Annotated in this window: 31 protein-coding genes; 7 read left to right on the forward strand and 24 right to left on the reverse strand. The window is 73.8% G+C overall.

Annotated elements, in window-relative coordinates; all coding sequences use genetic code 11:
• Nucleotides 1–153: 153 nt before the first annotated feature.
• The gene (locus KC207_RS10290) at nucleotides 154–1,062 is read left to right on the forward strand and encodes a type IV toxin-antitoxin system AbiEi family antitoxin domain-containing protein (protein WP_211602941.1); all 909 of its coding nucleotides are present in this window, start codon (nucleotides 154–156) and stop codon (nucleotides 1,060–1,062) included.
• Between the two features lie 92 nt (nucleotides 1,063–1,154).
• On the opposite strand, the gene KC207_RS10295 is transcribed toward KC207_RS10290, so the two are convergent.
• From KC207_RS10295 to KC207_RS10330, 9 genes are all read right to left on the reverse strand, one after another.
• A complete protein-coding gene (locus KC207_RS10295; protein WP_211602942.1) occupies nucleotides 1,155–2,081 on the reverse strand; it encodes a pseudouridine-5'-phosphate glycosidase in 927 nt (308 codons plus the stop codon).
• On the reverse strand, nucleotides 2,078–3,064 hold the full coding sequence (locus KC207_RS10300) for a carbohydrate kinase family protein (RefSeq protein ID WP_211602943.1): 987 nt from the start codon (nucleotides 3,062–3,064) through the stop codon (nucleotides 2,078–2,080). Before KC207_RS10300 ends, KC207_RS10295 begins: the two co-directional genes overlap by 4 nt.
• A 51-nt stretch (nucleotides 3,065–3,115) precedes the next feature.
• Nucleotides 3,116–4,402 carry an FAD-binding domain-containing protein gene (locus KC207_RS10305; RefSeq protein ID WP_211602944.1) on the reverse strand — a complete coding sequence of 429 codons (1,287 nt, stop codon included), beginning with the start codon at nucleotides 4,400–4,402 and terminating at the stop codon, nucleotides 3,116–3,118.
• 7 nt (nucleotides 4,403–4,409) lie between these two features.
• Nucleotides 4,410–5,366 carry a MazG family protein gene (locus KC207_RS16920; protein WP_249138687.1) on the reverse strand — a complete coding sequence of 319 codons (957 nt, stop codon included), beginning with the start codon at nucleotides 5,364–5,366 and terminating at the stop codon, nucleotides 4,410–4,412.
• Entirely contained in the window at nucleotides 5,363–5,896 is a 534-nt protein-coding gene (locus KC207_RS16925; RefSeq protein ID WP_249138688.1) for a hypothetical protein, read from the reverse strand. Before KC207_RS16925 ends, KC207_RS16920 begins: the two co-directional genes overlap by 4 nt.
• A gap of 11 nt (nucleotides 5,897–5,907) precedes the next feature.
• Nucleotides 5,908–9,498 carry a transcription-repair coupling factor gene (mfd, locus tag KC207_RS10315; protein ID WP_211602945.1) on the reverse strand — a complete coding sequence of 1,197 codons (3,591 nt, stop codon included), beginning with the start codon at nucleotides 9,496–9,498 and terminating at the stop codon, nucleotides 5,908–5,910.
• Nucleotides 9,499–9,555: 57 nt separating this feature from the next.
• The gene (locus KC207_RS10320; RefSeq protein WP_211602946.1) at nucleotides 9,556–10,503 is read right to left on the reverse strand and encodes a glycoside hydrolase family 26 protein; all 948 of its coding nucleotides are present in this window, start codon (nucleotides 10,501–10,503) and stop codon (nucleotides 9,556–9,558) included.
• 32 nt (nucleotides 10,504–10,535) lie between these two features.
• A complete protein-coding gene (locus KC207_RS10325; protein ID WP_211602947.1) occupies nucleotides 10,536–11,309 on the reverse strand; it encodes a sulfotransferase family protein in 774 nt (257 codons plus the stop codon).
• A 97-nt stretch (nucleotides 11,310–11,406) separates the two neighbouring features.
• Nucleotides 11,407–12,651, reverse strand: coding sequence for a phosphotransferase (locus KC207_RS10330; protein WP_211602948.1), 1,245 nt, complete (start codon nucleotides 12,649–12,651; stop codon nucleotides 11,407–11,409).
• Nucleotides 12,652–12,831: 180 nt separating this feature from the next.
• Between KC207_RS10330 and KC207_RS10335 the strand changes: the two genes are divergently transcribed.
• Genes KC207_RS10335 through KC207_RS10345 form a run of 3 tightly spaced genes read left to right on the forward strand, consistent with a single transcriptional unit; the run spans nucleotide 12,832 to nucleotide 17,265 of the window.
• Nucleotides 12,832–14,682: a hypothetical protein gene (locus KC207_RS10335; protein WP_211602949.1), complete on the forward strand. Its 1,851-nt coding sequence runs from the start codon at nucleotides 12,832–12,834 to the stop codon at nucleotides 14,680–14,682.
• Complete coding sequence (locus tag KC207_RS10340; protein WP_211602950.1) at nucleotides 14,675–16,204, forward strand: polysaccharide biosynthesis C-terminal domain-containing protein; 1,530 nt, start codon at nucleotides 14,675–14,677, stop codon at nucleotides 16,202–16,204. The genes KC207_RS10335 and KC207_RS10340 overlap by 8 nt, the downstream gene beginning before the upstream one ends.
• Nucleotides 16,201–17,265, forward strand: coding sequence for a CDP-glycerol glycerophosphotransferase family protein (locus KC207_RS10345; protein ID WP_211602951.1), 1,065 nt, complete (start codon nucleotides 16,201–16,203; stop codon nucleotides 17,263–17,265). The genes KC207_RS10340 and KC207_RS10345 overlap by 4 nt, the downstream gene beginning before the upstream one ends.
• Here KC207_RS10345 and KC207_RS10350 read toward each other — a convergent pair.
• The gene (locus tag KC207_RS10350) at nucleotides 17,226–19,403 is read right to left on the reverse strand and encodes a GumC domain-containing protein (RefSeq protein ID WP_211602952.1); all 2,178 of its coding nucleotides are present in this window, start codon (nucleotides 19,401–19,403) and stop codon (nucleotides 17,226–17,228) included. The two genes, KC207_RS10345 and KC207_RS10350, sit on opposite strands and share 40 nt — an antisense overlap.
• A 453-nt stretch (nucleotides 19,404–19,856) precedes the next feature.
• On the opposite strand from KC207_RS10350, the gene KC207_RS10355 reads away from it, so the two are divergent.
• Nucleotides 19,857–20,102 (forward strand): hypothetical protein, encoded by a 246-nt coding sequence (locus KC207_RS10355; protein WP_211602953.1) that lies wholly within the window; start codon nucleotides 19,857–19,859, stop codon nucleotides 20,100–20,102.
• 1,166 nt (nucleotides 20,103–21,268) lie between these two features.
• Here KC207_RS10355 and KC207_RS10360 read toward each other — a convergent pair.
• From KC207_RS10360 to KC207_RS10370, 3 genes are all read right to left on the reverse strand, one after another.
• The gene (locus KC207_RS10360) at nucleotides 21,269–22,186 is read right to left on the reverse strand and encodes a WecB/TagA/CpsF family glycosyltransferase (RefSeq protein WP_211602954.1); all 918 of its coding nucleotides are present in this window, start codon (nucleotides 22,184–22,186) and stop codon (nucleotides 21,269–21,271) included.
• Nucleotides 22,183–25,278, reverse strand: a complete 3,096-nt coding sequence (locus KC207_RS10365; RefSeq protein WP_211602955.1) for a PKD domain-containing protein — start codon at nucleotides 25,276–25,278, stop codon at nucleotides 22,183–22,185. Before KC207_RS10365 ends, KC207_RS10360 begins: the two co-directional genes overlap by 4 nt.
• Nucleotides 25,279–25,447: 169 nt before the next feature.
• Nucleotides 25,448–26,956, reverse strand: a complete 1,509-nt coding sequence (locus KC207_RS10370) for a sugar transferase (RefSeq protein ID WP_211602956.1) — start codon at nucleotides 26,954–26,956, stop codon at nucleotides 25,448–25,450.
• Between the two features lie 324 nt (nucleotides 26,957–27,280).
• Here KC207_RS10370 and KC207_RS10375 point away from each other — a divergent pair, with 324 nt between their 5' ends.
• On the forward strand, nucleotides 27,281–28,270 hold the full coding sequence (locus tag KC207_RS10375; protein WP_211602957.1) for a glycosyltransferase family 2 protein: 990 nt from the start codon (nucleotides 27,281–27,283) through the stop codon (nucleotides 28,268–28,270).
• A gap of 11 nt (nucleotides 28,271–28,281) precedes the next feature.
• Here the strand turns inward: KC207_RS10375 and KC207_RS10380 are convergent, their stop codons facing one another.
• The 4 genes from KC207_RS10380 to KC207_RS10395 all read right to left on the reverse strand — a co-directional run bounded on the left by KC207_RS10380 (nucleotide 28,282) and on the right by KC207_RS10395 (nucleotide 31,855).
• Nucleotides 28,282–29,178, reverse strand: a complete 897-nt coding sequence (locus tag KC207_RS10380) for a sulfotransferase (protein WP_211602958.1) — start codon at nucleotides 29,176–29,178, stop codon at nucleotides 28,282–28,284.
• A gap of 46 nt (nucleotides 29,179–29,224) precedes the next feature.
• Nucleotides 29,225–29,830, reverse strand: coding sequence for an aminoacyl-tRNA hydrolase (pth, locus tag KC207_RS10385; protein WP_211602959.1), 606 nt, complete (start codon nucleotides 29,828–29,830; stop codon nucleotides 29,225–29,227).
• 103 nt (nucleotides 29,831–29,933) lie between these two features.
• Nucleotides 29,934–30,626: a 50S ribosomal protein L25/general stress protein Ctc gene (locus KC207_RS10390; protein ID WP_211602960.1), complete on the reverse strand. Its 693-nt coding sequence runs from the start codon at nucleotides 30,624–30,626 to the stop codon at nucleotides 29,934–29,936.
• 257 nt (nucleotides 30,627–30,883) lie between these two features.
• Entirely contained in the window at nucleotides 30,884–31,855 is a 972-nt protein-coding gene (locus KC207_RS10395) for an EamA family transporter (protein WP_211602961.1), read from the reverse strand.
• A gap of 113 nt (nucleotides 31,856–31,968) precedes the next feature.
• Between KC207_RS10395 and KC207_RS10400 the strand changes: the two genes are divergently transcribed.
• Nucleotides 31,969–32,526 carry a CGNR zinc finger domain-containing protein gene (locus tag KC207_RS10400; protein ID WP_211602962.1) on the forward strand — a complete coding sequence of 186 codons (558 nt, stop codon included), beginning with the start codon at nucleotides 31,969–31,971 and terminating at the stop codon, nucleotides 32,524–32,526.
• Between the two features lie 9 nt (nucleotides 32,527–32,535).
• Here the strand turns inward: KC207_RS10400 and KC207_RS10405 are convergent, their stop codons facing one another.
• The 7 genes from KC207_RS10405 to KC207_RS10435 all read right to left on the reverse strand — a co-directional run bounded on the left by KC207_RS10405 (nucleotide 32,536) and on the right by KC207_RS10435 (nucleotide 41,002).
• The gene (locus KC207_RS10405; RefSeq protein ID WP_282958968.1) at nucleotides 32,536–33,540 is read right to left on the reverse strand and encodes a ribose-phosphate diphosphokinase; all 1,005 of its coding nucleotides are present in this window, start codon (nucleotides 33,538–33,540) and stop codon (nucleotides 32,536–32,538) included.
• On the reverse strand, nucleotides 33,537–35,000 hold the full coding sequence (glmU, locus tag KC207_RS10410; RefSeq protein WP_211602963.1) for a bifunctional UDP-N-acetylglucosamine diphosphorylase/glucosamine-1-phosphate N-acetyltransferase GlmU: 1,464 nt from the start codon (nucleotides 34,998–35,000) through the stop codon (nucleotides 33,537–33,539). Before glmU ends, KC207_RS10405 begins: the two co-directional genes overlap by 4 nt.
• Nucleotides 35,001–35,126: 126 nt before the next feature.
• The gene (gene ptsP, locus KC207_RS10415) at nucleotides 35,127–36,809 is read right to left on the reverse strand and encodes a phosphoenolpyruvate--protein phosphotransferase (protein WP_211602964.1); all 1,683 of its coding nucleotides are present in this window, start codon (nucleotides 36,807–36,809) and stop codon (nucleotides 35,127–35,129) included.
• A gap of 5 nt (nucleotides 36,810–36,814) precedes the next feature.
• The gene (locus tag KC207_RS10420) at nucleotides 36,815–37,084 is read right to left on the reverse strand and encodes an HPr family phosphocarrier protein (RefSeq protein WP_211602965.1); all 270 of its coding nucleotides are present in this window, start codon (nucleotides 37,082–37,084) and stop codon (nucleotides 36,815–36,817) included.
• 44 nt (nucleotides 37,085–37,128) lie between these two features.
• On the reverse strand, nucleotides 37,129–39,276 hold the full coding sequence (locus KC207_RS10425) for a PTS fructose transporter subunit IIABC (protein ID WP_211602966.1): 2,148 nt from the start codon (nucleotides 39,274–39,276) through the stop codon (nucleotides 37,129–37,131).
• Nucleotides 39,277–39,296: 20 nt separating this feature from the next.
• Entirely contained in the window at nucleotides 39,297–40,244 is a 948-nt protein-coding gene (gene pfkB / locus KC207_RS10430; RefSeq protein WP_211602967.1) for a 1-phosphofructokinase, read from the reverse strand.
• A complete protein-coding gene (locus KC207_RS10435; RefSeq protein ID WP_211602968.1) occupies nucleotides 40,241–41,002 on the reverse strand; it encodes a DeoR/GlpR family DNA-binding transcription regulator in 762 nt (253 codons plus the stop codon). Before KC207_RS10435 ends, pfkB begins: the two co-directional genes overlap by 4 nt.
• Between the last annotated feature and the right edge of the window lie 319 nt (nucleotides 41,003–41,321).

Below are 41,321 nucleotides of genomic sequence, written 5' to 3' on the forward strand. Positions count from 1 at the left end.
CCGCCCGCCCGCCCCCCCCCCCCCCCCCCCCCCCCCCCCCCCCCCCCCCCGCCCCCCCGCCCCCCCCCCCCCCCCCCACGAAGAGGCGGCATCGCGCCGCCTCGCTGTGGAGAACTCCGCGGGTGTCCGGGTCCATCCGGGCACCCTGTCGGGATGCTGCCCACCGACCTCCGCCGGTTTCTCGACACGACCGGAGGCCTCCTCACGACCCCCGACGCCGCGACCCTGGGCGCCGGACCCGACGACCTGGGTCGTCTCGTCCGCGGCGGGGACCTGCATCGGGTCCGCCGCGGCCTGTACACCGGCGCCGACGTCTGGGCCATCGCCACGCCCTGGGAGCGGTACGAGCTGACCGTCCGAGGCGTCCTGCGCGCCCACCCCGGCTGGCACGCCTCGCACCACGCCGCCCTGGCCCTGCACGGCCTTCCGCTCGTCGGCGTGGACCTGACGTGCGTCGACGTGGTGGCCGACGTCGGGACGTCGAAGCGCCGCGGCGGGGTCCATGTCCATCGCCTCGCTGACCACCGTCGCGGGACGGCGCCGCAGGATCCCCGAGCCGTCCCGGTGCCCGAGGCGTGCGTTCTCACGACCGCTGCGTCGGGGACGGAGGCCGGTCTCGTGGCGATGGACGCCGCCGTCCACGCGGGCACCTGCACCCAGGAGGATCTCCGAACGGCGGCGTCGGCCCTGGTTCGCGGACGGCGGGGGGCCCTGGCCGCCGTGGAGCACGTCGACCCCGCGTGCGAGTCACCGGGCGAGACCAGGACACGGCTCCTGCTGACCCTCGCCGGGTGGACGGTGCGCTCGCAGGTCGAGATCTCCGACGTCGACGGCCTCGTCGGCCGTGTCGACCTGCTCGTCGGGGCCCGGGTCGTCGTCGAGTTCGACGGGGCCGTGAAGTACTCGGGCGCCGACGGGCGGGCCGCTCTCGTGGCGGAGAAGCGTCGGGAGGACCGGCTCCGTGCGGCCGGCTACGTCGTCGTCCGGGTCACGTGGGACGACCTCCGGCGGCCGGACCGGCTCGTCGCCCGTGTCCGGGCGGCGTGCGCGCTCGCGGCCTGACGAGCCCGCTTCCCGACGTCGAGCCTGCTGCGGGAGGCTCGCACCCACCGAACGGGCTCGGGAGGACGTCGTCGGCTCACGAGCCGAGAGGGTCAGCGGAGGGCGGCGAGCGCGACGGCGACCTGCGTCCCGACCCGGGCGTTGTGCTCGACGAGGGCGATGTTCGTCCGCAGCGACCGTCCGTCCGACAGCTCGACGATCCGGCCGAGCAGGTACGGGGTGATGTCCTTGCCCACGACCCCGACGGCGTCCGCGTCGGCGAGCGCGCGGTCGATGACCCCGTCGATGTCGGCCCGCGTCATCTCGTCCGACTCCGGCACCGGGTTCGCCACCGCGACGCCGGACTCCAGGCCGAGGTCCCACGTCGCCCGGAGCATCGACGCGACCTCGGCGGGGGTGTCGAGCCGCATCGGCACCAGGAGGCCGGAGGAACGGGAGAAGAACGAGGGGAACTCGTCGGTCCCGACCCCCACGACCGGCACCCCGAGCGTCTCGAGCACCTCGAGGGTGAGCCCGATGTCGAGGATCGACTTCACCCCGGCCGAGACGACGGCGACCTTCGTCCGGGACAGCTCGGTGAGGTCGGCGGAGACGTCCATCGACCGCTCGGCGCCCCGGTGCACCCCGCCGAGCCCGCCCGTCACGAACACCTCGATGCCCGCGAGCGCCGCGATCCGCATCGTGCTCGCGACGGTCGTCGCCCCGTGCCCGCCGGTCGCGACGACGTGGCCGAGGTCGCGGACGCTCACCTTGCGCACCGACGCGTCGGAGGCGAGCAGCTCGAGGTCGTCGGCGGACAGCCCGACGGTCGGCCGGCCCCGCAGCACGGCGATCGTCGCGGGGACGGCCCCGTGCTCGCGGACGATGCCCTCGACCGTGCGCGCCATCGCGACGTTCTGGGGATAGGGCATGCCGTGGCTGATGATCGTCGACTCCAGCGCCACGACGGGCTGCCCGGCGGCGAGCGCGTCGGCGACCTCGGGGGCCACGGCGAGCGGGGAACGGGGGGCGTCGGTCATCGGTGGGTCTCCTCGACGGGCGGGTCGGTGGGGGTGAGGTGCCGGCGCAGGAGTGCGGCGGACAGGTCGGAGCGGACGGTCTCGGGCGAGGCACAGGTGAGCGCCGCGGCGACCTGCCCGAGCCGGGCCGCCTCGACGACGTCGGCCCCGGCGAGGAGGGCGTGCACGTATCCGGCGGTCATCGCGTCGCCCGCGCCGGTGACGTCGACGACCTCGGTGGCCGGGGCCCCGACGGCGACGGCACGGCGGGGCGCGGTCCCGTCGTCGACGGACAGCAGGCTGCCCCGCTCGCCCCGGCGGACCCACACGTGACGGACCCCGTGCCGGTGCAGCTCGTCCGCGGCGGCCAGCACGTCACCGGTGTCGGGACCGACGCCGTGCCCGACGAGGGCGGCGAGCTCGTCGACGTTCGGGGTCACGGTGTGCACCGGGCGCCCCTCGGCGAGGGCGGCCCGCACCCCGTCGGCCTTCACGACGCTCACCGGCTCGACGACGACCGGGACCGCCGCGTCCGCTGCCGCCTCGAGGAGGACGGCGAGCACCTCCGCGGGCGGGTTGGCGTCGAGCACGAGGAACGAGGTCCCCGCGAGGAGGTCCGGCACGTGGGCGACGTCGGCGGCGCGCAGCTCGTCGGTCGCCCGCATGTCGGCGACCGCGACGAGCAGGTCCCCGGCCCCGTCCAGGACGGCCGTGTAGGTGCCCGTGGGATGAGGTGTGACGACGACGTGCCGGCAGTCGACGCCGGCCGCGGCGGTCCGTCCGAGGACGGTCTCGGCGGCCGGGTCCGCGCCGACCGGGGCGACGAGCCCGACGGAGGTGCCGAGCAGGGCGAGGTTCTCGGCGATGTTGCGCCCCACGCCCCCGACACCACTGACGGCCGTGCCCGGGTTGCTCGTCCCGAGGACGGGCGCCGCGACAGTGCGCAGCTTGGCGTCGAGCACGGCGCCGCCGACGACGAGGACTCGGGCGGGGGCGGCGGGCACTGCGTCAGCCTAGGTGCCCTCGGCCGCGACGTCGGTCAGGCGGAGGCGTCGTCAGCGAGGGAGCCGGCGACCGGCCGCCTTGCGCCAGGCACTGAACGAGGTCACCGGACCGGCATGCGGGACGACGAGCCACGGCCACGGGTGTCGCACGGCGACGTCGAGTCGGGAGGCCCGCAGCCCGAACCCGGGAACGGGGGCGTGGGTCACCGCGAGCGGGGTCCCGGCGAGCTCCTGGACGACCCTGCCGCGGGACACCCGGACCTCGCGCTCCTCCCCCAGCTCGGCCAGGGTCTGGGCGAGGAAGACGAGCCGCTTGCCGGACAGCCGCAGCCGGCGCAGCAGCGGCTCGTCGAAGCAGAACACGGCGGGCGCGTCGGGGTGCGCGGCGAGCGCCGGATCGTCGCTGCCGAGCGACTCCGCGGTGAGCCACACCGCCTCGACCGGCCCGTCACCCGCGGGTGCGGAGGGGCCTGCGGTCGCCTCGGGGTCTTCGTCCCGGCGCAGCCGCGGGTCCGGTTCGGCGACGCGGCCGGCGGCGCTCCCGACGTGGTCGGTGTCCGGCCAGTCCTCGATCGGGCAGGCGTCCCGCAAGGCGCAGCCGTCGCACAGCCCGGGCGCCCGCTTGCGCACCTGCCAGCGGGAGAAGCCGTAGGCCTTGGCGCTCCCGGCGCCGACGGTCCACTGCCACCCGAGCCGGTTGGCGGCGCGTGACCCGTCGAGGAGATGGGTGAAGAACGCGTCCTCCCCGGGTCGCCAGCCCCAGCCCTCGCGCACCGTCCAGTGCGAGGACAGCCACATCCGGGTCTGGTTGACGAGCCATCCGTCCCGCTCGAGCTCGCCGACGGTGAGGTCGAGGCACGCCATGTCGCGCGACCACGGGGCCGTCCGGGAGGCCGGGTCGTCGGGTCCGTCCGGGCGTGGCTCGTCGGTGGGCGCGTCGTGCCGGAGCGCGGACCGGGTGGCGGTGCCCAGCCGGGCGTAGAGGTGGCGCGCGTACTCCTGCCACAGCAGCTCGTCGCGGAACTTCCGCACGTCGCCGGACGGCCCGCCGGCGACGTGGTCCCAGACCTCCCGCAGCGGCAGCAGGCCGTGCCGGATCCACGGGGACAAGGCCGACGCGCCCCGCGCGTCCTGCGGCCACACCTGGTTGCGCCGCCGGGCGTAGCCCGTGACGTCGAAGGCGGCGAGCGCCGAGTCCGCGGCCCGCTGGCCGCCGGGGAACCGTCCGCTCGCGCGCACCCTGTCCGGGCCCTCCGCCGTGAGGTCGCCGAGGTGCTCGGCGACCCAGGCGACGACGGCGCCGGGGTCACCGGCCGGGAGGGCGGGCAGCAGGGGCACGGCCGGCCTACGTCCCCGGCTTCGTCGGCGTCGGCGAGGCGACGGCACGCAGGGCGGCGCGGGCGTCGGCCTCGGCGGCGGCCAGGCGCTCCTGGGCCACCTCGAGCCGCGCGAGCGCCTCCGGGTCGAGCTCCCTCCCCCGGCGCCGGGCGCGCGAGCGCACCTTGCTGGCGGTGAGGTCGACCGGCAGGGTCGCCGGCACCCCGTCGAGCAGGTCCGCGGCGTCCGCCCGGCCCCCCTTCTCGGTGGCCTTGATCCGCTCCCACTCCTGCTCGACCTGCTCCGGGCTCGACGCCTCGCCGTCGGCGAAGACGTGCGGGTGCCGGCGGACGAGCTTGTCGACGAGGAGGCCGGCGACCGTGTCGACGTCGAAGGCCGCGTCCGGGTGGGCGTCCTCGGCGACCCGGGCGTGGAAGACGACCTGGAGCAGGACGTCCCCGAGCTCCTCGGCGAGGTGGTCGGCGTCGCCGCTCCCGATCGCCTCGAGGACCTCGTGGGCCTCCTCGAGGAGGTACGGGGCGAGGCTCGTGTGCGTCTGCTCGGCGTCCCAGGGGCAGCCCCCGGGCGAACGGAGCCGGTCCATCGCGGCGACGACGTCGAGGAGCCGGCCCCCCTGGACGTCCCACGAGCCGACGACGACCTCGACGTCCGGCGGGGTCTCGAGACGGGAGACCTCGGACGCGAGCGCGTCCGTCAGCCCAGGGTCGGCGTCCGAGGAGCCGAGCCACACGACGTCGACGTCGTCCGCCGCGTCGACGAGGGTGCGGGCGAGGGCGGCCGGCGCGAGGGGGCCGAGGCACTCGACGTGGAGGCCGGCCTCGACGAGGGCCTCGACGAGCGGCTCGTCGTCGGTGCGGGCGAGCAGCCGGCCGGCCGTCGTCACGGCCTCCCACGCGCCGTGCGACAGCAGACCCGGGGCGACCCGGGGCGAGGTGACGACGAGCCCGAGCCGCCCGGCCGTCACGGGGCGGCGGCCTCGGGCTCGGACTGGATCCACTCCGGCGTCATCGGCGCGACGGCGGCGACGTCGGAGTCGAAGTCGCCGAAGCGGGGGTTGACCTCGATGTCCTGCTCGTTGATCCGGGCGACGAGCGCCTGCTCGTCCTCGGGGGTGAACTGCTGGCTCTGGGCCGCGGTGTTGAGCGCGTTGAAGAAGCGCAGGACGCGGACCGTCGCGTCGCTCGGCTCGCGGACCCCGGCCTGCCGGGCGTCCCGCTCGGCGACCGACTCGGAGGCGACGATGCCGTTCTCCTCGAAGAACGCCAGCGCGGGGTCGGCGCGGACGAGGGCGGTGAGGGCGCTCGTGGGGTCGAACGGCTGCTGGAGCACCCCCATCGCGTTGACCTCCTCGATGACGGTCTGCACCTCGGTCTCGGTGATGACGCGACCGTCGACCGTGGCGGCGCGGTCGGTCTCGAGCGAGCCGCAGCCGGCGGTGACGAGCGCGGCCGCCAGGGTCAGCGCGGCGGCGGTGCGACGAACCGGGAGGGTCACGAGCAGTCCTTTCATCGGGTCGCCCCGGCGGAGGGGGCGGTCGCGGCGCGGGCGGCCTCGCCCACATCATCCATGATCACGGTGCGGACGACCTCGGCGGCCCAGTCGAGGATGGCACGGTCGCGCAGCGGTCGGCCACCCACGGGCGCGGTCTTCGGGGCCGGGACGAGGAGGGCGTTCGTCGCCGGCTTGAGGATGGCCTTGGGGTGGAGGCGCCGCAGCCGCAGCTGGCGGCTCTCGGGCAGGTCGACCGGCCCGAAGCGGATCATCGTGCCCTGGACGCTGATGTCGGAGACCCCGGCGGCCCGGGCGACGGTCCGCAGCCGGGCGACCTCGAGGAGGTTGCGCACCGGCTCCGGGACGGCGCCGTAGCGGTCGACGAGCTCGTTCTCGATCTCGGCGAGCGCCTGCTCGTCGACGACGGCCGCGAGCTTCTTGTACATCTCCAGCCGCAGTCGCTCGTGCGGGACGTAGTCGTGCGGCAGGTGGGCGTCGACCGGCAGCTCGATCTTGATCTCGGCCGGCGCCTCCTCGCCCTCGCCCCGGAAGGCCGCCACGGCCTCGCCGACGAGCCGGACGTAGAGGTCGAAGCCGACGCCGGCGATGTGCCCGGACTGCTCGCCGCCGAGGAGGTTGCCCGCGCCGCGGATCTCGAGGTCCTTCATCGCGACCGCCATGCCGGCGCCGAGGTCGGTGTTGTTCGCGATGGTCTGGAGCCGGTCGAGTGAGGTCTCGGTGAGCGGCTGCTCCGGCGGGTAGAGGAAGTAGGCGTACGCCCGCTCCCGGCCGCGGCCGACGCGCCCGCGCAGCTGGTGCAGCTGGGAGAGGCCGAACCGGTCGGCCCGCTCGACGATGAGGGTGTTGGCGTTGCTGATGTCGAGGCCGGTCTCGACGATCGTCGTGCAGACGAGGACGTCGAACCGCTTCTCCCAGAAGTCGAGGACGACCTGCTCGAGCTTCTGCTCGCCCATCTTCCCGTGGGCGACGGCGACCCGGGCCTCGGGGACGAGCTCGCGGATGCGCGCGGCGGCCTTGTCGATCGTCGACACCTTGTTGTGGACGAGGAAGACCTGCCCCTCGCGGAGCAGCTCGCGGCGGATGGATGCCGTCACGGTGCGCTCGTCGTAGGCGCCGACGTAGGTGAGGACGGGGTGACGCTCCTCCGGCGGGGTGGCGAGCGTCGACATCTCGCGGATGCCGGTCACCGCCATCTCGAGGGTGCGCGGGATCGGGGTCGCCGACATCGCGAGGACGTCGACGTCGGTGCGCATCGCCTTGAGCTGCTCCTTGTGCTCGACGCCGAAGCGCTGCTCCTCGTCGACGACGACGAGCCCGAGCCGCTTGAAGCGGACCTCCTTCGACAGCAGCCGGTGCGTGCCGATGACGAGGTCGACCGACCCCTCGGCGAGCCCGGCGAGGACCGCCTTCGCCTCGGCGTCGGTCTGGAAGCGCGAGAGCGACCTCACGGTGACGGGGAAGCCGGCGTACCGCTCGGAGAAGGTGTTGAGGTGCTGCTGCACGAGGAGGGTCGTCGGGCAGAGGACGGCGACCTGGGTGCCGTCCTGGATCGCCTTGAAGGCTGCCCGGACCGCGATCTCGGTCTTGCCGTAGCCGACGTCGCCGCAGACGAGCCGGTCCATCGGGACCTCGCGCTCCATGTCGGCCTTGACCTCGTCGATCGTCACGAGCTGGTCGGGGGTCTCGACGTGGGCGAAGGCGTCCTCGAGCTCGCGCTGCCACGGGGTGTCCGGGCCGAAGGCGTGGCCCTTGCTCGCCATCCGCGCCGAGTAGAGCCGGATGAGCTCGGCGGCGATCTGCTTGACGTAGCGCCGGGCGCGGCCCTTCGTCTGCTGCCAGTCCGAGCCGCCCATCTTGTTGAGCGTCGGCTGCTCGCCCCCGACGTAGCGGGTCACCTGGTCGAGCTGGTCGGTCGGCACGTAGAGCCGGTCCCCGGGCTGGCCGCGCTTGGACGAGGCGTACTCGAGCACGAGGTACTCGCGGGTGGCGCCCTGGACGGTGCGCTGCATCATCTCGACGAAGCGGCCGACCCCGTGCTGCTCGTGGACGACGAAGTCGCCGGTACGCAGCTGGAGCGGGTCGACCTGGTTGCGCCGCTTCGACGGCATCCGGCGCATGTCCTTCGTCGACGTGCCGGCCCCGGCGACGGCGCCGGTGAGGTCGGCCTCGGTGACGACGGCGAGCCGTTCGCCCGCAAGGAGGAAGCCCGCCCCGACGGCACCGGTCGTCACCGTGACGACGCCCGGCTCGGGGTCGGCCTCGTCCGCGGCGAGCCGGGCGGGCACGTCGTGCTCGCCGAGGACCTCGACGACGCGCTGCGCGAGGCCCGAGCCCTCGGTCGCGACGAGCACCGACCAGCCGTCGCCGGCGAGGCGGCGCAGCTCCGCGACGGCGTCCTCGGTGCTCCCGCGGAACGTCGGCGAGACGGTGAGGCCGAGGTCGAGGGTGTCGTCGTCCTCGTCGCCCGCGAACGGGGTGAGGTCGAGCCACCGCACCCCGAGGTCGCGGGCCTGCTCGCGCAGCTCTGCCATCGTGCGGAAGGAGGCGGTGCCGAGGACCGACTCCAGGTCGATCGGCACGGCGCTGCCGCCGGCGGCGTTGGCCCAGCCCGCCTGGAGGAACTCCTCGCTCGTCGCCGTGAGGTCGTGCGCCCGGGTGCGGACACGCTCGGGGTCGCACGCGACGAGGACGCTGTCGGACGGCAGCGCCTCGAGAAGGGTCTGCATGCCGTCGACGAGCGCCGGCGCGAGCGACTCCATCCCCTCGACGGCGATCCCGTGGGAGAGCTTGTCCAGCAGGTCCGCTGCGCCCGGCAGGCGGTCGGCGAGGGCCGCGGCCCGCTCGCGCACCGCGGGGGTGAGGAGCAGCTCACGGCAGGGCGGCGCCCACAGGCCGTGCTGGGCGATCTCGAGGGAGCGCTGGTCGGCGACCTTGAACCAGCGGATCTCCTCGACGGTGTCGCCCCAGAACTCGATCCGGAGCGGGTGCTCCTCGGTCGGCGGGAAGACGTCGAGGATGCCGCCGCGGACGGCGAACTCCCCGCGCCGCTCCACGAGGTCGACGCGGGCGTAGGCGGCGGCCGCCAGGTCCTCGACGACCTGCTCGAGGGGCGCCTCGTCACCGGCCGAGAGGGCCACGGGGCGCAGGTCGCCCAGGCCCTTGGCGATGGGCTGCAGCACCGCGCGCACCGGCGCGACGACGACGGACAGTGCGCCGTGTGTGTCGTCGCCCGCCTCGGGGTGGGCCAGGCGCCGCAGCACCGACAGCCGCTGGCCGACGGTGTCGCTGCGCGGGCTGAGCCGCTCGTGCGGCAGCGTCTCCCAGGACGGGAACGACGCGACGACGTCCGGGCCGAGGCTCGCCGCGAGGGCGGCGTGCAGGTCCTCGGCCTCGCGACCGGTCGCCGTGACGACGAGGACGGGGGCGCCCGACGGACGCGGCGCGATGGTGGACACCACCGCGTGCCGCGCCCCGGGGGGTGCGGCAGCGGAGACCTCCGCGGACGGGAGGTCGAGGGACTCGGAGAGACGGGTGAACGCGGGGAGCGCGCGCAGACGGGCGCGCAGCGGGCTGAGCGTGGGCATGTCGCTGATCAGCGTAGTCCGCGCCACCGACAGCCCGGTCCTCGTGCCGCCTCCCGGTCAGCGGAGGTCCGGGAGTCTCGGGGAGCGGGCGAGGACCTCGGCGAACTGCTCCTGCTTGGTCTCCGTCCGGAGCGTCCAGTCGGCGATGCTGTTGAGTGGGGAGTCGAAGTACGTGAAGGCCACCCCGCCGGCGTCGACGAGCGCCGCGTAGGTCTCCCCCAGGAGAGCCGGCCGTTCGTCCGCGGCAGTGTCGGTCGTGCCGGTCTCGGCCACGGCCCAGCGGACCCCCTTCTCCCGGGCCCACGCGGAGAACGGGGCGAAGTACTCGCGGGGCAGGTCGGTCACCTCCTCGACCCTCGTCCCGCCGCGCTCGACGCCGTACATCTGGTAGACGTCGAAGCCCGCGACGTCGACCGTCGTCCGCGGCCAGATCCGGTCGAGGGCGTACGCCGGCGGTCCGTTCACCTGGTTCCAGCCGGTGAGCACGACGGTGAAGCCGACGTTGGGCGCCCTCTCCCGCAGGACGGGGCCGAGCCGCTCCTGGACGGTCCGCCACGCGGCGATGTCGCCGTCCCCCTCGGGCTCGTGGTGCAGGGCCACCCACACGGGACCGGGGAGGTCTGCGAGCCCGTCGGCGAGCGCGCGGGTCCACTCGTCCCGTGCACCCACGGCCGCCTCCTCCCACGGCACCTGGAGCTTGAAGCTGATCCAGGGCAGACGGCCGGCCGCCAGGTCGGACCGGGCGGTGTCGACGGCCTCGCCGCGCTGATCCGCCCGCCAGTACGTGCGCCGCACGCCGAGGGCACCCACCCGGTCCTCGAGCGTCGCCGGGTCGTCGTTGCCACCGACCGCCGCCCCGACGTAGGCCCCGCACGCCGGGATCCCCCGTGCGGAGTACTCACAGCCGTTGCTGAGGGTGCCGGGCGCTTCGCGCGACCAGACCGCCCAGCCCACGACGAGCGCGACCACGAAGGCCACGACGACGAGCGCACGGCGGGGCGTCACCCCCGTCGTCCCGGTCACCGGTCGGCCGGCGGTCAGGCGTCGCCCCGGTCGTCCGCCCGCCACGACGGCGGGCGCCCGAGATGGGCGGCGAGGGCACGGTCCGACGGCTCGAAGTACCGCTCCAGCCGTGCGCGGAGGTCGACGTCCATGGCCGCGCGGGGCCGGGCGTTCTCCCGCCGGAACCCGTCCGGGAGCCAACCGGCGAGCCCCAGCCACGCGAACAGGCCCGTGAGCTCCGCCTCCGGGTCGACGAACATCCGGTCGGCGTCGACGACGTGGACCCGCTCGCGTCCGAGCTCGCGGACGAGCCGCTCGACCTGCTCCGCGTACCGGCCCCGCCCGAGGTAGGCGTGGTGCCGGTGCGAGAAGCTCTCGTACCTCGGGTCCTCCAGGATGCGCTCGACCTCGCCGTCGAGGCGCGACTCCTCGGCCTCCAGGGCCTCCTCGAACTGCAGGGTCTCGAACCCGCGGGCGAGCTCGTGGCGGTGCGCGGAGTGGGCGCGGTCGACGGGGTTGCGCACGACGAGAATGACCTTGACGTCGGGGAGGTCCTCGGCGATCCGGGCGGCAGCCAGGGGGTGGAAGGCGTAGTACCCGCTGCTCTCGAAGGTCGACTGCCCGGCACGACCGAGACGCAGCGGGAAATGGCCCAGGTACCACCGGCGGCCCCGGTGGTGGTTCAGGTCGAAGTAGCCGATGCCCTTCGACGCCGTCGGCCTCGCGATGTCGGGGTGCTCGCTCAGCGTCCGGAACAGCGAGGTCGTCCCGGCGCGCTGGGCGCCGACGACGAGGAAGTCGGGCTCCATCCGCCACCGGGCCGTCGCCTGCCCGACGGCGAGGACACCGCGGCGGGCGACGGCGCCCGCCCGCCCGGTCGACGGGACCCGCCCTCGCGGTAGTCGTCTAGGTCGCACGGGAGCCCCCGGGGGCCGGTCGGTCGAGGATCTCCTCGAGGGCCTCGGTCACGAGCTCCGCCCTCCGGTGTGCGCCCGACGTGCGGTCCCCGGCCGCGCCCTCCAGGTAGCGCACGGCGACGGAGGCGAGGTAACACGCCGCCAGCACCTCGGTCGGGGCGTCGCCGTCGGCCCCGCCGCCGGCGTCCTGGACGGCGTCGAGCACCACCCGTGCGGACGGACCGAGACGCTGCGTCCGCTCGTTGACGACGTAGTGGAGGGCGTCCAGCCCCACGAGTCCGGCCCGGTCGAATCGCTCGAAGTCCCAGACCTGCAGCGTGCCCCCGGCCCACGCCATGTTCCACGGGGTCCAGTCCCCGTGCCAGGCCCCGGTCCGGACGGGCAGCCGCCCGTACCGCTCCTCGACGGCCGCCCGGGCCGACCCGACCCGACGAGCGACGTCACCGGGGGGCAGCCGGGTGCTCGCCAGGGAGAGGTCCGCCCAGAACGGCGTCCCCACCAGCTCACGACGTTCCGAGCCGAAGGCGCGGGAGAACTCGCCCATGAGGCGGTCCGGGACGACGCGACGGGCGTTCGGCTGCTGCGGCCGCGTGCTGAAGGCGGTCATCACGAGGACGAGGTGGTCGGCCCAGGTCGACGCGTCGACGACGGCGGGCACCGACATCCCGCCTGGCACCCTGCCCTCGAGCAGCGCGAGGTTGCGGGCCTCCAGCCCGACGTGGTGCCGGGACGTCGCATCGACACCGACTTTGGCGAACCCCAGGGTGCGGCCCGCGTCGTCGAACACCTGGAGGACCGGCTTGCGGTTCGCCCTCGCCGTCCCGATGGCGATGCTCACGGTGACCCGCTCGCCGAACACCCGTGCGAGGTGGTCGAGCACGGAGTCGTCGCCGCCGCGCACCACCACCCGGTCCCGCACCGCACCGATACCGACGCGCAGTGCACCCGCCGAGGCGAGCCGGGCGAGGGTGGGGCGAGGTCCGTCGGCCACGCTGAAACGGCGGACCGATCGAGCGGCCGCACGCGGGCAGCCGACCGGAACGACGGCGTTGGGCCACCGTGCGGAGGGGAAGAACGCCAGCTCGAACCCCCCGTCCGACGGCCCCCGGGACCTCGACACCTCGGCGCCCGGGAACAGCCGGGCCACCGTCTCGAGCATCGGCGACGTCGGGTCGGAGCTCTCGCCCGGACCCGACGACCCCCCGACGGCGGGTGTCTCCGCCTTCGCAGCCACGAGCCACCCTCCTCGTCGTGCTGGTTCCCTGCAACGCGCGGTCCGAGCCTAGCCCCGGACGGCCGTGCTCCGCACCGACTTCTCGGAGGACGGTCGGGTCTGCCCGAGCGCCGGTGCGGCCGATGCCGCGCGGCTACCATGACGAGGTCAGGGGAAGCGGACGACGAAGGGCGGACACACGTGGCCAACCGAGGGCTCTCGGGTCCGCGCAGCGCGACCCTCGAGGTGGCGCTGCGGTCCAGCACGAGGGCCGCGGTGGTCCTGGCGCTCCTCGGCACGCTGGTCGGGGGGCTCGTGGGTCTTCGCGAGTCGGACATCGAGACCGCCGGTGCGTCGGTGCTCGTCAACCCCCTCGACGGCAACCCCTTCTCCACCTCGGGCAGCGGGGACGACCTCATCAACATGGTGAGCGAGTCCGAGCTCGTCCGCTCGGACGCCGTGGCTACGCGGGTCCGCGACGACCTGGCCGCCTCCGAGTCCTCCTCAGACCTGCTCCGAGGCCTCACGGTCGACGTCCCTCCGAACTCGCAGATCGTCGAGATCACCTACGAGACGCCGGAGGGCGGACGCTCGGCCGCACTCGCACAGTCGTTCGCCGAGCAGTACCTCGCGTACCGCCAGAACCGGGCGGAGGACCTGGCCACCTCCCAGCAGGAGCAGATCCAGCAGCAGATCGAGGACCGTCTGGACGAGCAGGCCACGCTCGCCACCCGGCTCGGCGGGCTGGAGGACGGCTCCGCGGACGCGAGCGTCGTCCAGGCACAGCTCGACGCCGTCGCCTCGCAGATCAACCAGCTGCGGGCGCGCGCCGGCGACATCGACCTCGTGCCCACCAACCCGGGGCAGGTCGTGACGCCGGCCGAGGTCCAGCCGCGCGGTCTGCTCGGCTCCTGGGTGGCCTACCCCGTGGCGGGACTCGTCGGCGGTCTCGTGCTCGCCCTCGGGGTGGCGCTCGTCCGGGCGCGGCTCGACAACCACATCCACCACCCCGACGACGTCGGGATCCTCGGCCACTCCCTCCTCGCCGTCGTCTCGGCCGAGGAGTCCGAGCGCATCGTCGCCAGCTTCGAGGACGACCCGACGAGCACGGTCCTGACCGAGAACTACCGCGCGCTGCGGGTCAACCTCCTCACCGCGACGCAGCAGCGGCCCCTCGTCGTCCTCCTCGCCACCGGTTCCGCCTCCGACCGCACCCCGACGAGCGCCCTTCCGCTCATGCTCACCCTCGCCGCCTCCCGCCTCGACGCCGTCCTCGTCGACACCGTCGGCGCCCTGCCGTCCGACGAGAGCCCGCTCGACGCCCGCGCGCCCGCCCTGTCCGAGCTGCTCGCCTCCGAGGAGCCACTCGACTACACCCCTCACGAGGTGCTGCCCCACGGCAGCCTCATCCGCCGCGGCGGCGCGCTGAGCATCGACGACTTCTTCATGACGCACCGGATGGAGACGATCATGGAGTCCCTCCGGGACTGGTCCGACGTCGTCGTCATCGCCGCGGGGAGCATCCACGACTCCAAGACCCGGGCCCTCGCCTCGATCTCCGACGTCGTCGTCGTCGAGGCCATCTCGGGCGAGTCCACCTTCACCGACCTGGTCCGCGCCGGGGACGACCTCTCGTCCGCGCGCGAGAAGCTCCTCGGGGTCGTCCTCGTCGAGGGTGTCGAACGGCGCGGCTCCGCGGTCGTCCGCCGCCCCGGCAGGGCGGACGAGACCCGCGGTGAGGGCTCCGCCGCGGTCGTCCGGGACCGGACGTCCCCCACCGAGGACACCCACGAGACCCGCGAGACCCCGGACGCGACCGCGGACGGCGAGCGTGACGACCCTCGGCCCGGACCGGGAGAGGTCGAGGACGCCGGCGCCGACCTCGATGCCGACACGGAGCGCGAGGACGCCGAGGACGAGCTCGTCCTCGGGAGCGGCGCGGAGCCGTCCCGCGGCCGTGGCGCCCGCGGTCCCCGGGGCCCTCGAGGGCCACGGGGCTACCGCCGCCCCTCCGACCGCGCCGCGGCCGGGCTCGTCCGCACCGATGACTGACGGCCGGGACCAGCTGCTGCGCGGCATCGCGCGTGGAGGAGCCTTCGGCCTCCTCGGCGCGGTCGTGTCGGCCGCGGCGACCTTCCTCACGGTCCTCATCGTCACGCGGTCGACGACCCAGTCGCTGGCCGGCGAGTTCTTCAGCGCCACGTCGCTCTTCGTCATCGCGATGGCCCTGTGCACGCTCGGCGCGGACGCCGGACTCGGCCGGTTCACCGCGAGACACCTCGTCGACGGCAACCCGGGAGCGGCCCGCCGCAGCTGGACGGGCGCGTACCAGGTCACCGGCACGACGTCGATCGTCGTCGCCACGGCCGCCCTGGTGTGGCACGACCCGCTCGCGGCGGCGATCGGCCTGCGCTCGGACGCGTCACGATCCCTCCTCGTCGTCCTCGCGGTCGCCCTGCCGGTCGCGACGCTGATGACCGTCTCGCTCGCGGCGACGAGATCGCTCGCCACGATGCGCGCCAGCGTCCTCGTCGACAAGATCGGCCGCGCGACGCTCCAGTGCCTGCTGGCCCTCCTCGTCCTCGTCACGGGCGGCGGACTCGTCGAGCTCGGCCTCGCGTGGGCGATGCCCTACGTCCTCGCCGGGGTCGTCGCGGCCTTCCTCGCCCGGTCCGCAGCGCGACGCCGCTTCGGCCACGGGCCGCTTCCGGTCCTGCGGGGTGTCCGGCGCCAGTTCTGGGCCTTCACCTGGCCCCGGAGCGTGGCGCAGGTGTCCCAGATGACCATCCAGCGCGCCGACATCATCATCATCGGGGCCCTGCTGACCCCAGCGGCCGCCGCCGTCTACACGGCGGCCACCCGGTTCGTCGCCTTCGGCCAGTTCGGCTCCCAGGCGATCCAGCAGACCCTGCAGCCGCGCTTCGCGCACCTCCTGGCGTCCGGGGAGACCGGGCTCCTCCGGGAGATCTACAAGACCGGCGCCGCGTGGTCGATCCTCGTGTCCTGGCCGATCTACCTCGCGGTGGGTGCCGCCCCGGGCATATACCTCGGGCTCTTCGGCGACGGCTACCGCGCCGAGGGCACGGTCGTCGTCGTCACGATGGCGATCGCGATGATGGTCGGTGTCGCGTCCGGTCCCGTCGACACGATGCTGCTCATGGGCGGTCGCAGCAGCCTGAGCCTCGTCAACTCCCTCACCGCCCTCGTCGTGGACCTCGGCCTGTGCTTCCTCCTCATCCCGCGGATGGGCATCCTCGGCGCGGCGGTCGCCTGGAACGCGGCGGTCGTCGTGCGGTCCGGGCTCGGTTTCGTCCAGGTCCGGCGGCTCAACGGGCTCACCCCGCTGTCCCGCTCCACCCTGGTCGCGGCCCTCGCCTCCGTCGGTGTCTTCGGGCTACCGATCGCTGTGCTGAGCCTCACCGGACGACTGAGCCTCGGCGTGTACCTCGTCGCGCTACCCGTCCTCGCGCTCGTCTACCTCACCGTCCTGTGGAACCGGCGGGACACCCTGCACATCGCGCCCCTCTTCGACCGGCTCGCCGTCGGTCGGGCCCGGACGGCGGTGGACTCGTGAGCAGCGTCCTGTTCGAGGCGTGGAGAGGCCGCTACGCCGACAGTCCCCGGGCGATCTCGGAGGCGCTCCTGCGCACCCACCCGGACCTCACCCAGTGGTGGACGACGACGGACGGACGGGCACCGCGCCCCGACGTCCGAGGGGTCCGACGACACCGTGCCGGCTACTTCGCCCGTCTCCTCGCGAGCGACTTCCTCGTGACGAACGACATCGTGAGCCGCCACGTCGTCAAGGGCCCCCGGGTCACGTACGTCCAGTGCTGGCACGGGACGCCGCTCAAAGCCGTCGGCCACGACGAGGTGGACTCGAAGTACCCCGGCGCCGCCGCGCACCTGCGTCGGGTCGACCGGGACGTCGCCAAGTGGGACGTGCTCGTCTCCCCGAGCGCCGAGTGCACCCGCATCCTACGAGGCGCCTTCCGGTACGACGGTACGGTCGTGGAGTCCGGCTACCCCCGGAACGACGTCCTCTCCCAGGACGACGGGTCGATCCGGCGACGGGTCCGCGCAGAGCTGGGCATCCAGGACGGGACGACGGCGGTGCTCTACGCCCCTACGTGGCGCGACGACACGCGGGATACCGCGGGGCGTCTCGTGCAACCCGACCTCGTCGACCTGGACGTGCTGCGCCATCGCCTGCCGGGGACGGTGCTCCTCTCGCGCCTGCACCCCAACGTCCCCACCAGCGCCGCACCTCTGCCGGGCTTCACGATCGACGTACGCTCACACCCCGACGTCGCCGAGCTCTACCTCGCGGCTGACGTCCTCGTCTCGGACTACTCCTCGGCCATCTACGACTTCGCCGTCACGGGCAAGCCGATCGTCCTCCACGCCCCCGACCTCGAGCACTACCGCCGGGACCTCCGGCCGATGTACTTCGAGTACGAGCAGTGGGCCCCCGGTCCCATCACCACCACGAGCGAGGACCTGGCGGACGCTCTCGCCGACCTCGCGGGCGTCGTGCGGTCGTCGGCGGACCGGTACCGCTGGTTCACGGAGACCTTCTGCCCGCACGAGGACGGTCACGCCGGCGACCGTGTGGTCCGGGCCGTCTTCGGCTGAGCCCGTCCCCGGGACCGGCCGGCCGCGGTGAGCCGCTGGACCGCACGCACGACCCTCCCGCGGCCCGTCGCCGTTGACGAGGTCCGCGCCGACCGCCGGCGCCCGAGGGCCGTCGCCACGGCCGCGACGAGGATGCCGATCCCCAGCCCGGATGCTCCGTAGAGGTCGTAGGGGGGCGACTGCTCGACCGCTTCGCGAAGGCGCAGCTGCTCGCCGGCGCTCGTCGGGGTCAGGACGATGTCGGTCACGGCCTCGCCGAGAACGGCCAGCTCCTCGCGCTGGTCCGTGCTGAGGAAGCGCCCGTCCGGACCGCCGACCGTGACCAGCTCGGTCTGACGGTCGCGCAACCGGGCGAGGTACTGGTCCCGGCGCTGCGCGAGGTAGTCCTGTCGAGCGGCCAGGTACGCCCCGGCGAGGGCGACGACCTCGTCGTCCGCGACCTGCGGGTCGCCGGCCGTCACCTGCAGGACGATGACCCGGGTGCTCGGAACGGCGGTGACGCGGACGCGCTGACGCAGGTCGGCGGGAGCCACCCCGGTGCCCGCGACCGCTCCCCGCATGGTCCGCTCCGCCATGACGAGCGCGGCCTCGGTGTCCACGGTCGTCTCGCGCGGGGACTCGACGCCACCGTCGGCGGCCGGCAGGTAGCTGGGTGCCTCCTTGAGCAGGATCGCCTGCTGCGACTCGTGGCGCGGCGGCTGGAGGGCGGCGAGGACCAGCCCTGCCGCCAGGGCGAGCGCCGGGGCGGCCACCCACCATCGCCGGTGCCCGGCGACCCGCGCGAGCAGGGACGTCACGGTGGTGACGCGGAAGAGCACCACCTCGGAGTCCGCCTGCCTGCTCTGGTCCCGCCACGCGAGCCCGATGGCCACCATGACGAGCAGCAGGGGGATGCCCAAGGTGTCGTAGACGAACAGCTGGAGCCCGAAGAAGAGCAGGACGACGGTGGCGAGGACCTCGGTGATCGTCCGACATCGCAACGATGCGAGCAGGGCACCGGTGAAGTAGGTGACGAAGAACAGCGCACCGACCAGGCCCTGCGCGAAGACGACGAACCACAGGTGCCCCTGCGTCCCGAGGGGTGGGACCTCGCACGCCGGGCACGACGGGGTCCCACCGCCTGCGATGGATGCGAAGCTGCCCTGGACGTCGCGGGTGGAGCCGAACCCGACCACGGGAGAGCCCTCGGCCGCACTGTTCACCGTCGTGACGAGCAGCTCGCTGCGCCGCTCGTTGCTGTGCTGGTTGTCGAACCGCTCGGACACGATCGAGCCGAGGGGGCTCAGGGCGAGCGCGAGGACCGCCCCCGCGACGACGACGACCGTGGCCACGAGCTGCGCCGGGCGACCACGCCAGGCCTGGAGGACACCGAGGAAGACGAGCCCGAGCACCAAGCACGCCCACAGGCCGCGGTTCAGCGAGTAGACGGTCGGCACGGCGGCCACGACGAGCACCGCGACGGCGGCCCAGCGGCGGCCGGTCCCGGCATCCTTGACCCAGGCGACGACGAAGAACGGCAGGCTGAGCGCGAGCACCGATCCCCACGTGTTGGCGTACGGGAAGGGTGCCTTCGGGCGGGCCTCGGGACGACCCAGGACCGTCTGGACGTCAGCCAGTCCGGGGTGGACGAGGGACTGGACGAAGGCATTGCCACGCACCCCTCCCGGCAGGAGGAGCTCGAGGACCGACCGCAGCTCGAGCGTCGGTAGGAGCACGCCCGCCAGCCCCCCGAACGCGGCGATGACGAACATCCACGCGAGGATGTCGACGACCTTCCGCGTCGGGACCCGGAGGCGGCTGGAGTTGGCGATCCAGAGCAGGACGACGGTGCACGTCGCGTACCAGGCCAGCCGGTAGGCGAAGGGCACGATCCGGCTGGGCCCACCCCCGGGGACGGCGTCGGGGGCGTCCACCCAGAGCGTCGCGACGCCGATGACCACCCACACGAGGAAGAGCAGCCACCACGTCGCCCCCCGGGGCAGGACGACCGGTGAGGTCCGCCACAGCTGGCGGAGCATGACGAGTGCGGCGAGGAGCGGGACGACGGCGGCGACTCCCAGGAGCCACCACAGCGGGTACCCGTAGACGACCGCGGCGAGGGGCCACCACGGCGGCAGGGCCACGGAGCGCACACCCACCCGAGCTCGCGGAGTCGCCAGGGCTACCATCGGTCACCTCCCGTCCCGGATCTGTGAACAGTCTCCCGACGGGCCGGTCGCGAGGGATGATGGGGGTCGGACCGTCGACACCGTGCAGGGGTGACCATGAGACCACGCGACCTCGTCCCGCCACTGGCCGTTGCAGTGCTTCTCCTCGGAGGGTGCAGCTCGCAGGGCCCATCCGACCCGGAGGGCACGGCGGCCCCGGCCTCGTCGTCCCCGTCTGCACCGGCTCCCGGGCCGCCGGCGGCGACCCCCTCGCCCGAGGGGACGCCCACGGGTGGTCCCGACCCGTCCGGCGACGCGACGCCGCCGGACGGCGCGCCGACCCCCACAGCGGGGACCGGTGTCCCGTCGCCCGACGTCGCGTGCGCCGTCTCCGACGCCGACGTCGCCGGACTGGCGCAGACCTGGGGCCGGGTCGCCGGCGGCGTGGGTCGCCCGGACCTCGCGGAGTACACCCGGCCGCTCGTCACGCAGGTCACGGACGTCACCGACCGTGCCGCGGACTGCCCCGGCGCCCAGCACGCCGAGAGGCTGCCGGCGCTCGCCCGGTCCATCGACCGTGGAGCCCGTGGGGACGGTGTCGACTTCGACGACGTGGACGCGTTCCAGACCCAGGGCGACGCGTGGCTCGAGGCGTTGGGCTACGGTCCGAACCACCTCCCCACCGGCTGACCTGCGCGGCGGACGGCTCCGGCCGTCCACCGGAGTCCGAGGACGGACGAATCGTCATTCGTCCGAGAGAATTGCCATTCTTGGCACATTCCGGACTGATCGTGTATATCTTCACGTCTTGTAGCGCGGGCATTCCCCCCTGCACCGCCCGCGCTCTTTTGCTGCCCGGAGGTAGCCACGATGTTCCCTGCCCGTCGTGTGTTCGGCCTGGTCGCTGCGGCGTCCGTCGTCACCACCCTCATGCTCGCGCCACCCCTGCGCGCCCCCGCCGCTGCGGCCGCCGTCCCGCAGGTCGCCGCACCGGCGACCCTCGCCACGGCCGAGACCGTCGCCCGCCTCAGCAACGGCTGCTCCGTCTCCTCGCGCGGCATCCCGTCCTGCGGGGCCTACGCGGGCGGTGCCTACAACAGCAACACCGACCCCGGCAGCTGGGAGTCGTGGCTCTCGAAGCAGATCGGCGTCCGTCGCACCTACTTCGGCCCGACCGGCATCGACAAGGCCGTCGCGACCGCCAAGGGCGACATCGCCAACCACCGTGTCCCGTGGGTCAGCTTCAAGGCGCCGTACTCGTGGGCGGACATGGCGAACGGGCGCGGCGACGCCTGGGCGCGCGAGATCGCCCGCAAGCTCGCCACCGTCGACGGCCCCGTCTGGGTCGCCGTGCACCACGAGCCCGAGAACGACGGGGGTGACATCACCCGGTGGACGGCCATGCAGGCCAGGCTCGGACCGATCCTGCGCTCCGGCGGGGACAACGTCGCCTTCACGATCATCCTCATGGGGTGGCACCAGTTCTACGGCGCCGACAAGTTCCGGCTGGAGAACATGTGGCCCCGGAACACCAAGGTCGACATCGCCGGCTTCGACATCTACGACGAGTACGGGATGACGAAGAACGGGTCCACCGTCACCAAGCACAAGGACTTCCGCGGTCGCTACTTCGAGCCGCTCAAGGCGTGGTCGGCAAGGACCGGCGTGCCCTGGGGCCTGGCCGAGACGGGCTTCGGGGAGGCGTCCGTTCGCGACGACCCCGCGATCATGACGAAGACGTACAAGGCGCTCGTGGACAACGGGGGCATCGCCTTCAGCTACTTCAACACGAACCTCAACAGCAAGCTGGACTGGCGGCTGAACAGCAGCCTGCGGCAGAAGGCGTTCCGCGACCTTCACCGCCTGTCCGTGACACGCTCCGCCGGACCACCGATGTGCGAGGGCGAGGAGATGGTCGGGGTCGACGCCTCGCTCTCCCCCGAGCTGCTGTGCCGGCTGCTCGGGTCCACTCGCGAGGTCCGCTCCCCCGTCGCCGCCTGGGTGCCCTGACGTCCGTCCGCGGTGGCACCCTCCGCCCGGCGACGGGCGAGGGTGCCCATCGCGATCGCGAGCACGGTGAACGCGCCCCGGAGGTAGCGCGGCCCCAGCCGGGCCGGCGCCTGGGCGACCCGGGCCAACCACTCCAGGCCGGACCGGCGGAGGAGTCCCGGAGCCCGGGACTCCGCGCCGGTGAGGAAGCCGAACCAGCCGCCGCACGTCATGACGAGCGACTCCGGCAGGTCGTGCCGGTGATCCCTGACCCAGTGCATCTCGCGGGGCGCCCCCATCCCCACGACGAGCACCTCGGGATCGGCCTCCCGCAGCAGCCGGAGCGGGCCCTGCCACGTCTCGTGGTAGCCGTGGTCGGTGTGGACGACGTCCGCCGCACCCGCTGCCGCCAGCACCCGCCCCGCAGCCTCGGCGAGTCCTGGCTCCCCACCGACGAGTGCGACCCGCGGCGCTCGGCCGAGCTCCGCGGCCATCCCGTGCAGCACGTCCCAGCCGACGTCCGTGGTCGGGGCGCGCTCGATCGAGCGCGCCCCGGACAACCGGGCGAGGAGCAGGACCGAGCCACCGTCGGCACAGACGAGGTCGGCGCTGTTCATCTCCTCGACGAACCCTGCGTCGGCCCGGTGGTTCAACCCGCCGACGTGCAGCGCGTAGAACCTGGAGCGACCGCCCCGCACGCCGAGGGCGACGGCCGCCGCGACCGTCCGTCGGGCGTCGAGGTCGTCGACCTCGAACGGGCCGACGGGGACGCGGCGTGCCGTCACGGCGTGCCGACCGTGACCGTCACCGTCACGGCCCGGTTCACCGCCGGGTCGGACGTGGCGTTCTGGGCCGCGACCGCGCCGGAGGACACCGGCCCGTCGGAGTCGGTGAGCCACGAGAAGATCCCGCCGCCGCCGCTCCCGGTCGAGGTGGACCGGTTCTCACCACCCGTGCCGGCCAGGGAGATGGGACTGCTGGACTTCACGCCCCAGAACCGGACCACCCAGTCCCCGCTCGCCGCCTGGACCCCGGGTGCGACGACCGTGGTCGTGCCACGGGCCGTGTCGGAGGCCGACTGCGCGACGGTGGGGGTGCCGGTGTCGGACCGGTAGGCGACGACGCTCAGCGCGCCCTTGGACCACGTCGACACGTCGACGGTGACGCCCGACCCGGCGTCCTGGGCACCGGCCGCCTTCGTCCACACGAGGCCCATGGCGCCGCCGGCGTCGTCGGAGTCGACCAGCGTCCAGCCGGGAGGACCGGTCACGGTCGTGTTGCTGTTGTTGACGGTGAAGGACAGCAGCAGACGGTCACCGGCCTGGACGTCGCTCGGGACGGCCACCGTGTGCGAGTTGCTGTTCCCGTTCTCGGTCGCCGCCGCGACGAAGGCGACGTCCGAGGTCGGGGCGGCCTCGACGGTGACGTCCTGCGTCACCGACCTCGTGACTCCGTCCGTGTCGGTCACGCTCAGGGTCACCCCGTAGGTGCCGGGAGCGGCGAACGAGTGATCGGGCGCGGTGACGTTCCCTGCTCCCGTCCCGTCACCGAAGGACCAGGACCGCGAGGCGATGCCGGTGTCGTCCGTGGACCCACCGGAGTCGAACGAGCAGGCGAGCGCCGTGCACGACGAGGTGAAGCTCGCCGTGGGGGGCTGGTTGACGCGCTGGACCGTGACGTTCCGGCTCGTCGTCGCCGTCGCGCCGTCCGCGGTCGTGACGGTGAGTCCCACGGTGAAGGAGCCACCGGAGGCGTAGGTCTTCGACACCTGGCGACCGGTGCCGGTCGTCCCGTCCCCGAAGGTCCACGCGTAGGAGTCGACGCTCGAACCGGGCGCAGTCGACGCGCCGGCGTCGAACGTGCACGTGAGGCTCGTGCAGTCCGAACCGAACTCGGCGGTCGGCGGCAGCGGGACGCCGGAGCCGTCGGCGCTCTGGTAGACGAAGAAGGCCCGCGAGGTCCACGTCGTCCCCCCGCCCACGACCTGGGCGGTGTTGGCGACCGGAGCACCGCTCTGGAAGCCGTCACGCCACTGGGCGCTGCGCAGCCGGTTGTCGGCCGTGCGCCAGAAGAGGGTGTCGTCGGCGACGAACATCCCGCGCACCGTGGAGAAGTCGACGCCGCTGACGCCGGTGGAGGCCGTGAACCGGTACGCCCCGACGACCGAGCTCTCCGGGGTGAAGTAGCGGTAGTACAGGCGGTTCTGGCCGGCGACGGTGTAGTAGACGCGGCCGCCGTCGAAGAACAGGCCGGTCATGTTCGCGATGTCGTTGCGCCACTCCTGCAGGACGACGAGCGCGTCCTGACCGTTGACCTGGGTGCTCGACCCGTAGGTCGTGCCGTTGAACGTCTGCTTCGTGAAGGAGCCGTTGCTGAGCGCGGTGTAGACCTCACCGTTGAGCATGAACGCCCCACGCACCGCGTTCCAGTCGACCGACCCCGCCGGCGCCGAGGAGACCGCCCCAGCCGTCGTGCCGTCGAAGGTGCGCTTCTGGACGGCGGGCGTCGTGCCTCCCGCCATGAAGACGTCGTTCGGCAGCGCGGGCTGGACGATCGCCGGGAGGTCGATCCCGTCGTTCGCGAAGCGCGCGACCCGCCCCTTGTAGAAGTAGCCCTGACCCATCCGGTCGGTGTCCGAGACCGCCCACAGGCCCTGGGGCGTGGGGAGGAAGTCGAAGAGGCCGACGCCGCGGGTGCGGGTGGGGTTCCAGCTGTACGGCAGGCCGTTGGCCGGGTCGAGGGCGGCGATCCCCGGGCGGGAGACCGCCCCGGGGCCGGCCCGGTCGCCGGAGAACGGGTTGTTCTGCCACCGAGCGTGACCACCGGTGTACACGACGCGGTCCGTGATCTCGACGCCGTACGTGGTGTCACCGCCGGTGTTGTCGATCCAGGACGGCTGCACCGACGTCCCCGTGTTGGCGAAGTCGAAGCGCGCGGTCGAGTCGCAGGCGCGGTTGACCCCGCCGTAGGCACCGGTCGTGGAGATGACGAAGAAGGAGCCGTCGGGGGAGATGTCGACGTCCCGCATGTAGGAGTCGAACGACGCCGAGCAGGGCGTCTCGTAGAACGGCGTCCGGAGGTTGTACGGCGCGGCCGAGGCCCCGCTGGTGTCGAGGACGAAGACCTGGTGGTTCTTGACCCCGTCGAGGGTGTCGAAGTTGCCGATGGCGACGAGCCGGTCGCCGTCCGGCGTGACGTCGAGCTTCATGACGGTCGTGTACCCGCCGTTGTGGTCGCCCTCGATGACCCCCTGGAAGTAGTCCGTGACGGACCCCGAGTCCGGGTCGAGCGTCGCGAGCGCCTTCTGCGCGACGCCGGCGTTGAGGTGGGTGAAGCCGCCGGCGACCCAGAGCCGGCCGTCCGCCAGCCGGAGGTCCTTGACCTGACCGGTCACCATGCCCGGGTCGAAGGAGCCGACGACCGCACCGTCGCTGACCCTGACCCGCGCGAGGTTGTTCCGGCTCACCCCACCGATCGACGAGAACGACCCGCCGACGTAGACGGTCTGTCCGTCGCCCGCCGGGATGACGGCGTTGACGGTGCCGTTGGGGTTCGGCGTGAAGGTCTGGCTGATGATGCCGGTCGTGGCGTCGAACGCGAGCAGCCGGGACCGGGAGAGGGTCGTCGAGCTGTTGTCGTTGCGAGCGCTCGTGAAGGTGCCCCCCAGCACCATCGTGTTCCCGACCTTGACGACCGAGTAGACCCGGCCGTTGAGCACGTGGGGCGTTCCCGGCTCCGGGACGTCGCCGGCGATGCTGCCGGCCGGCTGGTCCGGCGCGGCCGACGCAGCGGGGGCCCCGGCCCCGGCGACGGCGAGCGCGGCCGCCGCGACGACGAGACCGACCTGCCGCAGTCCGCGGGAGATTCGCGATGTCATGGTGTTCCTCTGCTTCGTGCGAGATGTGGTGGGCGCCGTGGCGCGCGTCAGGCTCCGGCCCGGGCCGGGACGTCGGTGCTGCTGGCAGGTGACGGCGCCGTGCAGTCGGCGCCGCGTGTGGCCCCCGCCGCGCGGGCGGGGGTGGACTCGATGGGACGTGACTCAGCCATCAGTACGCCCCCCGGCCTCGGAGGACGGCGTCCGCCGTCCGCACGAGGATCTGGGCGTCGAGCGACAACGACCAGTTGTCGACGTACCAGAGGTCCAGCCGGACCGAGTCGACCCACGAGAGGTCGGACCGGCCGGACACCTGCCACAGACCCGTCATCCCCGGGCGGACCCGGAGCCGACGGACCGCGTCGTTCTCGTAGCGGTCGACCTCCCGCGTGAGCGGGGGGCGCGGACCGATGAGCGACATCTCGCCGCGCAGCACGTTGAACAGCTGCGGGAGCTCGTCGAGCGAGTACCGCCGCAGGACGGCACCGATCCGGGTGACCCGCGGGTCGGTGTGCATCTTGAAGAGGGTCTCGTTGCCGTCGTGCCCGTCGGCGGAGAGGGCGTCCAGGCGTGCCTCGGCGTCCACGACCATCGTCCGGAACTTCCACATCCGGAAGATCCGGCCGCCCTCACCGACCCGGTCCTGGGTGAAGAACACCGGTCCGGCGGAGCCGCGGCGGATCATCACCGCGACGGCGACGAACAGCGGCGACGCGAGGAGGAGGAGGAGCGTTGCCGCGACCCGGTCGAAGATGCGCTTGACCCGGAAGCGGAAGCCGTGCGACACCGGACGCTCGACGTGGAGCATCGACAGGCCGGACGCCGGGCGCATCGTAAGACGGGGGCCGGCGACCTCGACGATCCCGGGCGCGATGAGGAGGTCGACGTCCCGCTGCTCGAGGGCCCAGCCGAGCCGCCGGAGGGCGTCCCCGGACATCGTCGGGCTGCTCGCGACGGCGACGGCGCTCGCGCCGACCGCCTCCACGGCGCCCAGGGTGGCGTCCTCGCCCCCGAGCACAGGGATTCCCGTCGGGTTGGCGACACGGAGCACGGGGTCGTCGACGTCGGCCACGCAGAGGGCGGCGACGGACATCCCCGTCGTCCCCGGGTCCCGTTCGATGCGGTGTGCGACGTCGAGGGCCGCGGCTGCGTCACCGACGACGACGGTGGGCCGCAGGCACATGCCCTGGGCCCGCGACGTGACGAGACGTCGACGGAGGGCGTAGCGGCCGGCCAGCGCGGAGAGGGTCATGGTGGGCGCCATGACGAGGAGCACGCCGCGCGAGAACTCCAGCTGAAGGGCGAACGAGGCGAAGGCGATGATGGCGACCAGGCCCAGGCCCGCACGGGCGACGGCCCGGTACTCCTCGTTGCCGGTCCCGACGAAGCGGGTCGCGTACGCACCGTGACGGGCGAGGAGGACCACCCACGCGACGACGGCCACGCCGAGGGTCCACCACACGACCGGGGTCGTGTCCCAGAGGGAACCCCCGGAGCCGACGATGACGTTACGTCCGGCGATCCCGATGAGGACGCCGAGGACGGCTGCCGCCGTGTCGAGCACGACGGCGGCGCGGCGCTGGGACCGCTCCCACGCCGAGAGACCCGGGAGGACCTGGGCGTGGCCGAAGCTGGCCAGGTCGATGTGCGCGTCAGCGCGCGGCTGCGCCCACGGGCGCATGCCGAGATCTTGAGCAATGCTCATTCGAACCGTCGACCCCTGCAATCGATGGAGTTCGAAGAATGACGATGACGTCGGTCCCTGCTACCGGCCGGCATCCCCGCCCATCTTCACGTCGCCGAAGGCCCTGCTTCCCGCGGTGACGTACGTTGTGGGCGCCAGTCTAGGGGCCGGGACGGGATCCACGTAAGCCGTTCGAAGAAATTCATCCTCGGGACGGCCGCGACCGTCGCCGTTGTGCTAGAGGAAGGGGGCAGCCCGCCGGACCGGGCACGGGCCGGCGACCCCTTCAGTACAGTGCGGAACGCCCCCGACCGCCCACGGATGCCCCCGTCGGCGCAGCCGTCGACCATCCCGGAGGACCCCTTGTCGACCGACGACACCGGCGCCGTCACCGACGCCGCGAGCCGACCCGACGTGGGCGTCGTCCTCGTCACTCACAACCGCCCCGAGCTCATGCGGGCCGCGCTCGCCTCCATCCTCGCCCAGGACCACCCCGGCGCGATCCGGGTCGTCGTCGTCTTCGACCGCAGCGACCCCGACCGCTCCCTCGAACGGTCCGAGGGGAACCGCTCCGTCAGCGTCACGACGAACCAGCGCAGCCCCGGCCTCGCGGGCGCCCGGAACACCGGCGTCCTCGCCCTGGACACCGAGCTCGTGGCCTTCTGCGACGACGACGACGAGTGGCTCCCGGGCAAGCTGCGGGCCCAGGTCGAGCGGCTGCACCGCGAAGCGGACGCGGAGTTCGTGACCACCGCGATGCGGGTCGACTACGGGGACCGCAGCACGGTGCGCCTGGCAGGCAGGGAGCACGTCGGCCTCGACGACCTCGTCCGGTCCCGGATGGCGATGCTGCACTCGACGTCCTTCCTCTTCCGCCGGCGGGCGATGCTCGAGGGCTTCGGCATGGTGGACGAGACCCTGCCCCGGAGCATGGCCGAGGACTGGGACCTCTTGCTCCGCGCAGCGCGGAGCGCGCCGATCGCCCACGTCGACGAGCCGCTCGTCAGCATCCGCTGGGGTGCGACCTCCTACTTCAACGAGGCCTGGGCGGACAAGAACGAGGCGCACTCCTGGCTCCTCGAGCACCACCCGGAGATCGGTGACGACCAGGTGGGCGCGGCCATGCTCTACGGGAAGCTGGCCTTCGGCCACGCCGCGCTCGGCGAACGTCGCGAGGCCTTGCGCTGGGCCGGCCGCTGTGTGCGCCGCCGTCCGCGCGAGGGGCGATGGCCGCTGGCCCTGCTCGTCGTCGCGGGCGTGTCCGCGGAGTGGATCCAGCGCGAGACGAACCGGCGCGGCCACGGGGTCTGAGGATCGGGCCCTCAGCCGTCCGCGGGCCCGTCCTGCGTGGCCCGGTCCATACGGGCCCGGACCTCGCGGGTGACCTCCTCGATCTCCTCGACCTCCTCCGGGGCCAAGGCCGTGCGCCAGGCGTCGGCGACCTCCTGCGGCGCGCGGTCGAAGTTGTGCAGCCGGTCCCGCCCGCCGGTGTCCGAGTGCTCCCGCGAGAACTCGGCGTCCGCGGCCGGGCCCCACGGGACCCCGAGGGCGTTGTGCACCCGGCGGCAGGCCGCGGGGTCCGTGGCGATCCGCCGGTGGGACACGACGAGGGTGCCCGGGGCTCGGTCCACGTCGGTGAGCGCCATGGCGTAGAGGGCCGCCCAGAACCAGCCCATCGCCAGGGCGCCCCCCGGATCCGCCTCATGCGGAAGCTCCGGAATCTCGGGGGCGCCGTCACCCCGTTCCCGCCGGAACCGGTCGACGACGGGGACGAGCTCGCCGAGGTCCGGCTGCCACCCCATCCGGCGGTAGCTGGCGAGCATGGCCCCGGGATGGCGGTGGATGACGACCGCTCGGGCACCCGTCGCGCCGACGATCGCGGGGACCGAGAGCAGCGCGAAGGGATCCTTGACGACGAGCCGGGTGCGCGGGAGCGGGGCGGCCCACTGCCGGATCCCGTACCGGCTGTAGACCGCGGGCGTCGCCGCGCGGTACGCACGTCGCAGTGCGCGGTGCTGCCGGGCCGACGCCGTGTCGATCCGGGCCCATCCCGAGAGGGTGCCCCCGAGCCGGTACTGACCCGCACCGGGGTTCATCGGCTCCCGTCCGGCGAGCGCCGACCCGGGCGCCTGCGCGAGGAGGCGCGCCAGCCAGGTCGTGCCGGAACGGGGCATCCCCGTGACGAGCACCGGGTCGGGACGGCGGGAGGACTGGCTCACGCGGCGATCCTCCCGCACGCGGCGTCGCCCCGGGGGCGAGGCCGGCTCATCGGGGGGCGTGGACGCGCCGCTGGGCGTCGAGCAGGCCCACCGTGACGAGCTGCTCGACCGCGTCGGCGGCGTCGTCGACGAGGAAGGGCAGCATCTCCTTGCGCTCGGTCGGCGAGAAGTCCTTGAGGACGAAGTCGGCGGCCTGCATCCGCCCCGGCGGCCGCCCGACCCCGATCCGCACCCGGTGGTAGTCACGGGTCCCGAGGGCCGAGGTGATCGAGCGCAGGCCGTTGTGGCCGCCCTCTCCCCCGCCGAGCTTGAGCCGCACGAGCCCGGGGTCGATGTCGATCTCGTCGTGGAGGACGACGAGCCGCTCGACGGGGACGGAGAAGAAGGACAGCAGCGCCTTGACGGGCCCGCCCGACTCGTTCATGTACGAGCTCGGCACGGCGACGACCGCCGCCGGTCCGGGCACCCCTCCCGGGCCGACCCCGAGCCGCACCTGCGCGGCGTGCGCACGGGCCTTGTGGGTGCGCAACGAGGACCCGGTGCGACGGGCGAGCTCGTCGACGACCATCGCCCCGACGTTGTGCCGGTTCCCGGCGTACCCGGGCCCGGGGTTGCCGAGCCCGACGACGAGCCAGGGGGCGGAGTCGATCATGCGCCCGATGATGTCAGACCCGAGGCAGGACGCCGCAGCGGCGCCCGGGACGCGCGAAGGGGCCCGGTCCGCATGCGGACCGGGCCCCTTCGGTGTCGCGGGGTCAGGACTCGTCCGAGCCCTCGCCCTCGGCGTCGTCGGAGGCGGTGCCCTCGGACGCGCCGTCGCCGGACTCCTCGTCCTCGTCGCCGTCCTCGCGCTCGATGCCGGCCTCGGCCTCGGCCTCCTCGAGCTCGGCCTCCAGCTCCTCCTCGGACTGCTGCTGGGTGACGTTGACGACGAGGTACTCGGGGTCCGTGACGAGCTCGGCGCCCGCGGGCAGCTCGACCTGGCCGGCGAGGATCTGCGAACCGGCCTCGAGGCCCTCGACGGAGATCGTGACCCACTCGGGGATGTTCGTCGCCTCGACCTCGACCTCGAGGGTCGCGAGGGCGGTGGTGACGACGGTCTCCGGGGCGGCCTCGCCCTCGGTGTGGACGCCGATCTCGACGGTGACCTTCTCGCCCTTGCGGACGACGACGAGGTCGACGTGCTCGATGAACGGCTTGATGGGGTCGCGCTGGACGTCCTTGGCGAGCGCCATGTGCTCCTCACCCTCGATGACGAGCGTGAGAAGGGCGTTCGTGTGCTTGAGCGCGAGCATCGCGGCGTGGCCCGGCAGCGTGATGTGGACCGGTGCGGTGCCGTGGCCGTACATGACGGCGGGGATCTTGTCGGCGCGGCGGATCTTGCGGGCGGCGCCCTTGCCGAACTGGGTGCGCGGCTCGGCGACGAGCTTGGTGACCTCGGTGGACACGGGGGACTCCTGGGGGTGGATCGGAACGGACGAGTCGTGGTCCTCGACGCGGGGCGTGGCACCGGACCGGCGCGCGAACGGCCCCGCGGACCCTGGGGTCTGCCGGCCGCCAGCGTCGATCACGGACGGTCGCGACCACCGGGGTGGCTGCCGGACACCCTCGTCCGATGCGACGTCCCTCGCCGAGGCAACCCCGAGAGTCTAGGCGACGGGCGGCGTAACGTCGAAATCGGACGAGGGCGGCCGGGACGGACCGATCAGGGCACCGGGACCGGGGCGTCGAGGTCGACCTGCTCCGCGGTCCGGCGCCGCTCGTCACGGGCCTCCCCGAGCCGGACCGCGACGACGCCACCGAGGATGACGACCCCGCCGACGAGCTGCCACAGCCCGGGCAGCTCACCGAGGACGACCCACGCGACGAGGACGGCGAAGAGGACCTCGGTGAGGCCGAGGAAGGACGCGAGCGTCGACCCGAGCCGGCGGGTCCCGAGGATCCCTAGGACGTAGGCGGCAGCGGCGGCGACGAGGACGAGCTCGGCGAGCGAGACCCACGCCGGGACGGCGGAGCCTGCCAGGTCGACGGCGCCGGCGCCGGTGTGCATCTCGATGAGGCCCAGGCCACCGAGGACGACGAGGGCGAGGGTGCCGAAGAGCAGCCCGACCGCCGCGAACGTCAGCGGCGGCAGGTGCGTCTCCCGACCCGCGAGGACGTAGTGCCCGGCGAGGCCGACGGCCGCGAGCGTCGCCCAGGCGACCCCGACGAGGCTCGGCGTGGTCTGACCGGAGATGTCGAGGACGAGGACGAGGCCGAGGACCGCGAGCACGATGCCGAGCCCGGTGAGGACGTGCGGGCGGCGCCGGGAGAGCGCCCAGACCCACAGGACGACGACGACGATCCCGAGGTACTCGATGAGGAGGGCGACGCCGATCGTCAGGTGCTCGATGGCCTGGAAGTAGCCGAGCTGGGCCGCGCCGACGGCGAGCAGGCCGTACCAGAAGAGCAGGGGCAGCTCGCGGCGGACGGCGCGCAGGTCCTGGCGGACGCTCCACAGCCCCAGCGGCAGCAGCAGGAGGGTGGCACCGGCCATCCGGACGAGCACCACGGCCCCGGGCGACCAGCCCGCCTCGATGAGCGACTTCGCGAACGGACCCGACGTCCCGAACGCGAAGCTCCCGAGCAGCATCGCTGCCACGCCGATCCCGATCGTGCGACGGACGACCTCGACCATGGTGAACCTCCCTCCGGATGCTCCCCTCCCGCTCGGCGCTCGGCCGCGCAGGATGTAAGGAGTCATTGTGTATGTTGGGCATGACACTAGGACATCACCTGTCAGGAGTCAACGTGGTTTTCACCCATGACACCGATCTCGTCCTGCGACACACCGCGGTGCTGTGCAACACGGCTCCCGGGCACGGCGCGAGCGGCGAGGAGGACCTGCCCGACCTCCCCGCGGTCCTGGACTGGATGGAGGAGTGGGGCTGGACCGGCGGCGTCCCGGACGAGGAGTCCGACATCGCCCACCTCCACCGCGTCCGGGACCGGATGCGGGCCGTCTGGGTCGCCCCCCTCGAGGAGCAGGTCGCCGAGGTCAACGCCCTCCTCGCCGAGGGCGGCGCCCTCCCCCGCCTCGTCGAGCACGACGACCAGGGCTGGCACGTCCACGCGACCGACGACGACGCCCCGTTCGCCGACCGGGTGGCCGTCGAGGTCGCGATGGCGATGGTCGACGTCATCCGGCTCGGCGAGCGCGACCGCCTCCAGGTGTGCAGCGCCGACGACTGCGACGACGTCTACGTCGACCTCTCCCGCAACCGGTCACGCAAGTTCTGCGACGGGACGTGCGGGACGAAGGCCAACGTCGCCGCCTACCGGGCCCGCAAGGCCGCCGAGGCGGACTGACCGGTCGGGTCAGGCGCGCCCGCCGAAGAGGCTCGTCACCGAGCCGTCCTCGAAGACCTCCTTGACGGCGGCGCTGATGAGCGGGGCGATCGACAGGACGGTGAGCCCGTCGAACTCCTGGGCCGCGGGGATCGGGAGGGTGTTCGTCACGATGACCTCGCGCGCCGCGCACGCCTGGAGCCGCTCGACGGCCGGCTCGGAGAGGATCGCGTGCGTCGCGGCGATGACGACCCCCTTGGCCCCCGCGGCCATGAGGGCGTCGGCGGCCTTCGTGATCGTCCCCGCGGTGTCGATCATGTCGTCGACGAGCACGCAGACCCGGCCCTCGACGTCGCCGACGACCCGGTTCGCGACCATCTCGTTCGGCCGGTTGATGTCGCGGGTCTTGTGGATGAAGGCCAGCGGCACCCCGCCGAGACGCTTCGACCACTGCTCGGCGACCTTGATCCGCCCGGCGTCCGGCGAGACGACGGCGAGGTGCTCGTCGCCGTAGCGCCGGGCGACGTACTCGGACAGGACCGGGATCGCCATGAGGTGGTCGACCGGGCCGTCGAAGAAGCCCTGGATCTGGTCGGTGTGCAGGTCGACGCAGATGAGCCGGTCGGCGCCCGCCGTCTTGAACAGGTCGGCCATGAGCCGGGCGCTGATCGGCTCGCGGCCGCGGTGCTTCTTGTCCTGGCGCGCGTAGCCGTAGAACGGCATGACGACGGTGATCCGCTTCGCGCTCGCCCGCTTGAGCGCGTCGACCATGAGCAGGTGCTCCATGACGTTCTCGTTGATCGGGCTCGTGTGGCTCTGGATGACGAAGGCGTCCGAGCCGCGGACCGACTCCTCGAACCGGACGTAGATCTCGCCGTTGGCGAAGTCGTAGGCGCTCGTCGGCACGAGCTCGGTGCCCAGCTGCGCCGCGACCTCCTGGGCGAGGCCGGGGTTGGCCCGCCCGGAGAAGACCATGAGCTGCTTCTTCGGCCGCTTGCGGATGTTGGCCGACGGCGGCCGCGTGTCCTTGCTCACCGGGGGGTGTCCTCCGTGTCGTCGCTGCTGTCCGCCGTGCGCGCCCGCTCCGCGGCCTCCGCCGTGGGGGTGCCGGCCCGGGCCCGGGCGACCCAGCCGTCGACGTTGCGCTGGCGCCCGCGGGCCACCGCGATCTGGCCGGGCCCGACGTCGCCGGTCAGGGCGCTGCCGGCGGCGACGTACGCGCCGTCGGCGACCTCGACCGGGCTGACGACGACGGTCTGCGAGCCGACGAAGCTGTGCGCCCCGACCCGGCTGTGGTGCTTGGCGACGCCGTCGTAGTTGGCGAAGATCGTGCCGGCGCCGATGTTGGCGCCCTCGCCGATGGTCACGTCCCCCGCGTACGTGAGGTGCGGGACCTTGGCGCCGTCGCCGATCTCGGCGTTCTTGGTCTCGACGAACCCGCCGATCTTGCCGCGGGCCCCCAGCCGGGTCCCCGGCCGCAGGTAGGAGTAGGGCCCGACGGTGGCGCCGTCCCCGACGACGGCGAGGAGGGCGACGGCCCGCTGGACCTGCGCCCCGTCACCGACTTCGGTGTCGGTGAGCGTGACCTCGGGCCCGACGACCGCGCCGGCGCCGATCGTCGTCGCACCGAGCAACTGGGTGCAGGGCAGGACGGTGGTGTCCTGGCCGATGCTCACGTCGACGTCGATCCAGGTGCTCGCGGGGTCGACGATCGTCACGCCCGCCCGCATGTGCCGCTCGCACACCCGCTCGTTGAGGACCCTGCCGAGCGTCGCCAGCTGGACACGGTCGTTGACGCCCTCGGTCTGCCACGCGTCGTCGACGACGTGGGCCCGCACCTCGCGGCCGGCCGCGCGGGCGATCTGGACGACGTCGGTGAGGTACTTCTCGCCCTGGGCGTTGTCGGTCCCGACCCTGGCCAGCGCGTCCCGCAGCAGGGCGGCGTCGAAGGCGTAGATGCCGGAGTTGATCTCGGTGAGGGCGCGCTCGTCCTCGCTGGCGTCCTTCTGCTCCACGATGCGGGCGACGTGGCCGCCCTCGTCGCGGACGACGCGGCCGTAGCCGGTCGGGTCGGGCACGTGGGCGGTGACGACGGACACGGCGCTGCCGCTCGCGTCGTGCGCCTCGGTGAGCGCGACGAGCGTCTCGCCGGTGAGGAGCGGGACGTCGCCGTACGTCACGAGGACCGTGCCGTGCAGGTCGGCGGGCAGGGCCTCGAGGCCGCACTCGACGGCGCGGCCGGTGCCCTTGACGTCGTCCTGGTCGGCGATGACGAGCCCGGCGTCGAAGCCGGTGCAGAACTCGACGACCCGCTCGCGGGCGTGCCGGACGACGACCGAGACGTGTGCGGCGCCGGTGTGCCGCGCCGCCCGGACCGCGTGGCCGAGGAGGGTGGTCCCGCCGAGCGGGTGGAGGACCTTCGGGAGGGCGGACTTCATCCGGGTGCCCTCACCCGCCGCGAGGACGATGACGGCGGCCGGTCGGGGGGTGCTCACGCTGGCTGCTCCAGAGGGGTCGGGGCCACGGGCCGCGGTCAGCCTACCGCCGGGCCCGGCACCCTCGTCGCCTCCGGGTCGCTCGCTGCCGCGCCGTCCTGCGGCGCACCGTCCTGCGCCCGGTCGTCAGAGCAGGTCGGTCAGCTCGTCGGACGCGCCCGCGCGGACGGCGGCGAGCGCCTCGGTCGCCGTCGCCGCCTCGCGGGCGGCCTCGGCGAGCGCCTGGCACTGCGGCAGACCGTGCAGCGACAGGGCGAGCCGCACGACGGGGACCTTGCTCGGCGCCATCGACAGGCTGCCGACCCCGAGGCCGGTGAGGACGAGCGCGAGCAGCGGGTCGCCGGCCGACTCCCCGCACACCCCCATCGGGACGCCCGCGCGACGCGCCCCGTCGCAGGCCGCGGCCACGACGTCGAGGACCGCCGGCTGCCACGGGTCGAGGAGGTCGGACAGCTCGCCCTGCATCCGGTCGGCCGCCATCGTGTACTGCGCGAGGTCGTTCGTCCCGAGGCTGCCGAAGTCGACGTCGGCGAGGACGTGCCGCGCCCGCAGGGCCGCGCCCGGCACCTCGATCATGACGCCGGCCTTCGGCAGGCCGTTCTCGCGGACGCGCCGCGCGAACCAGGCCGCCTCCTCCGCCGTCGCGACCATCGGGGCCATGACCCGGACGTCGGCGCCGGTGTCGCGGGCCGCCACGGCCAGCGCCTCGAGCTGGGCGTCGAGCAGGTCCGGTCGCAGGGCCGACATCCGCAGCCCGCGCCGGCCCAGGGCCGGGTTCTCCTCGGGACCGAGGTCGGCGAAGGCGAGCGGCTTGTCGGCCCCGGCGTCCAGGGTCCGCACGACGACCCGGCGGTCGCCGAACGGCGCGAACACCCGGCGGTAGATGCTCGCCTGCTCCTCGACGGTCGGTGCCGCGTCCGAGGACAGGAAGACGAACTCGGTGCGGAAGAGCCCGACGCCCTCCAGGTCCTGGGCGCCGGCCTCCTCGGCGTCCTGGACGCCCCCGATGTTGGCGAGCAGCGCGACGTGGTGGCCGTCGGCCGTCACGCCCGGACCCGCGGAGGCCGCGAGGGCCTCGGCCCGGCGCTCCCGGCGCAGCCGCTGGGCATGCACGACCTCGGGGTCGGGGGCGACGGTGACCTCGCCGGAGTCGCCGTCGACCGCGACCGGGGTCCCGGCGGGGATCGCGAGGGCGGCGGCCACCTGGACGACGGCCGGGATGCCCATCTGGGCGGCGAGGATCGCGGTGTGGCTCGTCCGGCCACCGGCCTGGGTGACGATGCCGACGACGAGCGAACGGTCGAGGGTCGCCGTCTCGGCCGGCGCGAGGTCCTCGGCGACGACGACGCTCGGCTCGGTGATGGTGGGGATGCCGGGAGCAGGCACCCCGAGGACGGCCGCGACCGCCCGGGAGCCGACGTCCCGCAGGTCGGTGACCCGCTCGGCGAAGTACCCGCCGAGGGCCTCGAACTGCGCGGCGTAGACCTCGACCGCGGCCGCGACGGCGTTCGCCGGGCCGAGGCCGCGGGCGATCGCCTTCGCGGCCTCCTTGACCAGGCCCTTGTCGCGGGCGATGAGGGCGGTCGCCCGGAGGATCTCCTGGGCGGTGTCGTCCGACCGGGCGGCGCGCTCGTCGAGGGCGGCCGCGACGGTCCCGAAGGCCTCCCGTACCTGGGCCAGGGCGGCCTCGGTGTCGGCGGGCGCCGGCTCGTCGGCCGGCGGCCGGACCGGCGGCGCGACGAGCACCACCGGTCCGTACGCCGTCCCGGGGCTGACCCCGATGCCCTGACGGGTCTCCGTCGCGGCCACCTCGCTCACTCCGCGTCGAGGTCGCGGGAGAGAAGCTCGACGAGGCCGTCGAGGACGGCGTCGGCGTTCTCGCCCTCCGCGGACAGGACGACCTCCTCGCCGTGGGTGGCGCCGAGGGCCATGACCCCGAGGATGCTCGTCGCGTCGACGGGCTCCTCCCCGGGACGGGCGATCTCGACGTCGAGGCCGGACTCGCTGGCCTGCTCGACGAAGAGTGCGGCGGGCCGGGCGTGGAGACCGACGGACGAGGCGATGGTGACGGTGCGCTGAGGCATCGGGCTGCTCCTGCTGGTGGCTGGTGGTGAGTGGGTGGGTGGGGTCAGACGGTCGCCGCGGCCTCGACCGCGTCGAGCCGGCCGTCCCGGGACTTCAGGACGACGACGATCGTCGCCATGACGACCACGCCGACGGCGAGGGCGAGGAGGAAGAGCAGGACCTGGCTCACACTGCCCATGATCGGCAGCACCCAGACCCCGCCGTGCGGGGCGCGGATCGCGGCGCCGAAGAGCATCGCCAGGCCACCGGTGATCGCCGACCCGACGACCGAGGAGGCGATGATCCGGGCCGGGTCGGCCGCCGCGAACGGGATGGCGCCCTCGGAGATGAACGAGGCGCCGAGCAGCCACGCGGCCTTGCCGTTCTCCCGCTCCGGCTCGGAGAACAGGCGGGGGCGGACGGTCGTCGCGAGGGCCATCGCGAGCGGGGCGACCATGCCGGCCGCCATGACCGCGGCCATGACCCGCAGCTCCGGGCTGTTCGAGGCGGCACCGGCCGCGCCGAGGCCACCGGTGGCGAAGGCGTAGGCGACCTTGTTGACGGGTCCGCCGAGGTCGAAGCCCATCATCGCGCCGAGGATCAGCCCGAGGAGGAGGGCGCTGGAGCCGCTGAGCCCGCCGAGGGCCTCGCTCAGGGAGTTCGTCAGGGCGACGATCGGGCGGCCGAGGACGGTGATGAAGAGCCCGGCCGTGACGAGGGTCGAGACGATCGGGATGACGACGACCGGCATGACGCCACGGACGCCCTTGGCGACCTTCCAGCCGGAGACCCACCGGGCGACGAGCCCGCCGACGATGCCGGTGACGAGGCCACCGAGGAAGCCGGCGCCCATCGTCGCCGCGATCGAGCCGCCGACGATGCCGGGGACGAGACCTGGGCGGTCGGCGATGGCGAAGGCGATGAAGCCGGAGAGGATCGGCACGAGGAAGCCGAAGGCGGCGGCGCCCATGACGAACAGCAGCGCGGCCCAGGACGTGAGGCTGATCGGGTCGAAGTTCTGGGTGATGTTGAACTCGCCCTCGGCGGTAAGACCGTACTGGACGATCTCGATGGCTCCCTGCTCGCCGAGCGCGACCTGGGCGAGCATGAAGGCGAGCGCGATGAGGATGCCGCCGGCGGCGACGAACGGGATCATGTAGGACACACCGGTCATCAGCCACTGACGGACGCGGGTCAGGGTCGACGCCCCGTCCTCGACCTTCGTCACGAGCCCGCCGGAGGACCCGGCGGTGGCGGCCGCGGCCGTCGCGGCCCGGGCCTTCTCGGGGTCGGCCTCCCACTCGGCGACGAGCCGCTCGGCCTCTGCGACGAGCTGCGGCCCGTCGGAGATGCCGCGCTTGACGCCGACGTCGACGAGCGGCTTGCCCGCGAAGCGCGCGGCGTCCTTGACGGGCAGGTCGTGGGCGAAGATCACGGCGTCGGCGGCCGCGATCTGCGCGGCCGAGAGCGGGCTCGACCCGGCCGACCCCTGGGTCTCGACGGTCATCGTGTGCCCGGCGGCCTTCGCCGCGTTCTCGAGCCCTTCGGCGGCCATGTAGGTGTGCGCGATGCCGGTCGGGCAGGAGGTGACGCCGACGAGGGTGAGCGCCCGCGTCGACGGGGTCGCGACGGCCGCCGGGGCCGCCGGCGGGGTCGTCGTCGAGGCCTCGGACGACGCCGCGGCGCCGGACGTGGCGGCGGTCGAGCCCGTGCCGGCGGAGCCCGTGGAGGCGGCGGCGGAGGTCGGCGCGGTGGCCGCGGGGCTCTCGTCCACGGAGACCTCGGCGGAGACGAGGCGGACGACCTCCTCCTCGGTCGTCGCTGCGGACAGGGCGTCCTTGAAGTCGGTCTTCATGAGCGCGCGGGCGAGCTTCGGCAGCATCTTCATGTGCGCGTCGCCCCCGCCCTCGGGCGCGGCGATGAGGAAGACGAGCCGCGCCGGGCCGTCCTTGGCCCCCCAGTCGATGCCGTCGGTGCGGCCGAACACGAGCGAGGGCTCGGTGATCGCGGCACTGCGGGCGTGCGGGATGCCGATGCCGCCGGGCAGGCCGGTCGCCATCTTGGCCTCGCGCTTGCCGACGTCGGCGAGGAAGGCGTCGAGGTCGGTGCAGCGCCCGGAGGCGACGAGTCGCTCGGCGAGGACCCGGGTGGCCTCGTGCCGGTCGGCACCGCGGAGGTCGAGGACGACCTGCTGCTCGGTGATGAGGGACATGCGGGTGTTCCTTTCGGGGGTCACGCGCCGAGCGGGCGGGTGAGGTCGGGACTGCGGGTGTGGTCGACGGGGATGGCCCGGAGGTGCTCCGGCGCCGGGACGCGGCTGCCGGGGAGGGTGACGGCGGCCGCGCCCCAGGCGACCGCCGTGCGGAGCGCGTCGAGCGGGTGGGTCCCGCTCGACAGGCCGTGGAGCAGGCCGGCGAGCATGCAGTCGCCGGCGCCCACGGTGGACAGGGGATGGGTGATCGTCGCCCGGGCGTGCAGGACCTCGTCCGCCGTGACGAGGAGCGCGCCGTCGGCCCCGAGGCTGACCGCGACGGTCTCGATGCCGTCGGCCACGAGGTCGGCGGCCGCGGCGTGGACGTCGGCGAGGGTGGGGAGACGGTGGTCGACGAGCTCGGCGAGCTCCTCGTGGTTGGGCTTGACGAGGTGGGGGCGGGCCGCGACCGCGGCGGCGAGGGCCGTCCCGGACGAGTCGACCGCGACCCGGACGCCGCGGGAGCGGACCCGGCGGACGAGGTCGGCGTAGAGACCCTCCGGGGCACCCGGCGGGAGGCTGCCGCAGCCGACGACCCAGCCGGCCCCGTCCGCGGCGGCGAGGGTCGTCGCGAGGAGGGCGTCCACCTCGTCGCCGGACAGGCGCGGCCCGGGCTCGTTGAGCTTCGTCGTCGTCCCGTCCGGCTCGAGGACGCTGACGTTCATCCGCACCGGACCACCGACGGAGACGCTGCGCCGGGGCACGCCCGCCGCGTCGAGGAGGTCGTCGAGCAGGTGACCGGCCGGCCCGCCGGAGGGGATCACCGCGACCGTCCGGGCCCCCTGCGCCGCGAGGGCGCGCGAGACGTTGACGCCCTTGCCACCCGGGTCGATGCGGCTCTCGGTCGCCCGGTGCACCTCGCCGCGGCGCAGCGCGTCGATGACGACCGCACGGTCGACCGACGGGTTGGGGGTGAGGGTGACGATCACGCCGTCACGACCTCGGGGCCCGCGGCGCGCATCTCGGCGGCCACGTCGTCGGACAGGTCGGTGTCGGTGACGACGACGTCCAACTCGTCGAGGCTCGCGAACCGGTGCAGGTGGTCGTCGCCGGCCTTGCTCGAGTCGGCGGCGACGACGACCCGACGGGCCGCCCGGACCATCGCCCGCTTGACGAGCGACTCGGCCTGGTCCGGCGTCGTGAGGCCTCGCTGGACCGACACCCCGTTCGTGCCGAGCACGGCGACGTCGACGGTGAGCCCGTCGAGCGCCCCGGTCGCCCAGGACCCGACCGCCGCCCCCGTGACGCCGCGGACCCGGCCGCCGACGAGGTAGAGGGTGACGCCCGGGTGCGTCGCGAGGACGGCAGCGGCCGCCACGGAGTTCGTGAGGACGGTGAGGTCGGCGTCCGGGGGCAGCAGCTCGACGACCGCCTGGGTCGTGGACCCGGAGTCGAGCAGGACCGTCCCGCCGGCGGGCAGCTCGTCGAGGACCCGGGCCGCGATCCGGCGCTTGGTGTCGGTGAGGCGGGTGGAGCGGGCCGCGAGCGTGGGCTCGAGCTCCAGACGCTCGACGGGGATCGCGCCGCCGTGGACCCGGCGCAGCGACCCGCGGCGCTCCAGGGCCGTGAGGTCGCGCCGCACGGTCTCGGTGGCGACGCCGAGGGAGTCGGCGAGCGCCGTCACCTCGACCCGGCCCTCCCGTCGCGCCTCCGTGAGGATGCGCTGCTGCCGCTCCGCTGCGTACATCGGACTCCTTCGTCCCTCCGGCCCACCGTCGGGCGCGTTGGAGCCACGATAGCCACATGTATCAACTCATGTAAAGAGAAACGGGCGCCCGATTCTGTGGGTTTCTGACGGAGCGCGGACCGGGCCGGGCGGACGGCGGTGACCCGGACGGTCGAAGACGGTCGAGGGGTCACGACGCGCTGACCACCAGGACCGGCGACTTCAAGGGGTGAGTGCAACACGACCTGCGGAGGTGTGTTGTGACGTTGAAGGTGGCTCGTCGTTTCGAGGATGTGTTCTGGCGGGAGTACCGCCGGCACGGACGGGTGGAGGTCGCGGC

The sequence above is a fragment of the Phycicoccus avicenniae genome (assembly GCF_018139485.1).
GTDB classification, from domain to species: Bacteria; Actinomycetota; Actinomycetes; order Actinomycetales; family Dermatophilaceae; genus Phycicoccus; species Phycicoccus avicenniae.

Coding starts and splice junctions, on each gene's coding strand:
- KC207_RS10290 (WP_211602941.1), top strand. CDS start 154: ATGCTGCCCACCGACCTCCGCCGGTTTCTCGACACGACCGGAGGCCTC.
- KC207_RS10370 (WP_211602956.1), bottom strand. CDS start 26,956: ATGCGCCCGTGGGCGCAGCCGCGCGCTGACGCGCACATCGACCTGGCC.
- KC207_RS10325 (WP_211602947.1), bottom strand. CDS start 11,309: ATGGAGCCCGACTTCCTCGTCGTCGGCGCCCAGCGCGCCGGGACGACC.
- KC207_RS10420 (WP_211602965.1), bottom strand. CDS start 37,084: ATGCCTCAGCGCACCGTCACCATCGCCTCGTCCGTCGGTCTCCACGCC.
- KC207_RS10395 (WP_211602961.1), bottom strand. CDS start 31,855: ATGGTCGAGGTCGTCCGTCGCACGATCGGGATCGGCGTGGCAGCGATG.
- KC207_RS10365 (WP_211602955.1), bottom strand. CDS start 25,278: ATGACATCGCGAATCTCCCGCGGACTGCGGCAGGTCGGTCTCGTCGTC.
- pth (WP_211602959.1), bottom strand. CDS start 29,830: ATGATCGACTCCGCCCCCTGGCTCGTCGTCGGGCTCGGCAACCCCGGG.
- KC207_RS10295 (WP_211602942.1), bottom strand. CDS start 2,081: ATGACCGACGCCCCCCGTTCCCCGCTCGCCGTGGCCCCCGAGGTCGCC.
- mfd (WP_211602945.1), bottom strand. CDS start 9,498: ATGCCCACGCTCAGCCCGCTGCGCGCCCGTCTGCGCGCGCTCCCCGCG.
- KC207_RS10435 (WP_211602968.1), bottom strand. CDS start 41,002: ATGTACGCAGCGGAGCGGCAGCAGCGCATCCTCACGGAGGCGCGACGG.
- KC207_RS10425 (WP_211602966.1), bottom strand. CDS start 39,276: ATGTCCCTCATCACCGAGCAGCAGGTCGTCCTCGACCTCCGCGGTGCC.
- KC207_RS10375 (WP_211602957.1), top strand. CDS start 27,281: ATGCCCCCGTCGGCGCAGCCGTCGACCATCCCGGAGGACCCCTTGTCG.
- KC207_RS10340 (WP_211602950.1), top strand. CDS start 14,675: ATGACTGACGGCCGGGACCAGCTGCTGCGCGGCATCGCGCGTGGAGGA.